Source organism: Staphylococcus arlettae (genome assembly GCF_025560845.1).
Classification (GTDB): domain Bacteria; phylum Bacillota; class Bacilli; order Staphylococcales; family Staphylococcaceae; genus Staphylococcus; species Staphylococcus arlettae.
In genome coordinates this window covers 2,191,512-2,249,182 of sequence record NZ_CP094803.1, presented here as the reverse complement: position 1 = coordinate 2,249,182, position 57,671 = coordinate 2,191,512, and the positions used below count along the sequence as shown (strand labels likewise).

General features: G+C 32.8%; 62 protein-coding genes (2 of these 62 cut by a window edge). 51 read left to right on the top strand and 11 right to left on the bottom strand.

What is annotated here, in order from left to right:
- The 18 genes from MUA37_RS11040 to MUA37_RS10955 all read left to right on the top strand — a co-directional run.
- Positions 1-246: the end of a Gfo/Idh/MocA family protein gene (locus MUA37_RS11040; protein ID WP_021459200.1), read on the top strand. It extends 795 nt beyond the left edge of the window; 246 of the gene's 1,041 nt are visible here — the last part of the coding sequence; the start codon falls outside the window, past its left edge; the stop codon is at positions 244-246.
- 12 nt (positions 247-258) lie between these two features.
- Positions 259-1,227: a sugar phosphate isomerase/epimerase family protein gene (locus MUA37_RS11035; protein ID WP_021459199.1), complete on the top strand. Its 969-nt coding sequence runs from the start codon at positions 259-261 to the stop codon at positions 1,225-1,227.
- A 218-nt stretch (positions 1,228-1,445) separates the two neighbouring features.
- Complete coding sequence (locus MUA37_RS11030) at positions 1,446-1,778, top strand: YuzB family protein (protein WP_002510790.1); 333 nt, start codon at positions 1,446-1,448, stop codon at positions 1,776-1,778.
- A gap of 299 nt (positions 1,779-2,077) precedes the next feature.
- Positions 2,078-3,010, top strand: a complete 933-nt coding sequence (locus MUA37_RS11025; RefSeq protein ID WP_262624591.1) for an aldo/keto reductase — start codon at positions 2,078-2,080, stop codon at positions 3,008-3,010.
- A gap of 60 nt (positions 3,011-3,070) precedes the next feature.
- Positions 3,071-3,610 (top strand): flavodoxin family protein, encoded by a 540-nt coding sequence (locus MUA37_RS11020; RefSeq protein ID WP_002510792.1) that lies wholly within the window; start codon positions 3,071-3,073, stop codon positions 3,608-3,610.
- Between the two features lie 241 nt (positions 3,611-3,851).
- A complete protein-coding gene (locus MUA37_RS11015) occupies positions 3,852-4,328 on the top strand; it encodes a GNAT family N-acetyltransferase (protein ID WP_002510793.1) in 477 nt (158 codons plus the stop codon).
- A 33-nt stretch (positions 4,329-4,361) separates the two neighbouring features.
- The gene (locus MUA37_RS11010) at positions 4,362-5,660 is read left to right on the top strand and encodes an HD domain-containing protein (RefSeq protein ID WP_002510794.1); all 1,299 of its coding nucleotides are present in this window, start codon (positions 4,362-4,364) and stop codon (positions 5,658-5,660) included.
- A 69-nt stretch (positions 5,661-5,729) separates the two neighbouring features.
- The gene (locus tag MUA37_RS11005; protein WP_204171643.1) at positions 5,730-6,254 is read left to right on the top strand and encodes a YwhD family protein; all 525 of its coding nucleotides are present in this window, start codon (positions 5,730-5,732) and stop codon (positions 6,252-6,254) included.
- Between the two features lie 224 nt (positions 6,255-6,478).
- Positions 6,479-6,895 carry a YwiB family protein gene (locus tag MUA37_RS11000; protein ID WP_021459197.1) on the top strand — a complete coding sequence of 139 codons (417 nt, stop codon included), beginning with the start codon at positions 6,479-6,481 and terminating at the stop codon, positions 6,893-6,895.
- A complete protein-coding gene (gene argS / locus MUA37_RS10995) occupies positions 6,892-8,559 on the top strand; it encodes an arginine--tRNA ligase (protein WP_262624590.1) in 1,668 nt (555 codons plus the stop codon). The genes MUA37_RS11000 and argS overlap by 4 nt, the downstream gene beginning before the upstream one ends.
- Positions 8,560-8,667: 108 nt before the next feature.
- The gene (locus tag MUA37_RS10990; RefSeq protein ID WP_002510798.1) at positions 8,668-9,303 is read left to right on the top strand and encodes an endonuclease III domain-containing protein; all 636 of its coding nucleotides are present in this window, start codon (positions 8,668-8,670) and stop codon (positions 9,301-9,303) included.
- 64 nt (positions 9,304-9,367) lie between these two features.
- A complete protein-coding gene (locus tag MUA37_RS10985; RefSeq protein WP_002510799.1) occupies positions 9,368-10,240 on the top strand; it encodes an ABC transporter substrate-binding protein in 873 nt (290 codons plus the stop codon).
- A 130-nt stretch (positions 10,241-10,370) separates the two neighbouring features.
- Positions 10,371-11,321 (top strand): FecCD family ABC transporter permease, encoded by a 951-nt coding sequence (locus MUA37_RS10980; protein WP_002510800.1) that lies wholly within the window; start codon positions 10,371-10,373, stop codon positions 11,319-11,321.
- A 28-nt stretch (positions 11,322-11,349) separates the two neighbouring features.
- A complete protein-coding gene (locus MUA37_RS10975; RefSeq protein ID WP_002510801.1) occupies positions 11,350-12,048 on the top strand; it encodes an HAD family hydrolase in 699 nt (232 codons plus the stop codon).
- 1 nt (position 12,049) lies between these two features.
- Positions 12,050-12,835 carry an alpha/beta fold hydrolase gene (locus MUA37_RS10970; protein ID WP_002510802.1) on the top strand — a complete coding sequence of 262 codons (786 nt, stop codon included), beginning with the start codon at positions 12,050-12,052 and terminating at the stop codon, positions 12,833-12,835.
- Positions 12,836-12,973: 138 nt separating this feature from the next.
- Positions 12,974-13,477, top strand: a complete 504-nt coding sequence (locus MUA37_RS10965; RefSeq protein WP_002510803.1) for an SA0570 family protein — start codon at positions 12,974-12,976, stop codon at positions 13,475-13,477.
- 175 nt (positions 13,478-13,652) lie between these two features.
- A complete protein-coding gene (locus MUA37_RS10960; protein ID WP_021459191.1) occupies positions 13,653-14,363 on the top strand; it encodes a hypothetical protein in 711 nt (236 codons plus the stop codon).
- Between the two features lie 254 nt (positions 14,364-14,617).
- The gene (locus MUA37_RS10955) at positions 14,618-15,412 is read left to right on the top strand and encodes an alpha/beta fold hydrolase (protein ID WP_262624589.1); all 795 of its coding nucleotides are present in this window, start codon (positions 14,618-14,620) and stop codon (positions 15,410-15,412) included.
- Between the two features lie 146 nt (positions 15,413-15,558).
- Here MUA37_RS10955 and sarA read toward each other — a convergent pair whose 3' ends face one another.
- Together sarA and MUA37_RS10945 are read right to left on the bottom strand one after the other, a co-directional pair.
- A complete protein-coding gene (gene sarA, locus MUA37_RS10950) occupies positions 15,559-15,933 on the bottom strand; it encodes a global transcriptional regulator SarA (RefSeq protein WP_002510805.1) in 375 nt (124 codons plus the stop codon).
- A gap of 858 nt (positions 15,934-16,791) precedes the next feature.
- Positions 16,792-17,721 (bottom strand): DMT family transporter, encoded by a 930-nt coding sequence (locus tag MUA37_RS10945; protein ID WP_002508990.1) that lies wholly within the window; start codon positions 17,719-17,721, stop codon positions 16,792-16,794.
- A gap of 178 nt (positions 17,722-17,899) precedes the next feature.
- Between MUA37_RS10945 and MUA37_RS10940 the strand changes: the two genes are divergently transcribed.
- Positions 17,900-18,133, top strand: coding sequence for a hypothetical protein (locus MUA37_RS10940; RefSeq protein WP_002508989.1), 234 nt, complete (start codon positions 17,900-17,902; stop codon positions 18,131-18,133).
- 153 nt (positions 18,134-18,286) lie between these two features.
- Here the strand turns inward: MUA37_RS10940 and MUA37_RS10935 are convergent, their stop codons facing one another.
- Entirely contained in the window at positions 18,287-18,520 is a 234-nt protein-coding gene (locus tag MUA37_RS10935; RefSeq protein WP_002508988.1) for a DUF2922 domain-containing protein, read from the bottom strand.
- Between the two features lie 12 nt (positions 18,521-18,532).
- A complete protein-coding gene (gene sroA / locus MUA37_RS10930) occupies positions 18,533-18,739 on the bottom strand; it encodes a sigS mRNA-stabilizing protein SroA (protein WP_021459188.1) in 207 nt (68 codons plus the stop codon).
- 148 nt (positions 18,740-18,887) lie between these two features.
- On the opposite strand from sroA, the gene MUA37_RS10925 reads away from it, so the two are divergent.
- The 9 genes from MUA37_RS10925 (at position 18,888) to MUA37_RS10885 (ending at position 28,019) form a co-directional block, all read left to right on the top strand.
- The gene (locus tag MUA37_RS10925; RefSeq protein WP_142019829.1) at positions 18,888-19,439 is read left to right on the top strand and encodes a tyrosine-type recombinase/integrase; all 552 of its coding nucleotides are present in this window, start codon (positions 18,888-18,890) and stop codon (positions 19,437-19,439) included.
- An 18-nt stretch (positions 19,440-19,457) separates the two neighbouring features.
- The gene (locus MUA37_RS10920; RefSeq protein ID WP_002508986.1) at positions 19,458-21,854 is read left to right on the top strand and encodes a DUF4040 family protein; all 2,397 of its coding nucleotides are present in this window, start codon (positions 19,458-19,460) and stop codon (positions 21,852-21,854) included.
- A complete protein-coding gene (mnhB2, locus tag MUA37_RS10915; protein WP_002508985.1) occupies positions 21,841-22,266 on the top strand; it encodes a Na+/H+ antiporter Mnh2 subunit B in 426 nt (141 codons plus the stop codon). The genes MUA37_RS10920 and mnhB2 overlap by 14 nt, the downstream gene beginning before the upstream one ends.
- Entirely contained in the window at positions 22,263-22,610 is a 348-nt protein-coding gene (gene mnhC2 / locus MUA37_RS10910; protein WP_002508984.1) for a Na+/H+ antiporter Mnh2 subunit C, read from the top strand. The genes mnhB2 and mnhC2 overlap by 4 nt, the downstream gene beginning before the upstream one ends.
- Complete coding sequence (mnhD2, locus tag MUA37_RS10905; RefSeq protein ID WP_021459185.1) at positions 22,603-24,102, top strand: Na+/H+ antiporter Mnh2 subunit D; 1,500 nt, start codon at positions 22,603-22,605, stop codon at positions 24,100-24,102. Before mnhC2 ends, mnhD2 begins: the two co-directional genes overlap by 8 nt.
- Positions 24,103-24,105: 3 nt before the next feature.
- The gene (mnhE2, locus tag MUA37_RS10900) at positions 24,106-24,588 is read left to right on the top strand and encodes a Na+/H+ antiporter Mnh2 subunit E (protein ID WP_002508982.1); all 483 of its coding nucleotides are present in this window, start codon (positions 24,106-24,108) and stop codon (positions 24,586-24,588) included.
- Entirely contained in the window at positions 24,585-24,887 is a 303-nt protein-coding gene (gene mnhF2, locus MUA37_RS10895) for a Na+/H+ antiporter Mnh2 subunit F (protein ID WP_002508981.1), read from the top strand. Before mnhE2 ends, mnhF2 begins: the two co-directional genes overlap by 4 nt.
- Positions 24,862-25,308 (top strand): Na+/H+ antiporter subunit G, encoded by a 447-nt coding sequence (locus MUA37_RS10890; RefSeq protein ID WP_002508980.1) that lies wholly within the window; start codon positions 24,862-24,864, stop codon positions 25,306-25,308. Before mnhF2 ends, MUA37_RS10890 begins: the two co-directional genes overlap by 26 nt.
- A 662-nt stretch (positions 25,309-25,970) precedes the next feature.
- Complete coding sequence (locus MUA37_RS10885) at positions 25,971-28,019, top strand: cation:proton antiporter (protein WP_002508979.1); 2,049 nt, start codon at positions 25,971-25,973, stop codon at positions 28,017-28,019.
- Between the two features lie 365 nt (positions 28,020-28,384).
- On the opposite strand, the gene mntC is transcribed toward MUA37_RS10885, so the two are convergent.
- The 3 genes from mntC to MUA37_RS10870 are packed head-to-tail and all read right to left on the bottom strand — an operon-like array spanning position 28,385 to position 30,894.
- Entirely contained in the window at positions 28,385-29,317 is a 933-nt protein-coding gene (mntC, locus tag MUA37_RS10880; RefSeq protein WP_262624588.1) for a manganese ABC transporter substrate-binding lipoprotein MntC, read from the bottom strand.
- Entirely contained in the window at positions 29,314-30,150 is an 837-nt protein-coding gene (locus MUA37_RS10875; RefSeq protein ID WP_002508977.1) for a metal ABC transporter permease, read from the bottom strand. The genes mntC and MUA37_RS10875 overlap by 4 nt, the downstream gene beginning before the upstream one ends.
- A 3-nt stretch (positions 30,151-30,153) precedes the next feature.
- Positions 30,154-30,894: a metal ABC transporter ATP-binding protein gene (locus MUA37_RS10870; RefSeq protein ID WP_002508976.1), complete on the bottom strand. Its 741-nt coding sequence runs from the start codon at positions 30,892-30,894 to the stop codon at positions 30,154-30,156.
- A 120-nt stretch (positions 30,895-31,014) separates the two neighbouring features.
- On the opposite strand from MUA37_RS10870, the gene MUA37_RS10865 reads away from it, so the two are divergent.
- Positions 31,015-31,656: a metal-dependent transcriptional regulator gene (locus tag MUA37_RS10865; protein ID WP_002508975.1), complete on the top strand. Its 642-nt coding sequence runs from the start codon at positions 31,015-31,017 to the stop codon at positions 31,654-31,656.
- Between the two features lie 47 nt (positions 31,657-31,703).
- On the opposite strand, the gene MUA37_RS10860 is transcribed toward MUA37_RS10865, so the two are convergent.
- Positions 31,704-32,453, bottom strand: a complete 750-nt coding sequence (locus MUA37_RS10860; RefSeq protein WP_262624587.1) for a M50 family metallopeptidase — start codon at positions 32,451-32,453, stop codon at positions 31,704-31,706.
- Between the two features lie 207 nt (positions 32,454-32,660).
- Here MUA37_RS10860 and tarA point away from each other — a divergent pair, with 207 nt between their 5' ends.
- On the top strand, positions 32,661-33,410 hold the full coding sequence (gene tarA, locus MUA37_RS10855; RefSeq protein ID WP_002508973.1) for an N-acetylglucosaminyldiphosphoundecaprenol N-acetyl-beta-D-mannosaminyltransferase TarA: 750 nt from the start codon (positions 32,661-32,663) through the stop codon (positions 33,408-33,410).
- A 54-nt stretch (positions 33,411-33,464) separates the two neighbouring features.
- Here the strand turns inward: tarA and tagH are convergent, their stop codons facing one another.
- Positions 33,465-34,259 carry a teichoic acids export ABC transporter ATP-binding subunit TagH gene (tagH, locus tag MUA37_RS10850; protein WP_002508972.1) on the bottom strand — a complete coding sequence of 265 codons (795 nt, stop codon included), beginning with the start codon at positions 34,257-34,259 and terminating at the stop codon, positions 33,465-33,467.
- A 394-nt stretch (positions 34,260-34,653) separates the two neighbouring features.
- Here tagH and MUA37_RS10845 point away from each other — a divergent pair, with 394 nt between their 5' ends.
- The 4 genes from MUA37_RS10845 to tagD all read left to right on the top strand — a co-directional run bounded on the left by MUA37_RS10845 (position 34,654) and on the right by tagD (position 38,317).
- The gene (locus MUA37_RS10845) at positions 34,654-35,454 is read left to right on the top strand and encodes an ABC transporter permease (protein ID WP_002508971.1); all 801 of its coding nucleotides are present in this window, start codon (positions 34,654-34,656) and stop codon (positions 35,452-35,454) included.
- A 235-nt stretch (positions 35,455-35,689) separates the two neighbouring features.
- Complete coding sequence (tarB, locus tag MUA37_RS10840; protein ID WP_204171630.1) at positions 35,690-36,781, top strand: teichoic acid glycerol-phosphate primase TarB; 1,092 nt, start codon at positions 35,690-35,692, stop codon at positions 36,779-36,781.
- Positions 36,778-37,836, top strand: a complete 1,059-nt coding sequence (locus MUA37_RS10835) for a glycosyltransferase family 2 protein (protein ID WP_262624586.1) — start codon at positions 36,778-36,780, stop codon at positions 37,834-37,836. The genes tarB and MUA37_RS10835 overlap by 4 nt, the downstream gene beginning before the upstream one ends.
- 82 nt (positions 37,837-37,918) lie before the next feature.
- Positions 37,919-38,317, top strand: a complete 399-nt coding sequence (gene tagD, locus MUA37_RS10830) for a glycerol-3-phosphate cytidylyltransferase (protein ID WP_002508968.1) — start codon at positions 37,919-37,921, stop codon at positions 38,315-38,317.
- Between the two features lie 174 nt (positions 38,318-38,491).
- Here tagD and pbp4 read toward each other — a convergent pair whose 3' ends face one another.
- Entirely contained in the window at positions 38,492-39,787 is a 1,296-nt protein-coding gene (gene pbp4 / locus MUA37_RS10825) for a penicillin-binding protein PBP4 (RefSeq protein WP_142019826.1), read from the bottom strand.
- Positions 39,788-39,988: 201 nt separating this feature from the next.
- Between pbp4 and MUA37_RS10820 the strand changes: the two genes are divergently transcribed.
- The 12 genes from MUA37_RS10820 (at position 39,989) to MUA37_RS10765 (ending at position 52,942) form a co-directional block, all read left to right on the top strand.
- On the top strand, positions 39,989-41,710 hold the full coding sequence (locus MUA37_RS10820) for an ABC transporter ATP-binding protein (RefSeq protein WP_204171631.1): 1,722 nt from the start codon (positions 39,989-39,991) through the stop codon (positions 41,708-41,710).
- 284 nt (positions 41,711-41,994) lie between these two features.
- Positions 41,995-43,224: a NupC/NupG family nucleoside CNT transporter gene (locus tag MUA37_RS10815; protein WP_262624585.1), complete on the top strand. Its 1,230-nt coding sequence runs from the start codon at positions 41,995-41,997 to the stop codon at positions 43,222-43,224.
- A 438-nt stretch (positions 43,225-43,662) separates the two neighbouring features.
- Positions 43,663-44,499 carry a YitT family protein gene (locus MUA37_RS10810; protein ID WP_002508964.1) on the top strand — a complete coding sequence of 279 codons (837 nt, stop codon included), beginning with the start codon at positions 43,663-43,665 and terminating at the stop codon, positions 44,497-44,499.
- 341 nt (positions 44,500-44,840) lie between these two features.
- Positions 44,841-45,644, top strand: a complete 804-nt coding sequence (locus tag MUA37_RS10805; protein WP_002508963.1) for an ABC transporter ATP-binding protein — start codon at positions 44,841-44,843, stop codon at positions 45,642-45,644.
- Between the two features lie 52 nt (positions 45,645-45,696).
- The gene (locus MUA37_RS10800) at positions 45,697-46,656 is read left to right on the top strand and encodes a FecCD family ABC transporter permease (RefSeq protein ID WP_369946178.1); all 960 of its coding nucleotides are present in this window, start codon (positions 45,697-45,699) and stop codon (positions 46,654-46,656) included.
- Entirely contained in the window at positions 46,653-47,669 is a 1,017-nt protein-coding gene (locus tag MUA37_RS10795; RefSeq protein WP_262624584.1) for a FecCD family ABC transporter permease, read from the top strand. Before MUA37_RS10800 ends, MUA37_RS10795 begins: the two co-directional genes overlap by 4 nt.
- A gap of 156 nt (positions 47,670-47,825) precedes the next feature.
- On the top strand, positions 47,826-48,791 hold the full coding sequence (dhaK, locus tag MUA37_RS10790) for a dihydroxyacetone kinase subunit DhaK (protein ID WP_002508961.1): 966 nt from the start codon (positions 47,826-47,828) through the stop codon (positions 48,789-48,791).
- Between the two features lie 12 nt (positions 48,792-48,803).
- A complete protein-coding gene (gene dhaL, locus MUA37_RS10785) occupies positions 48,804-49,379 on the top strand; it encodes a dihydroxyacetone kinase subunit DhaL (RefSeq protein ID WP_002508960.1) in 576 nt (191 codons plus the stop codon).
- 1 nt (position 49,380) lies between these two features.
- On the top strand, positions 49,381-49,743 hold the full coding sequence (gene dhaM, locus MUA37_RS10780; RefSeq protein ID WP_002508959.1) for a dihydroxyacetone kinase phosphoryl donor subunit DhaM: 363 nt from the start codon (positions 49,381-49,383) through the stop codon (positions 49,741-49,743).
- Between the two features lie 152 nt (positions 49,744-49,895).
- Complete coding sequence (locus tag MUA37_RS10775) at positions 49,896-50,399, top strand: hypothetical protein (RefSeq protein ID WP_021459169.1); 504 nt, start codon at positions 49,896-49,898, stop codon at positions 50,397-50,399.
- 297 nt (positions 50,400-50,696) lie between these two features.
- Positions 50,697-51,764: a YkvI family membrane protein gene (locus MUA37_RS10770; RefSeq protein WP_002508957.1), complete on the top strand. Its 1,068-nt coding sequence runs from the start codon at positions 50,697-50,699 to the stop codon at positions 51,762-51,764.
- Positions 51,765-51,910: 146 nt separating this feature from the next.
- Positions 51,911-52,942, top strand: a complete 1,032-nt coding sequence (locus tag MUA37_RS10765) for an alpha/beta hydrolase (protein ID WP_002508956.1) — start codon at positions 51,911-51,913, stop codon at positions 52,940-52,942.
- Positions 52,943-53,032: 90 nt separating this feature from the next.
- Here MUA37_RS10765 and MUA37_RS10760 read toward each other — a convergent pair whose 3' ends face one another.
- Complete coding sequence (locus tag MUA37_RS10760; RefSeq protein WP_002508955.1) at positions 53,033-53,539, bottom strand: GNAT family N-acetyltransferase; 507 nt, start codon at positions 53,537-53,539, stop codon at positions 53,033-53,035.
- 116 nt (positions 53,540-53,655) lie between these two features.
- Between MUA37_RS10760 and MUA37_RS10755 the strand changes: the two genes are divergently transcribed.
- The 5 genes from MUA37_RS10755 to MUA37_RS10735 form a co-directional block, all read left to right on the top strand.
- A complete protein-coding gene (locus MUA37_RS10755) occupies positions 53,656-54,573 on the top strand; it encodes a Rossmann-fold NAD(P)-binding domain-containing protein (RefSeq protein WP_002508954.1) in 918 nt (305 codons plus the stop codon).
- An 18-nt stretch (positions 54,574-54,591) separates the two neighbouring features.
- Positions 54,592-55,266 (top strand): response regulator transcription factor, encoded by a 675-nt coding sequence (locus tag MUA37_RS10750; RefSeq protein WP_002508953.1) that lies wholly within the window; start codon positions 54,592-54,594, stop codon positions 55,264-55,266.
- A complete protein-coding gene (locus MUA37_RS10745; RefSeq protein WP_002508952.1) occupies positions 55,259-56,290 on the top strand; it encodes a sensor histidine kinase in 1,032 nt (343 codons plus the stop codon). Before MUA37_RS10750 ends, MUA37_RS10745 begins: the two co-directional genes overlap by 8 nt.
- 399 nt (positions 56,291-56,689) lie before the next feature.
- Positions 56,690-57,307 carry a DUF47 domain-containing protein gene (locus MUA37_RS10740; RefSeq protein ID WP_002508951.1) on the top strand — a complete coding sequence of 206 codons (618 nt, stop codon included), beginning with the start codon at positions 56,690-56,692 and terminating at the stop codon, positions 57,305-57,307.
- A gap of 13 nt (positions 57,308-57,320) precedes the next feature.
- Positions 57,321-57,671 carry the 5' portion of an inorganic phosphate transporter gene (locus MUA37_RS10735; protein ID WP_002508950.1) on the top strand. Its footprint extends 654 nt past the window's final position, so the window shows 351 of its 1,005 coding nt (coding positions 1-351); it begins with the start codon at positions 57,321-57,323; its stop codon lies beyond the right edge, outside the window.

The window sequence follows — 57,671 nt, the reverse complement described above, 5'->3', positions numbered from 1 at the left end:
CAAGGTGGCTTAAATGTTTATCCTTTTGAAACGTACACACCCAAATACGGCACATTTGTTACGGAAAGTGCAGATGCGCCTCATGATGAACATAAAGCAGCTCAACAACAGGCGCGTAATTTTGTAGATAGTTGTTTAGGTCTAGACACATTAGTAGTACAACCTGAAGAAGCACAAACTGTTAATCAGCTTATCGATGCAATTTATCGCAGTAGTGAAACAGGTCACAGTATAGTAATGGAATAGGAGGAATGCAAGATGAAAATAGGTGTTTTTACAGTATTATTCCAAGATAAGTCATTTGAAGAAATGTTAGATTATGTTGCGGCTGCAGGTGTGACTGCAGTGGAAATCGGAACTGGAGGCAATCCAGGTAATCATTTTTGTGATGTTGATGCATTATTGGCAAGCGAAACGGAACGTGACAGTTTTTTAGCGGCCATCCATAACCGCGGATTAACTATTAGCGCTTTCAGTTGTCATGACAATGGTGTGTCTCCGAATCAAACAGAAGCAGACTTAGCCCATGAGACATTAGTGAAAACTATTAAATTAGCGTCATTGCTCAATGTCCCGGTAGTGAATACATTCTCTGGAGTTCCTGGCTCAGATGATGATGCAAAGCACCCTAATTGGCCAGTAACACCTTGGCCAACTGCATATAGTGATATATACACATGGCAATGGGAAGAGAAATTAATACCTTATTGGAAAGAAGTAGCAGAAATTGCGCAAGCACATGATGTAAAGATAGGTATTGAATTACATGCAGGTTTTTCAGTACATACACCTCATACATTACTCAAATTGCGCGAAGCTACTAATGAGTCTATAGGTGCCAATTTAGACCCGAGTCATTTATGGTGGCAAGGTATTGACCCAGTAGCAGCAATTAAAATTTTAGGTAGAGCAAATGCTATACATCATTTCCATGCTAAAGATACTTATATAGATCAAGATAATGTTAATATGTATGGTTTAACAGATATGCAACCGTATAGTGAAGTGGCAACTCGTGCTTGGACTTTTAGAACTGTAGGTTATGGTCATTCGCCACAAGTTTGGAGTGAGATGATTAGTGCGCTCCGTACTTATGGTTATGATTATGTAATTAGTATTGAACATGAAGATCCGATTATGTCGATAGAAGAAGGTTTTCAAAAAGCAGTTGCTAATTTAACTTCAGTAAACATTAATCAACCTGCTCCAGATTTATGGTGGACATAAAAGAGAATAATATATGATAAACGGCTGGAACATTATTTGTGTTTCAGTCGTTTTAGTTTTTCGTATTGAAAGACTTGAAATTATTATGAGAAAGCGTACAATAATTAAAGTTATGATAACTAAATGCTATCTATCAAGTTGTGTTACTTAAGCATCAATAATGCATCAAGTAACTGTGCGCATTTTATATTATTTAGAAAATGAAAGGTGGGGTGAATGTGCACAATAAGTTTTTAATTTGTGATGACTGCCAAGGCGTTGATTGTAAATCTTTAGAAAACAAGCTGTCAAAATTAGATCCGCAAGCTGAAATAGAAATTGGTTGTCAATCATATTGTGGTCCCGGACGGCGTAAAACATTTGCCTTTATCAATAATAGGCCACTGGCAGCTTTAACTGAAGAAGAATTAATGGAAAAAGTAACGAAGCATTTACAAAAACCACGTGATCCAGAAGAAGAAGAACGATTGAGAAAACGTAACGAAGAACGAAAGCGTCGTAAAGAAGAACAAGATCGTAAGCTTAAAGAAAAATTAGCAAAGAAAAAATAACATACATAGATCAGGCTATATGCACTTTGACCAAAGTGCATATAGTTTTTTTAATATATATATGAAATTATGGATTTTTATAAGAAAAAGTGTGTCAAACTATAGCATTAAATTTGTGAAATGTTATCATAATATTGTGAATATATTATAAAAGAATTTACAATATTAACTGTATGTAAATAATCTAACTATATAAAAGTAGTATGTATTAAAAAAATGTAAACTAATTAAACTATTAATATAAATGGTTACAATGTCTTAAAAAAGGTAATAGTAATCAAAAAAGGAGATAATAAGTTATGACTGAACAAGTAAGACTTGGAAAATCAGATGTCTATGTATTTCCTGTCGCACTAGGCACGAATGCAGTAGGTGGACATAATTTATATAATGATTTAGATGAAGAACAAGGTAAAGAAGTTGTGAGAACAGCGATTCGAAATGGTATTAATTTATTAGATACTGCGTATATCTATGGCCCTGAACGATCAGAAGAATTAGTTGGTGAGGCATTAAAAGAATTTCCAAGAGATGAATTTGTGATTGCTACCAAGGGTGCACATTATTTCGATGATAATGGCGATGTGCATTTTTCTAATGATCCTAAGTTTTTAAAACAACAAGTAGAGGATAGTCTTAAACGCTTGCAGTTAGATTATATTGACTTATACTACATTCATTTTCCAGATGATGACACAGCTAAAGACGAGGCCGTTGCAGCATTAAAAGAACTGAAAGATGAAGGCAAGATTAAAGCGATAGGCGTATCCAATTTTTCGTTAACACAATTGAAAGAGGCTAATAAAAATGGTGACGTTGATGTTGTGCAAATGGAATATAATTTATTAAATAGAGAGAATGAAAAAGTGCTTGAGTATACTGCAGCAAATCAAATTACTTTTATTCCATACTTCCCATTAGCTTCAGGCATACTTGCAGGTAAGTATAACAAAAATACAACTTTTGATGATTTACGTGCAGAAAATCCAGAGTTTCAAGGTGACAAATTTAAAGAAAACTTAGAAAAAGTCGATAAATTAAGAAGTATTGCAGACAATCATCGTGTTGATGTTGCACACATTGTATTAGCATTTTATTTAACTCGTCCATCACTTGATGTAGTCTTACCAGGTGCTAAACGTGCAGTCCAAGTTGTTGATAACTTAACAACAACAGAAGTTAAGTTAACAGATGATGAAATTGCAGAAATTGATCAAATATTTCCTATATAGAGTGATAGAGTAATAGCCCTAAAGCACTAAGCAAAAAGAATTGTATAGAAGGAGAAACTAATGATTACAGTATTATTTGGAGGGAGTCGTCCAAAAGGGAACACCGCGCAGTTGACGCAATTAGCATTAGAGGGACATGAATATAATTGGATAGATTTAACGACATATCAATTGAATCCTGTCAGAGATTTACGTCATGAAGACACTGAGATTAATCATTATGAAGATGATTATGCAACTATTATTGATCAAGTATTAGCGAGTGACACAGTGATATTTGCTTCACCTATTTATTGGTATAGTGTGTCTGCTTCTATGAAAAGCTTTATTGATCACTGGTCAGAAAGTTTGTTGGACCCGCGTTATGCAGATTTTAAACAACAAATGGCAACTAAAGACTTTAGACTTATTGTTGTTGGGGGTGACTGTCCTCAAGTAAAAGCAAAACCATGTATTGCGCAAATGAAATACAGTTTGGGCTTTTTAGGTGGTCAACTCAATGGTTATATTATCGGTACAGCGGAACGACCAGGTGATATCGAGAAGGACACATATGCCTTCAAAAGAGCACGTGAATGGCAACAAACATTAAAAGATTAAAGACAAATATGGTATATAAATATAATACAGGAATCGATTCAATCGCGATGATATATTGCTTAGAATCGGTTCTTTTCCTATTTAAATCGCTATAATACGTATAGTCGCAAATGCATTGGAATATGTGAAAGGTAGTTAAATAATAAAAGGTCACATGCGATATAGTTTACGTATGGTGACTGATGGAATTATGATATAATATAGCTACTAATTAGCCTATCAAACATAGGGGGACAGCAACATGTACAAAGTAAGAACGGCAACACCATATGATGTTATTGGCATTAGAAATGTAGCAACAAAAGCTTGGTATAACACATATCTGAATATTTATGCAGCTAAAACAGTTAATGAATTGTTAGCTGCTTCATATAATGAAGAGCATTTAAAAAAACGCTTGGAATCACAATTGTTTTTAGTCGTTGAATCTAACGATGAAATTATAGGTTTTGCGAATTTTATTTATGGGACAGAACTTTATTTATCAGCTCACTATGTGACACCAGTGTCACAACATCATGGGTATGGCACTGATTTGTTAGAACAAGGGATTGCCCAGTTTAAAGATCAATATGATGAAATATTTTTAGAAGTTGATAATAAAAATGATGAAGCGATGGCATTTTATAAACATAAAGGCTTTGAAGTAGTTCGGTCGTATGAGCATGTAATGTATGGTGAAACTATGGATTTAGCTTTAATGCGTAAAAAGCTGTAGACGTTTCAGCTATTAGTGAATAGGAGGACTATTTTGACACAATCAACATATGCGACGCAAAAATTACCTGAAGAAAAAGTATTTAAAGATCCGATACATCGCTATATACATGTTAAAGACCAAGTTATTTGGGATTTAATTAAAACTAAAGAATTTCAACGTTTAAGACGCATCAAGCAACTAGGCACATTATATTTATCTTTCCATACTGCAGAACATAGTCGTTTTGGTCATTCATTAGGTGTATATGAAATAGTGCGTCGACTTATTGACGAATCATTTTCAGGTCGTGAAGCATGGAATGATGATGATAGACCATTAGCGTTGTGTGCCGCATTATTACATGATTTAGGTCATGGTCCTTTCTCACATAGCTTTGAAAAAATATTTAATACTGACCACGAAGCTTTTACACAAGCTATTATTACTGGACCAACTGAAGTAAATGAAGTGTTGCAGCGTGTAGCACCGACATTTCCTGAAGAAGTGGCTAATGTGATAAACAAATCGCATAGTAATAAATTAGTCATCTCAATGATATCATCACAAATTGATGCTGATAGAATGGATTATTTGCAAAGAGATGCTTATTTTACTGGTGTATCGTACGGTCAATTTGATATGGAGCGTATTTTACGTTTAATGCGTCCTTCGAAGGAAGAAGTACTTATTAAAGAAAGTGGTATGCATGCAGTAGAAAATTTTATTATGAGTCGTTATCAAATGTATTGGCAAATATATTTTCATCCAGTAAGTCGTGGTGGAGAGGTATTATTGAATAATTGTTTAAAACGTGCAAAGCAACTCTACAACGAAGGATATCAATTTAAAATGTATCCAACTGATTTTGTACCGTTCTTCGAGGAAACGATGACGATAGAACAATATATAGACTTAGACGAAGTAGTCGTCTTGTACTATTTAAAAGCATGGGTACATGAAGCGGATACTATTTTAAGTGATTTAGCTCGACGATTTATTAATCGTGATTTATTTAAGCATATGCCGTTTGATGGTTCAATTATTACCATTACTGAGTTAACAGATTTATTTATTCAGGCAGATATAGACCCTAATTATTATTTCGTAAGTGAATCATTTAGTGATTTACCATATGACTATGATCGACCAGGTTCCAATCGCCAACCTATTCATCTATTGAGACGTAATGGTTCAATTAGAGAAATAAGTAACCAATCGTTAATTATTTCGAGTATTACCGGTATACAAAGAGAGGATTATAAATTATATTATCCGAAAGAATTACTCGTGAATGTAGAAGATGATCAAGTGCGTAATGCGATTATTAGTTTGCTGAACGAATTAAACTAAGTTATTGTGACAGTGAAATATATAATTTAATATGGAAGTTAGAAATGATTGAATGATTTAGAAGGAGGTGTGGTGCTAGTGTCTGAAAATAAAGGATTTAAGTTTAACATTATTAAAAACGATCCATTGGATGGACATAAAGGTACTAACATAGGTTCTATTAGTTTAGATAACATTGCACCAGTTTTTATAGATGTACAAAATCAAGAAGCTTTTATAGATATTGGTGGTATGCATGCACGTGCTAGTGTTGAAAAGGGTGTTAAGTGGATTAACGATAAAGAAACTGTTGAAGGTGAGGACGCTAAACCATACTGGTTATGTTGGGTAACTACGGAACGTGGTGAAAATGGACCTTATTATGCAGGCGTGACAGCATGTTACTTATTAGTTAATAAAAGCATCCGTCGAGGTTATAAAAGTATGCCAGAACATGTGAATATGATGGATAAATCAATGAAACGAGAAATTATTATTGATCATATAGGCGATACTAATAAAAACATTTTAAAAGCATTTTTAGAGCAACATAATGAGGAAATGTGGCACAATTCGACTGAGGAATTGCATAAAGCATTGTCAACAGAAGGATAGTTACGAGCAGCGAGGCTGGGACATTTAGTATGTTCCAGCCTTATTACTATGGTGATTAATACAATTAGTGAATATGAACTGTGCATGTTACTATCATATGTAAAATTTTATGCAAATTTGTACTTGCTACTGCTATAGGATAATGCTAATTTCTTACCTGTGATGTAAGGCATAATTATGCTATAATTATGTGTATTATTTTAAAGATTAGGGTGAAATGAACATTGGAAAACAATGTATTTATTCATACAAAGCAAGTTGTCAAACAACACGACGATAAACAAAAATTTTCATTTAAAACAGAAGGTACATGGCAAAAGCGACAAGCAGATTTTATTCGATATAAAGAAACGATAGAAGATGCTACTGTCAATGTAACTGTGAAAATTGAACAAGCTGGCGTGAAAATTATCCGTAAAGGTGATATAAATATGAACCTTCATTTTGTAGAAGGGGAAGATACAATTACATTGTATGAAATTAATGGTGGCCGTATTCCATTAACTGTTCATACACACTCTATTTTACATTTTGTAACTGATGATGGTGGTAAAGTTAAAGTACATTATGATTTGTTACAAGAAGACGAAAAAATGGGCACATATCAATATGAAATAAGTTATAAGGAGAAAAAGCAATGAACATAATCGATAAAGTGAAGCATACATTAGTAGCTGAAATTAAAGCCAGTATTGTAAAAGCTGAACTAACTGAAGCAGCAAATATTCCTGAAATTAAAATAGAAATCCCTAAAGACACAGCACATGGTGATTATTCGTCAAATATCGCAATGGTTTTAACAAAAATAGCTAAACGAAATCCACGTGATATCGCACAAGCAATCGTCGACAATTTAGATGCGACGAAAGCCAATGTTAAAGAAGTAGCGATTGCTGGTCCAGGTTTTATCAATTTTTATTTAGATAATTCTTATTTGACAGCTGTAATTGCAGAGGCATTGAATAAAGGCGATAAATTTGGAAGTGCTGAATCGCATGATAAAGGCAAAATAATTGTAGAGTATGTTTCTGCTAATCCTACAGGAGATTTACATATCGGACATGCAAGAAATGCTGCTGTAGGCGATACGCTGTCTAACATTTTAGCGGCTGCAGGTTATGATGTAACAAGAGAATATTATATCAATGATGCTGGGAATCAAATTACGAATTTAGCGCGTTCTATTGAAGCACGTTATTTTGAAGCATTAGGAGATACTACGCATACTATGCCAGATGACGGATATCATGGTAAAGATATTATTAATATTGGGCGTACTTTAGCTGAAAAACAACCTGAATTACGCTCATTATCAGATGAAGAACGTGTTAAAACGTTCAGAAAACTTGGTGTAGATTATGAAATGGAAAAATTACGTACTGATTTAGCTGATTTTAATACGCATTTTGATAGTTGGTTTAGTGAAACAACGCTATATGAACAAGGCGAAATTACAGAAGTATTAAATAAAATGAATGAGCTAGGCTACACTTACGAACAAGATGGTGCGACATGGTTAAGAACAACTGATTTTAAAGATGACAAAGATCGTGTACTTATTAAGAAAGATGGAAATTACACATACTTTTTACCAGATATTGCATATCACTTTGATAAAGTTCAACGTGGTAACGATACTTTGATTAATCTTTTTGGTGCAGACCATCATGGTTATATCAATCGTTTAAAAGCTTCACTAGAAACATTTGGTGTTGATAGCGACCGTTTAGAAATTCAAATTATGCAAATGGTACGTTTAATGCAAGATGGCGAAGAAGTGAAAATGAGTAAACGTACTGGTAATGCTATTACGTTACGTGAAATTATGGACGAAGTAGGTGTAGATGCGGCACGTTATTTCTTAACGATGAGAAGTCCAGATACACACTTTGATTTTGATATGGAGTTAGCTAAACAAGAATCTCAAGATAATCCAGTGTACTATGCACAATATGCTCATGCTCGTATTTGTTCTATTTTAAAACAAGCGCAAGAAAGAGGTATCACACCAACGACATATGCAGATTTTAATTTAATTACGAATGACAAGGCAATAGAATTATTGAAAAAAGTAGCGGAATTTGAACCGACAATTGAAAGTGCGGCGGCACATAGAGCCCCTCATCGCATTACCAACTATATCCAAGATTTAGCAGCACATTTCCATAAATTTTATAATGCTGAAAAAGTGTTAACGGACGATGTTGCTAAAACAACTGCTTTAGTTGCTTTAATAGAAGCGGTAAGAATTACACTACACAATGCATTACATTTAGTAGGTGTCAACGCACCAGAATCAATGTAAGTAATAATTTTTGAAAGAGTCAGTGCATAAACAAAGTGGTGCGAGCGAGTACTATAATGTTAATCAAGCACTGACTCTTATTCAGTCTGATAACTAGTAGGTGGAGACATGTTAGACACAAAAACATTGTATCAAACGTTATATGCACATATGGGTCCACAGGGCTGGTGGCCAGCACAGAGCTCAATTGAAATAATCATAGGTGCTATTTTGGTCCAAAATACCAATTGGAATAATGCCGCGCGTGCGATTGAACAATTGAAAGATGCTACCGACTTACAACCTAAAACCTTGCTTCGACTCACAGATGAGCAATTACAAACATTAATCAGACCGAGTGGCTTTTATAAAAATAAAGCACGAACTCTGCAAACAGTCTTGTCATGGTTTGAGATTTTTAACTTTGATTATCAAGCAATCAAATCACATTATCAACAAGATTTAAGAGCCGTATTACTTGGACATAAAGGGATTGGTGAAGAAACGGCAGATGTGTTATTAGTTTATGTCTTTGGAGAGGTGCAATTTATTCCTGATAGCTATACTCGACGTATTTATTACAAATTAGGCTATCCCAATACGACAAATTATCGTAAGTTTAAACAGCATATTGTATTGCCGTCAGATTTTGAAGTACAAGATGCGAACGAATTTCATGCACTTTTAGATAATTTTGGAAAAGTTTATTTTAATAGTAAGCAACCACATAGATATACATTTTTAGATGAATATTTTATACGTTAAATGACAATTCAATATAACAATTGCAGATTGAATTAAAGTTGAAATAAATTAGGAGAACTAAGTCATGAAAAAATACCAATTATTTGTGGCACTATTTGTAGCTATCATAGTATTAGCTGGATGTGGTCAAAATGAACAACAAAATAGTAAAAATAATGACAAGCAGTCTTATGACCGTATCATTTCACTTATGCCAAGTAATACTGAAATTTTATATGAGTTAGGTTTAGGTAAACAAATTATAGGTGTGTCTACAGTAGATGATTTCCCTAAAGACGTAAAAAACAAGCAACAGTTTGATGCTATGAAGTTAAATAAAGAAGCATTAATGAAAGCTAAACCAGATTTAATTTTAGCGCACGAAAGTCAAAAAGGCATGAATGGTAAAGTACTTAGCAGCTTAAAACAAAATGATATAAAAGTTGTTTATGTAAAAGATGCCCAATCAATATCTGAGATGTACGATACTTTTGAAAGTATTGGCAAGTTAACAAACAAAGAGCAAGCGGCTAAGAAATTAATAGACGAAACCAAAGGAAATATAAAAAAAGTTGTCGAATCGGTGCCAGACACTAAACAACAACCTAATGTTTTTATGGAAGTATCTTCTGAACCAGAAATTTTTACAGCTGGCAAAAATACATTTTTTAATGATATGCTGACACAGTTGCATGCCAAAAATAGCTTTGCTTCGAAAGAGGGATGGCAAAAGGTAAGTAAAGAAGAAGTCATTAAACAAAATCCTGATGTCATGATAGGTACGATGGGCATTAGCAAGGAAAAATACCAAGAAAGTGTTAAGCAACGCGGTGGCTTTAACCACATTCAGGCCGTTCAATATGATCAAGTAACGACAGTGAATGGTGATGAAATATCAAGACCAGGACCTCGTATTGATGAAGGTTTGAAGGCACTAAGAGATGCGATATATAACTAAATAAAAATCCTTATCGCTAATTTTGACGATATGGATTTTTTGCATAGAAGTGAATTTATTGTAGTTAGTTTTGTGTGATGATGATATGGTAAAATAAAGAACAAATTTGAGGCGAAAGCGTGGCAAGAAAATGATGCGTAATGGGGCGATATATGTATGGCTCGGCACTCTATTATGTGCCGTGTTAGTCAATCTAAGTTGGGGCATGTGGGGCTTGACGCCTGCGATGCAACATGCAATTTTTGTTGAAGTGCGCTTGCCTAGAGTTTTAGAGGCGCTTTTTGCCGGTATTGGGTTAACAGTTGCAGGACAAATGTTTCAAACTATATTAAATAATCCATTAGCTGACAGTTATACGTTAGGCTTGGCCAGTGGTGCTACTTTTGGTTCAGGATTAGCAGTTGTACTCGGTGCAGGTTTTATTATGCTCCCTCTGTTTTCTATATTATTTAGTTTGATCACATTACTTTTAGTCATTGTGATAACTACAATGATGTCTAAAGGCTACCCTATGAAATCACTTATTTTATCAGGTATTATGATTGGCGCGTTATTTAATGCTTTATTATATATGATGATTTTATTTAATCAAGATAAAATGAATAATATTGTTAATTATATGTTTGGGGGCTTTTCAGCAGCAGAATATAGAGAGGTAATATATATTGCTATAATCTTAATTTGTTGTATTGTGGTGTTATATAGTATGATGCCTAAAATTAAATTATTGCGACTTGGCGACTTACATGCGCAAGGGCTAGGATTGAACGCTCAGCAATTAACGTATGGTGTGCTGTTATTAGCATCAATTATGACAGCGATTATTATTGCCTTTGTAGGAATTATTGGTTTTATTGGTATGGTCATACCACAACTTATTCGTCGTTATTATTTTAAGTATACATTAAGTAAACAACTGACTTTAAACATGTTAATTGGTGGTACTACTATGTTAATCGCAGATGGTGTTGGAGGGATAATTTTACAAACATATCAAATCCCAGCGAGTATCATTATAGCCATTATCGGCATTCCTGTGTTATTTTATTTAATGATAACTCAACCTAAAACATTAAATTAAGTATAAAAAATAGAGAAGAAGGTAGCGTATGGATTTATCAAATATTAAAGCAGTTGTATTTGATTTAGAAGGTACTTTATTAGATAGAAAAAAATCACGAGAAAAATTTATAGAAGAACAATATGAGCGATTTCATGATTATTTAGTCAATATACAGGCAATAGATTTCAAAAATAAATTTATAGCATTAGATGATGACGAAGATCATGATAAACCGGAGTTATACAAAGCGATTATTAAAGATTTTCATGTAGATAGACTGACGTGGAAAGATTTATTTCATGATTTTGAAATGCATTTTTATCGCTATGTATTTCCGTATTACGATACTTTATACACGTTAGAACGACTTAACCAGTATAATTATATTACTGGTGTCATTGCTAACGGTAAATCAAAGATCAAGCAATACCGCCTACACGCCCTTGGAATAGAACACGTCATCAATTATATGTCGACGTCACAAACTGTTGGCGTGCGTAAACCACATCCCAAAATTTTTGAAGATATTTTAGAAAAGTTAGATACTAAACCAGAAGAGACTATGTATGTAGGAGACGATCCATTGAACGACGTCGCACCTGCAAGAGCAATGGGAATGATAAGTGTTTGGTTTAAAGATGAAGATGCAGAGATTGAACCATTACCAGAAGAAGTAGACTTTACGATTACAACATTAGAAGAATTGTTAACAATTTTACCGATGAAGCAGAAAGGACAAAACTGATATGAATTTATTTACTACACAAGACGGCGTTGCACTTAATTACGATACGAGTGGAGAAGGGCATGCTATTGTGATGATTCACACGGCATTAGAAAATTTTACAGTTTTTAAAGAACTGGAAAAACAACTGAGTAGGGACTATCAAATTGTACTTATAGATTTGCGAGGTCATGGGTACTCTGATAAACCTAAACATATTAGCTTTTCGGACTATGGTAGCGACATCAAACAATTATTAGATGCGTTATACATCAAAAGTTGTGCACTTATTGGACATGAAATGGGTGCCTCTGTGAGTGCTGAATTAGCATCAAAATATCCTGAATTAGTGACGTCTGTAACTATGGTGAATCCTACGATGTTAGAAGATAAATCGCCAAGTGAGCGTTTGTATCAAAAATATGCTGAAACAATTCGTAATTGGGATGAAGAAAAACAGCACAAATTTTTAGCGAATCAATTATATTACGATAAGAAAAAAGCACAAAAGGTGTTAAAACAAATGGAAAATACACTGGCTTTTACTACAACAGCGGAACGTCAGTCAGTTGAGGCTTCTTTTAATTTTAATAATATTAGAAACTTTTTAGCTCAAGTTCAAGTACCTGTCCAAATTATAGTTGGACAACATGGTGAACGGACTACAGTAGTTGAAGCTAAAGAAGTAGCAGATTATATTACGAACAGTGAATTTGAAGTTTTCCAACACTCAGGTTTATATCCTTTTATTGAAGAAAAAGAAGCATTTTTAAAAACAGTCAAACCTTTTATCAATCGTTTTGTGTAGAGATATTATAGTATTACACTTATATATATCTTTTATTAGTAATAATTGAAATCATTTTGTAATATCTCTGTTATTTTCGTAACATGTATATTATAATGTGGTTAAGCACAAAATAGGTTGAAAAAGGAGAGAGTGCTGATGAAAAAGTTATTTGCTGCTTTATTAGTTTCAGGTCTTACATTATCAGGTTTTAGTGCTACAAATGTTGAGGCAGCTTCAGGTAACTCTATTCAAAGTGTTGAACAATTAGAGCAAGGTGATCAGGAACTCGAAGGTGCAGAATTAGGAGCATCTATCGAAACTGTATTAGAAAATAATAAAAAACCACTATATTCATACAGTCCTGATGGTGATGAACATTATTATGAATTTAAAAAAGATAATGGTGTATTAATTGTCACTGCAGACGGTAAAAAAGGTAAAGGTAAAATTTTACGTGCGTCAATGGTTTATAATGAACCCAATGGACCATCTTTTAATGAAGTGAAAAAAGAAGTAAGTAATAAGGCTTCTGCTCGTGAACATTACAATGATGTTACAGGTAACATAGGTTATATCCAAGACGACAATTTATCATATCAATTTACTACTACATCACCAGATGATAAAGATATTAAATTATATCGTATTGACTTAAGCTAATCGTCAATGTCATACTTAGTGAAAAATAAACCGACAAGTCTATACTTGTCGGTTGTTTTATTGATACAATGTTATTAATACGTCACTGGACACCATATAGCTGAGTTAATATGATAATTGGCATAAAGGTATGTTTAATAAGCATTGTAATAGTAGAAGAGAAAAGGAGACTATAATGAGAGTCAATGACAAAGTATTAGTAGAAAATATTAATGATTATTTTACTCATAAAGGACTTTCTCCTAATTTAATCGATGACATAAAAGAAAAGTTAAAAAAAGATTTTAGAAAATCTGAAGAACAAAATCAAGATTATATTGAGTATAGAGGAAAATCACCAGCTGAAATTATATTGACGATTCAACGTAATTTATTTACTTTACAGTTAAATCCTATTGTATTTTTTATTTTAAATTTTATCGTAATTTCTTATTTATATGATAAACAATATGTACCGTTCCAAGCAGCTTCAGGACTATCTATTTTTTATTGTTTGGTTATTTTACCTATTTCAATTGTGATTTATATTAGGATAAGTCATAAAAACTATTTGTATAGTAATAAATTAGAAATGTATATCGGTCTCGCCATTGCAGCAGTATCATTAGTATTAGTTGTTATCCATGCATTTAATGTTAATTTTAGTATCGTTGCGGTATCAATTTATGCACATCAATTTATTTTCTTTGTAGGTATCATTTTTAGTATTACCGGAATTTATTTCAAACGTTTAGAGTTTACAGGTATAGGTTTGCTGTTATGTCAAAAAACAGTAGATGCTATGATTACGAACCCTGGTATTGCGCAAATTGTATCTATCATTATTTGGATTTTATTACTAATTGTAATTATTTATTACACTATTCGTATTTCTTCCAGAAATTAACATTATAAAATGTACGTTGAAAACAGCAACAAAACATCACGTTTATCGTGGAACTTACAATTAATTTATAGCTCGATTTCAAAGTGAAGTAGCAATCAGATGGAGATGATTGTTGCTTCACTTTTCTTATTATATAAAAAAATCAAGAAAACAATTTGTTCTCAATATGATATTTTTATGAAATTAATAGGGTCCATAATGGAATAACATTTTACATAGTGGGTATATGTTACTTGTAAGGGGAGGTGACCCAAATGAATAAAATATTAGTTAATGATGACAATGAGATAGCTTACACAATTGAGGGTCAAGGAATTCCTGTAATTTTAATCCATGCCTTAGATGGGAATATGGCAGCATTTTGTAATCTAAAAAATGAATTGAAACACAATTATAAAGTAATCACATATGATGTAGTTGGTCATGGATACTCATCAAAACCAACAACTTTTACATTAGATGATCATATTGAAGATTTAAAAATCTTAAAGGAACGATTAAATTTATTTGATGCCCATGTGATTGGTCATGACATGGGCGCGATTATTGCTAAAGGTTTTGAAGATCGCTATCAAAATTGTGTCCGCACGTTAACGTTAATTTCATTTGACTATACAAATGGTATTCATGGTCTCAATAAGTTAATGTTTGAACACGAAGAAGAAATAATTGGTTTTGATAAGGAAGAAGCTTTGATTATTTTATTCCCGTATATGTACACTGCCCGTGAGAGCGCCAAAAAGTGGGTACAGAAGCAAAGAATTTATGCACGACAAAAACCTGAATGCAGCGCAACTGCTACACGAGCAATGATGACTTTTCCAACTTTAGATAATGAAGAAATTATGGGAGAGACAACAGTACCCACCTTGATTATTAACGGGAAAAATGATCCGCTCATTAATCATGACTATACGGAAAATTTCGCATCTAATAATCTTAATATCACTGTAAAATTATTCGCTGAATCTGGACATGCTCCACATATTGAGGAACCATTACATTTTTTAACAGCCTTCAATTTGTTTGTGGAATCAGTGAAAGTGTGAGTATGTAGATATTAAGGGGAGTAAATTACACATGGAAATGAATAAGCACAAGTCAACGTTTAAACTGTATTATTAAATACATTAAAAAGAATCTGCAGCACCTTTGGTGTTGCAGATTCTTTTTATGAATATAAAATTAAAATGATTTAGACTTCTTTATTGTCATTAGCTTCTTTAATACGTTTATTAACACGTTCTAATAACTCATTAATTTTATCACGTTGTTTTTTGTTAACTAAAATTAATACAGTTCTTTCATCGTGTTCATTACGTTTTTTATCGAAGTAATCTTCTTGTGATAAATTTTTAACTGCTTTTACCACTTGCGGTTGTTTGTAATTTAAATGATTAATTATATCTTTTAAATAGTACTCTTCACTTTCATGCTCACTGATGTAAGTAAGTACTGCGAATTCTTCAAAGCTCACTGAGAATTCTTTTTTAATAATACCTTTTAATTTGTCTGCATATGTCACCATAGCCAATAACTCGAAACAATCATTTATTTTTGTGATCGCCATCTTTTATATTCCTCCCTGTTTTGCCAGCCCAATCATGATACAAATTAAATTTTATAATTTGTATAACTTTTATCTAAAACGAAAGTTAAACCTACTTTATTATGATAATTTTAGTCTAAATTTATTTGTGTAAAATATATTAAAACCATAATTATTTAGTTTATTATAACTAAATAAAAATAGAAAGTAAACTAAAAACTGTTTAAGAGTGGGCGTAATGATTTATTTTATTAATTCAATTAGTTTATAAGCAAAAATTTAAATATATTTTATTGCTCTAAACTAATTTTTCCCATTACAGTATAATTTAAAACTTAAATTGGCCGATTGGCGAATTTTTTAAATACTTTGTAATATTACTAAGTATTTAATGCATATTTCATTAATTAATGGTTAACATTAATACAAATGCATCGTAGTCTATTTTACCCGTTTTAAATATATTAAAGACATTTTTTAGCATAATTTGCTTTTAAATTTATCAAAATTAATTTGACTATAAACTAATTTAGAGTCGTTGTATTTTAAAAAAATTAATTCTAAAACAAGGTGTTTCACTTTTCTATAATTACAAGTTGATCATTGAAAATGAAAACAATTCAAACACCAACAATAGTTAATTAAAATTTATTGTTAAATTGATTATTTGATACTACCAAAGTTATATTACGCTCAATGAGTAATAAATTCAACTTTATTTTAATTACAAATGTTTTACAATGTTGTGTAAATTAAATGAGTAATTGAAATATTATTAATATATAGTAGATATTTTAACGTTTTAAGTTCAAAAAATGATAATTATTAACTGTAACTAAATCTCTGTCACTATATGTAATTATAAATTGTAACTGCTGATTAGAAAAATCGTAATAAGATAATACCAAGCATCAATGCTATAATACCGATAATTTTTCGTAATGTTACTTTATTAGTAGGTGTTCCAAACAAACCAAAATGATCGATAATAATGCCCATAATCATCTGGCCTAACATAACTACTATGGTAGTAACAGCAGCGCCAAGATGTGGCATCAATATAATGTTTGTCGTAACAAATACGACACCAAGAATACCACCAATAAAATAAAGCGGTTTAAGTTTGCCTTGTGTCGGGTTATAAGTTGTTATTTTTAATGATTTATTAAATATCAAAGTGAAGATAAATAATAAAATTGTGCCGATAGTAAAGGAAACAAAGGCTGCCATTACTGGAGAATGTAATTGTTGTCCTAAACTACTATTAATTGTAGTTTGTATCGGAGGGCCAAAACCAAAGATAAAGCCAATAATTAGCCAAAGATAAAAAGAAACGGGTGTTACACGGCGTTCTTGTGTTTTACGAGTATAATTCATTAACAATATCCCTATAAATAATATGATAATGCCTAATGATTTCACTACAGTAAAAGGTTCGTGATTTGCGCCAAACCAACCAAAAGTATCAATAAGTACTCCCATAATAATTTGACCTGCAATAGTCATTACTACCGTTAAAGATGCACCTAATCTAGGTAAGAGGAGTAAGTTTCCTGTTAAAAAAATAACACCTATTATACCACCGACAAACCAAACATAGCTTAAGCTTTGGTTTGCATAGAAATCAGCTGTAAAGACATGAGGATTAACGATAATATTGATAAGAATTAAAAATAACATTCCCGTAGCGAATGAAATCGTCGAAGCATAAAATGATGAACGGGTATACATGCTCAATCGTGAGTTGATGGAAGTTTGAAAAGGTACTACCATACCAGCAACTAACCCTAAAATAAATAATAAAAACAAAATAATCACGCTTTCTCTAAAATTTTGATATTGATAATGTCAGTTTATTCTTTTGTTATATGATATGATGAGTATATACGATATAAATGTAAAATTCATGATATTGATACATGAGTTATAGCAGATATGTTTGTAAAAGTGAATGATTTTAGAATTTAAAAGTGAGTGACTAACTAAATTGAAGCAACTTTCTATCATTCGTCTGTTAGACGAAGAAACTTTTTTTATTGGTGCTGGGAGCAATCAACAACTAAGACCACAACAATTTATTGAAGTATTGAACCCTAAAAGATCATACAAAAATTTAGCACGCGTTGAAGAAGTGTATGAACAATATGCATTATGTAAAAAATTAGGCAAGAAAAAAATATTTTTTGGTGATACAGTCAGAATTCGTCCGTTAAATAATTAACTAGATGTCAAATATACATTAAAATGTCACAGTGACATCGCCCCTAAAGCACTTAAGCTGAGGGGGCGATTTTTATTTTTTAGACAGTTAGCAACTATGTGTATATATAGTGCTAATTAGATAGTCATATAATGTAAAGTTACTAGAAAATGGTTAGTGTTTAGCGTCTAACGTTTCAAAAATTGTAGTAATTGTTTTGTCTATCAAATAGGCAGCATGTACTTTCACAGGTTGGCTTTTCGAAATTCTCAAAATATCCAAATCAACTATTTTTTCCATGTTTTCTTTGACTTGTACTTCTGTTAGTTTACGTTCCACTTTAGGAATTTGTAGTTTTAACGTTTTATTAAGTACATCTGTAAATACTAATTCTAATGTTTTTGACATTATGGTGCCTCCTTAATGAACGATTTCGCTTTTGTTTAATTCTATAGTAGTAAACTGTTCTCCAAGCATATTTTCAAGCGCAACTTTAAAGGCTTTGATTTGTTCTGTAGTTGCCTGTGGATTTATATTGGCAAAACGACGAGAGAAATTTTTCACTTTCCCATCAGGTCCAGCAAAGCTACGAGAAAATGTTACTGTTAATTGATTAATTCCATTCATTGCTTAACACCTCCTTCTATTAAAAATATCGAAGTGATAAAAGCAAATGGCTATAAAAATTTTAAGAAATTTGTGTAAAATGCTTTTATGTTACTTATTTATCATTTATTATTGAATAAGAAACATTTTAAAGTTAAGAGGTGTGAAGATGAACCAGGTGGACCCAATTAGAGATATTGGAGATATAAAATTGATGTATAAAGTGTTGCAACGAAAGTCATATAGAGATTATTTATTATTTAAATTCGCAATACACACAGGCATTAGATTATCTGAATTATTAAATTTAACCGTGTGTGACGTGATGGATAAAAATAAAACTATTAAATCATTTTGGGTAGAATCACATGCATCAAATATTAATATTATGATTCCAGAAGAACTACAACGCGAATTACGACAATACATCACTATGGAACAGTTAAATACGGGTGATTTGTTATTTCAATCCAATAGAACTCAAAAAGGTTTATCTAGACAACAAGCGTATCGCATTATCCATGCTGCTGCAGAAGAGTTGGGGATGTTACATATAGGATTAACAACTTTGCGTAAGACGTTTGCTTATCACGCCTATCAGTCTGGAATCTCTATTTCTATTATTCAAAAATATTTAGGGCATCAGACCACTTATGAAACGATGAAATTCATAGGTATTTCAAGGAATGCAAGTAAGACGACAATCGCGTTAAATTTATAAATGTAAAGGAGGAAGTCGATGAGTCTGATATACCTATTATGTATTATATTAGCTATTACGATACTTGTGTCTTTAACAATGACACATGTCAAATTAAGTAGATTTGCAGGACAAATAGCTTTAATAGCTCCAGTTCTAGCTTTAGTATACTTTTTGTGGCAAATTCCACGAGTAGTGGAAGGACAAATGACGATGGTCAATATACCTTGGTTGCAAGCTATAGATATTGACTTGGCATTTAGACTTGACGGTTTAAGTTTACTTTTTGGCATATTAATTTCAGGCATTGGAGTAGCCGTCTTCTATTATGCGACACAGTATCTGTCTAAAGAACATGATCATTTACCGCGTTTTTATATATACTTATTACTTTTTATGTTCAGTATGATAGGTGTTGTTACTTCTAATAATACAATTTTATTATATGTGTTCTGGGAATTAACAAGTGTGTCATCATTTTTACTTATTTCTTATTGGTACGATAAAGAAGATAGTCAGTATGGTGCTATACAATCATTTGTAATTACAGTCTTAGGTGGTTTGGCATTATTAGTAGGATTCGTTATGATTTACAACATTACTGGCACAAATACGATTACAGATATTCTTGATCAAAGTGATAAAATAGCTAACCATCCATTGTTTATACCAATTATTATCCTAGTGTTAATAGGTGCTTTTACCAAGTCAGCGCAATTTCCATTCCATGTATGGTTACCGAAAGCGATGGCGGCACCTACACCAGTCAGTGCCTACTTGCACTCGGCAACAATGGTGAAAGCAGGTATCTTTTTACTCTTTAGATTTACACCTGTTCTTGGACTTAGTGATTTTTATATTTATAGTGTGACTTTTGTTGGGTTAATTACAATGATTTATGGGGCTATAAATGCACTTAGACAATATGACTTAAAAGCAATATTAGCTTATTCAACCATCAGCCAACTCGGTATGATTATGTCGATGGTAGGTTTAGGTGGTGGTTATGCTCAACATACATCAGATGAATTATCAGCTAAATATGCAATGTTACTTTTTGCTGCATTGTTCCATTTATTAAATCACGCATTGTATAAAGGTGCGTTATTTATGGGTGTGGGCATTATTGACCATGAAACAGGAACACGTGATATTCGACAATTATCAGGAATGCGCAAAGTATTTCCGAAAGTTCATTTTGTCATGTTGCTGTCAGCATTATCTATGGCGGGCATTCCGTTTTTAAATGGTTTCTTAAGTAAAGAGATGTTTTTTGATGGTTTGCTTAGCGCACATGAATTGCCACAGTTTAATATAGTATTAACTTTAATTATTGATCTATTAGGTGGCTTAGCAAGTGTATTTACGATGATTTATGTGGTTTATATGATTAAGGAAGTCTTTTGGGGCAATTATAGTGAGGCGAAACTAGAAGTTGCTAAACCACATGAACCATTGAAATTTACATTACCATCATTACTAATGACGCTCTTATTGCCTGTTATTTTCTTTGTCCCGAATCTTTTCGGTGACCATTTAGTCTTACCGGCTTTAAGAAGTACTACCATTGGTGAAAAAGTTGATCAATTTGCTCCGCATATTGCCCAATGGCACGGCGTGAATTTACCACTTATACTAAGTGTTGTTGTCATATTAGTGGGGATTATCGCAGGATTGAAAATAAATTGGGCTAAATTTGCACGTAATTTCAAAGTGAAATCTATTACAGAGTTTTATGACAATTCTTATAAACAATTTGAACGTTATTCAGGTTATAGTATACGTGTACTAATGAATAACCGTTTAAATCAATACATTATTATGACACTTATTATCTTTGCGGTACTTGTCTTGTATGCCATTATTCGTGTTGGCTTCCCTGAAGTACATCAAGTAAAAGTAGGGGAATTTGGACCGCTAGAAGTTGTTACGTTGATTGTTGTTTATGTGCTGGGAATTGCTTTAGTGTTTATCAGACAACGTCTAACAATGGTTATTCTGAATGGAATTATAGGGTATTGTGTTACAATATTCTTCATTTTAATGAAAGCACCAGATTTAGCATTAACGCAATTAGTGGTAGAAACGATAACAACGATACTCTTTATTGTCAGCTTTTCACGTTTACCAAACGTACCTAGAGCAAAAGTACATAAAAAACGTGAATTAATGAAAATAGTCGTATCACTAATCATGGCCATAACAGTAGTAATATTAGTCTTTATCGCACAACATGGCACATCAATATCAACGATATCAACGTTCTATCACAATGCTTATGAATTATCTGGCGGTAAAAATATAGTTAATTCTATATTGGGAGATTTCAGAGCATTTGATACGTTATTTGAAGGTATGGTATTGATTATTGTCGGCTTAGGTATCTACACATTATTAAACTTTAAAGATCGGAGGGGACAAGATGAAAGAGAATGATGTTGTCTTACGCACAATAACTAAAATTGTGGTCTTTATTCTTTTAACATTTGGATTTTATCTGTTTTTAGCGGGACATAATAATCCAGGTGGTGGCTTTATTGGAGGACTGGTTCTTAGTTCAGCATTTTTACTAATGTTTCTAGCCTTCGATGTGAAACAAGTATTAGTCTCCCTGCCTGTTGATTTTAAAATAATGATTATTGTCGGCTCATTATTATCAATGGTAACAGCAATTGTACCTATGTTTTTTGGTAAACCGTTCCTTTACCAAACAGATGCATACGTCAATGTACCATTAATGGGTGAATTGCATTTAACAACTGTGACATTGTTTGAAGCGGGAATAGTACTCTCAGTTGTGGGAGTCATTGTTACCGTAATGCTGTCAATTAGTGGTGGTCGCTCATGAATTTAATTTTATTATTAGTAATTGGCTTCTTAATATTTATAGGAACGTATATGATTTTATCAGTCAATTTAATACGTATCGTTATTGGTATTTCTATTTATACGCATGCTGGTAATTTAATCATTATGAGTATGGGCAGTTATGGTAAAAACAAGACTGAACCATTAATTGGAACTGCTAACCAAAATTTTGTTGACCCTTTGTTACAAGCGATTGTCTTAACGGCTATTGTCATTGGCTTTGCGATGACAGCATTCTTGCTTGTACTTGTATACAGAACCTTCCGAGTTACTAAAGAAGATGAAATTGATGTGCTGAGAGGAGATGACGAAAATAATGAGTAATTTATTAATACTACCATTACTGCTTCCAGCACTTTGTGGTTTAATCTTGGTCTTCATTCGTAATAATAGTTTGTTATCACGAATTTTTGCGATAGGTACGATGGCGGTCTCTACGCTCGTCTCGTTATTCTTACTAATACATGTAATGCAGGGGAAACCTATCAAATTGGATTTTGGTGGATGGCAAGCACCGTATGGTATTCAGTTTGTCGGAGATTCTTTAAGTTTATTAATGGTTACTACATCAAGTTTCGTAGTCACATTAATAATTGCTTATGGCTTTGGTAGAGCTGAAAAACGTGCGATACGCTTCTATCTTCCCAGTTTTATTTTATTCTTAACTGTAGGAGTTATTGGCTCTTTTTTAACTGCTGATTTATTCAACATCTATGTCATGTTTGAAGTAATGTTATTGTCTTCATTCGTTTTAATTACATTAGGACAGTCGGTAGAACAACTACGAGCAGCAATTATCTATGTCGTGCTGAACATTGTCGGATCGTGGATGTTATTGTTAGGTATAGGGTTATTGTATAAGTTAACTGGAACACTTAACTTTGCACATGTTGCACAACGTATTGGTGAAGTTCAAGATCAACGTGCCGTAGTCATAATTTCGATGGTCTTTTTAGTGGCATTTGGTTCTAAAGCAGCATTAGTCCTCTTTATGTGGTTGCCAAAAGCTTATGCGGTATTAAATACTGAATTAGCAGCATTATTTGCTGCATTAATGACTAAAGTTGGCGCTTATGCATTGATTCGTTTCTTTACTTTAATATTTAATGAACAAGATGATGTAACGCATTCATTAATGGTCTTTTTAGCTTGTGTTACTATGCTTATTGGAGCATTTGGAGTAATGGCTTATAAAGATATTAAAAAAATTGCTGCCTATCAAGTTATTTTATCGATTGGATTTATCATATTAGGTTTGGGTACACATACTTTTGCGGGTGTGAATGGCGCCATATTTTACTTAACAAATGATATTGTTGTGAAAACTTTACTCTTCTTTATTATAGGAAGTTTAGTATATATAACTGGACATAGAAACTACCAATATTTATCTGGTTTAGCTAAACAAGAGCCATTTTTTGGTGTCGCTTTTATTGTATTAATTCTAGCTATCGGAGGCGTGCCACCTTTTAGTGGATTTCCTGGGAAATTATTGATTTTCCAAGGTGCTGTAGAAAATGGTAATTATATCGGTTTAACGTTAATGATTATTACAAGTTTAATAGCGATGTTTAGCTTATTCAGAATATACTTTACAATGTATTTAGGAAGTAGTGAAAAAGGTGAACAAGTATTGTTTAAACGTATTCCATTCTATCGTAAAAGTTTAATAGGGATGCTTGTCGCTGTGGTCATTGCTATTGGTTTAGCAGCACCTATTTTATTTAAAGTGACAGAAAATGCGACACATTTAAATATGGATGACCAAGCATATGAAAAAGCAGTTAATCCACATTTGCTGAAGGAGGAGAAATAATCTATGAGACAAGTAGTGTTAAATGTTGTCATTGCGTTTTTATGGGTTCTATTTCAAGATGAAGACTCTTTTAATATTTCTACCTTCTTCGCAGGTTATTTAATTGGTCTAATTGTTATTTATATATTACATCGCTTTTTTGGCCAACAGTTTTACTTGAAAAAAGTTTGGGTGGCAATTAAATTTTTATTTGTGTATTTATATCAATTGATTACATCAAGTATGACCAACATTAATTATATTTTGTTTAAAACAAAAGATATGAATCCAGGTCTTGTTACGTATGAAACGACTTTAGATAGTGATTGGGAAGTATCATTTTTAACAATACTTATCATTATTACACCTGGCTCTACTGTTATTCGTATTTCAAAAGAAAAACAAAAATTCTTTATTCATGCAATTGATGTGTCAGACAAAGAACGTCAAAAGTTATTAAAAAGTATTAGACAATATGAAGGTCTAATATTGGAGGTGGCAGAATGATTGATTCACTAACCAATTTTTTCATTACAAGTTCCATTATTGTCTTTGGGATCGCGTTACTGCTCACTTTGTTTAGATTAATCAAGGGACCTACCACTGCTGATCGAGTTGTTGCATTTGATGCTGCCAGTGCAATACTCATGTCTATAGTAGGTGGTTTAAGCGTTATTTATGGTACGTTTTCATTCTTAGATTCTATATTATTAATTGCCATTATCTCATTTGTAAGTACAGTCTCTATTTCTAGATTTATTGAAGGGGGGCACGTATTTAATGCAAACAACAAGCGAAATCGTTAATTTATGTGCTGCCATTATCATGTTTTTAGGAAGTGTTATTGCACTTATTAGTGCCATTGGCTTAATCAAATTTCAGGATGTCTTTTTACGTAGTCATGCGGCTACTAAAAGTTCTACTTTGTCAGTGTTATTGACGTTAGTCGGAGTTATTATTTATTTCATCTCTGCGCAAGGATATTTAAGTGTACGTATGATTTTAGCCTTGGTATTTATTAATTTAACTTCTCCTGTTGGAGGACATTTAATTTCACGAGCTGCATATCGTACGGGGGCTTATATGTATCGTAAAAAAGATGGTATGAGACAAACGAACATATTGTTAAGTTCAAATGATGATCAAAATAATTTTGAACAGCTGAAAAAGCGTGCTAAAGAGCGTGAACAATTACGTAAAAAAGCCTATGAAGAAGACGAATATTAATTTTGTTATATGAAGATGTGTATCTTTTCCTCCTGTGCTGACAAGGTAGGCGGAATGAGATGCACTTTTTTTATTAAATATTTAGGTTAAATAATGTGATGGAATATTGAGGGGTCAATGATGGATCATGTTTTCTATATTACTGCCAAAGTCTCAACATTTTATTGGCAGTTTTTTTGTGCACGCTTTCCGCGGGCACTGCCTCAGCCTGTAGTCTTCGGCTCTTGCTATTCCCGCAGGAGTTGGCCCAAATCACTGCCAATAATATATGAAAGTTTTAGATGAACTATCACCTTGGTTTTTGTCTACGTTCTATAACAAGAGGAAAGGGAATAACTAAATCGTCATCTTCATTTTATATTGCCAGTAGCTAACTGAACTGTAATGTACCTTAACTCATGTTTTTTATACCAGTCATCCTTGTCGCTGTGGGGAGAGGAATCTTATTAATAAAATTCGATTTCTGTTCCATTCCCTAAAAAAATGATAAAATAATATATATTTGTAATTGTGTGAATTAATAATCGATGGGCAACGTTTGCTCATTGTAGCATTTAAAATGAGATGATAGCGTAAGCGCTTGTGTGACATGTATATTATGCGTTATTTGTTTCAACCTCAGCAATTATAATAGTAAAGTTCAAACGATGAGAGGTGAAACTATGCAAATATTTGAGACACTGCTTATTTTTATAGTAGTCGTCATTTTAAGTTCATTTGTACATATATTTTTATCAAAAGTTCCTTTAGCCTTCATTCAAATAATTTTAGGTATGTTGTTATATATTACACCTGTACCTGTAGACTTTAATTTTGATTCAGAACTTTTTATGGTTGCATTAATTGCTCCATTATTATTTGTAGAAGGTGTACAAGTATCTCGCGTACATTTAAGAAGGTATATTAAGCCAGTTTTAATGATGGCATTGGGTTTAGTAGTGACAACAGTTATAGTAGTAGGTCTGTTTGTTCATTGGATATGGCCTGAGTTACCAATGGCAGCAGCGTTTGCTTTAGCAGCCATTTTATGTCCTACCGATGCAGTAGCTGTGCAAGCTATAACGAAAGGGAAAGTATTACCTAAAGGTTCTATGACAATTTTAGAAGGTGAATCACTTTTAAATGATGCAGCTGGTATCATATCTTTTAAAATTGCTGTAGCAGCTCTTATTACTGGAACTTTTTCAGTGGCTAACGCGATAGAACAGTTTTTAATATCATCTATCGGAGGATTTATCGTAGGGCTTATTATCGGTGTGGTTTTAGTACGAGCAAGAGTATCTTTAACACGACGAGGCATTGAAAATGTTAACATGTTTACTTTTATTCAATTATTAACACCGTTTGTCACATATCTTATAGCAGAAATGTTCCATGCTTCAGGTATTATTGCCGCGGTTGTAGCTGGTTTGGTTCATGGCTTTGAAAGAGATCGTATCTCACAAGCACGTACACGTTTGCAAATGAGTTATAACCATACGTGGAATATTATCGGCTATGCATTGAATGGCTTTGTGTTTGCTATTTTAGGTTATTTAATTCCTGAAGTGGTAGGTCGTATTATAGAAAATGAACCGCATAATTTATTATTTTTAATTATTGTTACTGTTTTAATAGCACTAGCGATTTATGTCTTTAGATTTTTATGGGTGTTCGTTTTATACCCTTACTTTTATTTACCAGTGAGTCCTTTCCAAAAAATGATGTCGGATAATGAAAATAATCAAACCAACACAGAAACACCACCAAAAAGAGGGGTCTATGCATTTATAATGTCTCTTTGTGGTGTACATGGGACTATCTCATTAGCTATTGCTTTAACTTTGCCATATATGTTGGCAAATCATCATTCTTTTGCTTTTAGGGATGATTTACTATTTGTTGCATCTGGTATGGTCATTATTAGTTTAGTAATAGCACAATTCTTATTACCATTATTTACACCATCTGCACCGAAACCTAAAGATACAGGGATGAACTATAAGCATGCAAGAATCTTTATTTTAGAAAAGGTAATAGAGTCATTAAATAAAAATTCAACTTTAGAATCTAGTTTTCATTATGGAACAGTAATTAAAGAATACCATGAAAAACTTGCATTTTTACGTACTGTGGAAAATGAAGATGAGAATATCAAAGAATTGCAGCGACTGCAAAAAATTGCATTTGAGGTTGAAAACGATACTTTAAATAATTTAGTTGTTAATGGTGATATTACTACTAGTGTGTTGGATAACTATATGCGTTACGCTGAACGAACTCAAATTTATAAACAAGCTTCATTAATGCAACGTTTAATAGTTGAAGTGAAAGTTTATATTTTGAAAATACGTATTAAAAAACGTATGAAAACAAACGCAGCTTCTTCGTTATCTATTGCAGATAACTTGTTAGAAATCTCCAATGTTATGCGTACAGTACATTATCGAGTAGTGAGTCGCTTAAGTAAAGAAACTACTGAAGATAATAAATTAGAAGTTGGGATGATTTGTGATGGTTATTTGGCACGACGTGATAATTTAACACCAAGTAACTTTTTCAATCCTAAGAACGAAAATTCGATAACGAAAATTCGTTTAGATGCATTGAAAGAACAACGTCGTATCTTAAATCAATTGATAGAAGAAGAAGATGTTAGTGACACAACAGCGTTAAAAATACGAGAATCAATCAACTATGATGAAATGGTTATTGTAGATAGTTTAACTTAGTGACACTACTCTATAGATAGAGTTACTTTAGTTTAATGTGCGAACTGAAAAGTAAATAAAAATAAACTGGCAGATCGCTAAAACAATGAATCATAAATGTTTAGCGGTCTGCCAGTTTTGTAAGCGTAGCAATATGAGCTGTCTGGATAGAAATTTCATTATATTGCTACGTTTACTTTTTTTACACAGAGAAAACGCCATCAATGGAGGAGGATTATGTACCATTGATGGCGTAAGAGTATGATTTAAGGCTTGAATACCACCATATCGTACGTGGGTGTGTAGCATGTTTAGGAGAGACACGTACGATATGGGACTATTCACCTAGTTAACAGGTTGAATAGCCTTAGTTATTATCATAATTATTACTTCATACTGCCATGAATTGTGTTGATATTAGCTTCCATCATTTTATAATAGGAATCTCCTTTAGTTCCTTTTTCTCCAATAGAATCGGTAAATACTTCACCATAAATATCTTTTTTAGTTTCTTCACTTAATGTATCCATGCTTTTACGTTCAACACTTGTTTCAACAAGTAAGTGTTTTAGATTGTGTTTTTTAACAAATTCAATGGCTTGTTTCATCTGCTCTGGTGTACCTTGCTTTTCAGTATTTATTTCCCAAATGTATCCTGGTTTTAAATCGTACTGTCTTGCAAAGTATTTAAAGGCACCTTCGCTTGTAATAAATGCACGCGAGTCTTTTGAAATATCATCTAACTTGTTATGACTTTCTTTATTCAATGTTTGTAGCTTGCTAATATAATTTGAACCTTGTTTCTCTACATCTTTATTATCTTTAACATTTTTAGTTAACGTCTCTTTAATAACTTCGGCATATTTAATACCATTTTCTAAACTTAACCACGCATGAGGATCTTGGTTCTCATCTTTTTTACTAGCACCTTCTAAATAAATAGGCTTTACTGTTTTAGAAACAGCTACAACATTTTTATCGTCCATTGATTTATTCGCTTGTTTTAAAGCTTTTTCAAACCACCCGTTACCCGATTCTAAATTTAACCCATTATAAAATACAATATCAGCATCTGTTAATGCTTTAATATCTTTAGGTTTTACTTCGTATTCATGAGGGTCTTGGCCTATAGGAACGATACTATGTAAGTCTATATTCTTACCGCCAACATTTTGAGCTATATCATAAATTATTGAATTAGTAGTTACAACTTTTAATTTATCATTTGACTTGTTTTCTGACTGTGCAGATTTGTTGTTATTACTGCAAGCACCAACGACTAGCATTAATATTAAAAGTATGGGTAATAATTTTTTCATGTTAATTGTCCTTTCTTTATACGTGTGTTAATTTTTAGTGCGCTGAATACAATGATGTAAATAATAAATGCACACAGAACAATGGTTGCGCCACTTGGAATATTATAAATGTAGCTAAAATACATACCAGTGACAGAACAAATAATACTAATAGTACTAGCAATTACCATCATTTGTGGTAAGGTCTTAGCTATTAAAAATGCAGTACTCGCAGGTGTTATCAATAATGCAACGACTAAAATAATACCAACAGTTTGAATACTGGCTATTGTTACCATAGCTAGTAATAACATTACAAAATAATGAATTAATGTAGTGTTCAAGCCACTCATGCGGCTAAATGTTGAATCAAATGTTGAAATCATTAAAGGTCGATAAAATATAACAATAAGTAAAAGTACTATAGCACTGACGATAATAGTAGACCAAAAAATATTAGTTGTAATGGCAAGAATGTTGCCAAATAAAATATGGTGTAAATCTGTTGCACTATTAATCAAACTAATAATGATAATCCCAGTAGATAAAAAGGCCGTAAAACTAATACCTATCGCAGCATCTGGTTTAGTTTTACTGCTTTGCGTAATAAATCCTATAAATAAACTTGCAATCATCCCTGTAACTAAAGCACCGATATACATTGGTATACCGAGTACAAATGATAATGCTACACCAGGTAACACTGCATGACTCATAGCATCCCCCATTAACGAAAGACCGCGTAATACAATAAGACTACCTACCGTGCCACATACAATACCTACTACTATAGAGATAATAAGTGCACGGTTTAAAAATTGATAACTGAATAAATGTTCAATGAAATCTAACATATTTTACTGCACACTCTTTTCATCGGATATTAGTGCAGAAGGTTCTGCATTTAAAAATGTCTGGTTTAATTGTTCAGGTTGCATTGCTATATCGCTATCACCAAAAAAGCGAATAGTGCGATTAAGTAAAATGATACGATCGAAATATTGAGTGGCTTTAGATAAGTCGTGATGAACAATTAAGATTAATTTGTTTTCACTTTTTAGGTGCTGTAATAAATTGAAAATTAACTGTTCACTATGAAAATCTATGCCTACGAAAGGTTCATCTAACATATAGACCTGATTACTGTGCATTAAAGCACGTGCCACAAGTACACGTTGCAATTGACCTCCGCTTAATTCGGAAATTTGACGATGACGCAAATCATTTAATTCTAATGTTGTTAATAAAGACTCGAGTCGTGATTTTACTTTTTTAGTTACGGGTTTAAACCATCCGATATTACCATATGAGCCTGATAATATAACAGCTTCTACACCGATAGGAAAATCTAAATCAATATGAGCTTTTTGAGGAATATAAGTAATTGATTTTAATACTGAAGAGAGTGGTTGTTGATTTAACAATTGTTCTCCAGTTGCTTTGAATTCTCCAATAAGCGATTTAAATAAAGATGACTTTCCTGCACCATTAGGTCCCATAATTCCTATAATTTCACCTTGGATAGGTAATGTTAAATTAATATCTTTGAGCACATGTTTCTTCCCTAAATGCAAATTTAAGTTTTTTATTTCTAACATAATTCACCCTCTAAAAATATTTTTAGGTCGACCTAATTTATTTTATAATATACTACGAACTTTTAGCATGTCAAGAATTTTCGTGATACAATAAAGACAATGATTGTGAGAGGTGAAAGTATGCTGACAGAAGAGAAAGAGGACTACTTGAAGGCCATTTTAACGCATAAAGGCGATACTACTTTTGTATCAAACAAAAAGTTATCGCAGTATTTAAATATAAAGCCACCATCAGTAAGTGAAATGATAAATAGATTAGAACAAACAGAATTGGTAGCAACAAAACCATATAAAGGTGTGATGTTAACGCAGAAAGGTTTGGCACACACTTTAGATATTATTAAACGACATCGTTTACTTGAGTTATTTTTAATTCAAATATTGCATTATGATTGGGAAGAAGTGCATCAGGAAGCTGAAGTGTTAGAACATAGAGTCTCACATCTATTTGTAGAGCGGTTAGATAAGTTATTAGATTATCCAACTACATGTCCTCATGGCGGCGTTATACCACGTAATAATCAATATAAGGAATTATATACAACCGATTTATTACAATTTAGTGCTGGAGATTATGTTAATGTTAAAAGAGTAAGGGACAGAACAGAATTATTGATTTATTTGTCTAGTAAAGCCATCTCAATTGGTGATGAAGTACTTATCGTCGATAAAGATGATACAAATAGAGTAGTAATGATTCAAAAAGGCGAGACGGTTACAATTTTGAGTTATGATAATGCAGCGCATATTTACGTAGAGTAATATAAAAAGCGATGGTTTATATTAACCATCGCTTTTTGCATATATATTTAAAATGAAATAACTACAGTGAAAAGTTTATACACTGTATATAAATTAATCGCAATCCACAGTGTACTAAAAAAGAATGTGGGGCAGCGCGTTAATTCGTTTAATGTTGTACCATCCCATTCAACATCACGGTTGAAAAACGTCAGTTTAAAGATTGTCCAGCTTGATTGGAGCACCTCACCGAGCAACATTCCAAGGATGAAGTGGTAACTTATAGAAACGAAATAAAAGATGAGCTCCTGATCATTGCTTTGATATATACCATAAAGCAATACAATTAACATCAAAAGTATAATAATTGGGAGTAATTTACGAGATGTTAATATGACAAAATAGCAAAATATAAATAAATACGCAGCAATAAAGATGCTGGGATAGTTGGCAGTGACAGCTAAATATCCTAAAAAGAGCATTAAAGGTGGCATGATATAACCACCTAATGTGGTAATGATTTGGCTCAAACGACTACTAGATTGTGTAATAGCATAACCTTGTTGTGATGTTTGGTCACGTTCTGAAGGTTTAGCGACAATAACTAAATCTCTAGCTTTGCCTCCGCTAATTTTATTAAATAAAATATGGCCAAATTCATGTGTTAATACTGGAATATAATTTAAATAAATATCAATTATACGATTAAGTGGCTTGTGCCTATACTGATGAATCACAATGTAAAGCACTGCTAATATTAAAATCCAACTAATATGTAATTGAATGGATGAACTTAAAAATGATTGTATATAGGACATGCAAATACCTCTTTTGTAATGGTGATGAATATGAACTTTAATCTATTATAAACGATATAAACAATTAGCGCATTTGGACTTTTGATGTAGGAAAGAATTAGGGGAATAGCATATTACAGAAAGTATTATCTCATTACTGCGTATTATGATAAAATGACTGTTAATATTGTATGAAATCGACAGTGAGTAGATAGGAGTTAATAGTTAATGGTGAAAAGAGACGAAACAGATAAAGTAGATGTTTTATCTGTACATTTTAATAATGTCACAATGGACGATATGGTAACAAATGTAAAACAATTTTTTGAAGACGGGCAACAAGAGACACTGTTTATTGTGACTGCAAATCCAGAAATCGTAGATTATGCTACAACTAATACATTTTATCGAACATTGATTAACAGCGCTAATTATACCGTTGCAGATGGTACAGGCGTGGTCAAAGCTTCCAAAATTTTAAGAACGCCATTAAAAGCTCGTGTACCAGGTATTGAATTGATGGAATCATGTTTAAAAATAGCGCATTCTAATCATCAACGGGTGTATTTATTAGGAGCCAAAGAAGCAGTAGTAGTAAAAGCACAAGAACAGTTAAAACAGCAATATCCAAATATAATTTTTGATCATCATCACGGATATATCGATCTACAAGATGCGCACATTGCTCAAGAAATAAAAGACTTTAAGCCAGATTATATTTTTGTGGGGATGGGTTATCCCAAACAAGAAATGTGGATTGAGCAGCATCGACATAACTTTGAACATACAGTGATGATGGGCGTAGGTGGCTCATTAGAAGTATTTAGTGGAGTCAAAAAACGAGCACCTAAATTTATTAGAACCATTAATTTAGAGTGGGTCTATCGCTTAATAATTGATTGGAAACGGTTAGGAAGAATGCAAAGTATTCCTAGATTTTTATGGAAAGTTATGAAACAAATGCGACATAAACATTAAAAACGATTACGATGTCTTGAATATTGTGGCATCGTAATCGTTTTTAGTTTAACGTTATTTAAATTCAAAACGAGAATTATCTAATTCTGATCTGAATTTTTTTTGATCCGCAGCGGAACGTTTTTTGAAGTCATTTAAAAATTTTTCATATTCAGGTAAGACTTCATCTAATGTACCAAATTGTTTTAATTTACCGCCTTCTATCCATGCAATTTTTGAACAGAAGTCACGTACTTGTTTCATATTATGACTGACAAAGAAAATTGTTTTATTTTGTTCTTTGTACTCATAAATTTTTTCTAGACATTTTTGTGCAAATGTTTGGTCACCAACGGATAAAGCTTCATCGATAACTAAAATATCGGGATTAGTGGTAATGTTTATTGAAAACCCTAATTTGGCACGCATACCACTGGAATATTTTTTAACGGGTTGGTAAATAAATTCACCAAGTTCACTGAACTCAATAATTTGTGGAGTATAATCTTTAATTTGTTTTTTATTAAAGCCCATACACAACATTTTAAATTCAATGTTTTCAATTCCAGTAAGTTGACCATTAAGTCCAGCATTAATGGCGATTACACTGACTTCTCCATTGCGGTTAATGTGACCACGTGTTGGGGAAAGTGATCCGCCAATCATGTTACTAAGGGTAGATTTACCAGAACCATTAATACCTACTAGGCCAATAACATCACCTTCATGTGCAGTTAATGATAAATCATTTAAAGCATAAAATGTTTTGTTTTTGTGAAAAGGTACCAGTAAATCTTTTACTCGTTCTTTATTATTGCGATAAATACGGTATTCTTTTGAGACATGTTCAATGTTTACCGAGACTGTCATAATTTTACCATCCTTATTTCTAATTACTGTTATTATAATATATAGTAAATGAGTTGTTAAATTTATTAACCTATTGTAAAGTAAGTAGGTATGAATTGCGAGAAAACTATAGTCTACAATTGTTAAAGTTTACTGAATTTGTGGAATTAAATCAACTCTTTTAGTAGAAAATAGTGTTAAATGTAGCTGGTATCATCTAGTATATAATAATTGGCAATACTATTTTATGATGATATTAATAGTAATGAGCTAAAATGAAATCATAGTAAGTTTACATCTATTTATTAAATAGGGTATAATTTTTTTGTTATGAAAATATTTGGAGATAACGACAGAATAAAAAACAAAAGTTTAAGATATAAAAGTAAATCGTTTGAAAGCGTGGTTTATTTAAATGAAGGCAGTTTGGACTGTATTTAAAGAACATATAAAAAATATATATTTGATCAAAAGATTAGCAGAATTTCAAATTAGAATCACTAACCATAGTAATTACTTAGGTATGGCGTGGGAATTAATCAACCCAGCAATGCAAATTGCGGTTTATTGGTTTGTTTTTGGTTTAGGTATGCGCAGTAATACCCCTCAAGATGGTGTGCCGTTTATATATTGGTTATTGGTCGGTATTAGTATGTGGTTCTTTGTGAACCAAGGTGTATTAGAAGGAACCAAGGCGATTGCGTCGAAATATAATCAAGTAGCAAAAATGAATTTTCCGTTGTCTATTATTCCTACTTATATTGTGTTTAGTAGATTTTACGGGCATCTCGGTTTATTAGCTATAGTGATGGTTATATGTTATTTTGCAGGGTATCACCCGACAATTTACACCTTACAGTTGTTAATATATGTACCTTTCGCGTTAATCTTAACGGTGGCAATTTCACTCGTAACATCAACTTTAGGTGTACTTATTAGAGATACTCAGATGGCAATGCAAGCGTTAATGCGAATTGTCTTTTTCGTATCATCTATTTTAATCGTGCCACCTAAAGGTATTGTAACTGATGTGATGCAATTAAATCCGATTTACTTTTTAGCTGAAGCATATAGAGCTGCTATTTTACATCATGATTGGTACTTTATTTCTCATTGGGAATTGGCAGTCTATAATGTCATTTTAGTTATTGTTTTACTCGTGGTAGGATCGATTTTACACATGAAGTATCGCGATCATTTTGCAGACTTTATGTAATGCATTATTTATAAAATATATGAAGAACCTGAAACATATTTTACGTTCCAGGTTCTTTTTGTATATTGGTAATAATTAATCGTTAGAAGTGTAGGTCAAGTGAATAGGGCCAAGCTGACAATAAGATAGGACGAAATAATTTAATAATTAAACATTGCTATCGTTGCAATTCTATAAATTTTGGAAAAAGCACGCTATAATTAAATGAAACTAACTGAAGTAAAGGGGAGAAAAAATGAGACAATGGATAAAAAGAATTTACATGATGATGATACATATACTAAATGTAGTATTTAGTTGGAATAAAATATCAACAAAACACATAGTAGTGATGATGACTTTTGAAGCAGATGTCTTACCGATAATTAAAGAATTATCTCAACAAGGATATCGTGTCACAGTAATTGCTAAAGGCATACATCAAGAAACCATTGAACAATTACAACATTGTACATTTATTCCAGCAGGAAATAAACATATTATTCACCATATAAAAGCATTAAGCACAGCAAAAGTAATAGTGATTGATACTTATTATTTACTATTAGGTGGCTATCGCAAAAAAGCTGGTCAAAAAATTATTCAAACGTGGCATGCTGCAGGTGCGCTAAAACATTTTGGGCTAACGGATCATCAAGTGGATCATACTAATAAAATGCAAGTTAAACAATATCGTCGGGTTTATGGAGCTACAGATTTTTATTTAATCGGTGGTCCACCAATGGCAGAATGCTTTAAAGCAGCTTTTGATGTACATCCAACACAGCTTTGTACGACAGGACTACCGAGGTTAGTACCGTATTGTCAATTAGATATTAAAGAGATGCAAACACAGTTAAAACAGCAGCATGGGATTACGACTAAACTCGCGATTTACGTTCCTACATACAGGGAATACAATCAAAGAAATAGAATAATCGATGTTACACAATTTGAACAAGCATTACCTGGTTATACTTTAATCAATAAACTACATCCAGCAGTAGCAGAGCCAAGTCAGACTCAGATTGATACACAGACATTGATGTTGATGGCAGATTTGATTATTACTGATTATAGCTCATTAGCAATTGAGGCAAGTTTATTAAATAAAACTGCTGTCTTTTACGTTTATGATGAGACATTGTATGAAGCGGAACGTGGGTTAAATAGCTATTATTATGATATACCAAGTCGTTATAAAGCATATGATGAAACATCATTAATTCAATTGATCCAGCAACAAGAACAAACGTTAGAACCGTTATTTCAAACGTGGCATCAATACAATACGAAGGATAGCTTAAATCAAGTCATGGAGTTAATTAATAAGGAGGCTTCACAATGAAAATAGCATTTATTATTCCAGTTTATAATGCAGCTAATACGATTCGTCGTGCTATTGCCTCGATTGATACTAAGTATGAGCATGAAATCATTTGTATAAATGATGGTTCGACTGATGAATCGTTAGCAGTGTTGCAGGAATTAGCGAAAATGTATAAAGAACTGACAATTATCAATCAAGAAAATGCGGGTGCGGCAGCAAGTCGTAATAGAGGTCTTGCATCTATGTCGAGTGATGTATTTATGTTTTTAGATGCTGATGATGAGTTCTTACCTAGCAGAATTGATTACATGGCTGACTACTATTTGAAAAATGATGATGTAGATATTGTTTTAGGGCAACTAGGACGCGAGCGTCATGGAGAATGGCAAACGATTCCAACTCATACAGAAATTAATAAATTTGATACTGTGAATTTGGCTCAATGTCCAGCTATCTTACAATCTATAGGCCCTGGTGCAAAAATGTTTAGTGCTAAATTTGCGGACTTACGTTTTGATGAAGATGTAGTGTTTTGTGAAGAACATACATTTATGGCACGTGCTTTTAATAAAGCTAGTGATATTCAATTATTACCTAATATTATTTATGGTTATAATAATGTAGGAGGATCAATTACAGAACAGCGTGCGCACCGTTTTGAAGATTATTTAGCTAATGCAGCGGTGGTTAGACAACGCGTGATGGATATTTTGTTATTATCGAATTTAAGAGTATATTACAGTTATCGTTTTGACGAGTTGATTGTTAGCTATTTAATTCAATCTTACCTAGCCAATCAAAAGGAAATTACCGAACCATTTATTAATGCAGTGACAATGTATCTGAAAACAATGCAAACAACAGATTACGAAGGGCGTGCATTATTCAGAATTATTAAAGTAGTAGAGCAAGGTGGTAAAGGTTGGACAAAACCAATATATGAAACATGGAGAGAAACATTACATTATGTTGGTATTGGACGGCCACCTTATTATCGTTTTAAAGTTGAAATTCTACCGAGACGTGCTAAATTTAAAAGCAAAATGACTCTAAAAAAATTATTGAAAAGGTAAACATTAATTACGTTATAGTATTAAAAATTTTAGTATGATATACTTCTTGAAAATGTGAAAAGTTACTGAGAGGTAGATAATAATGAAAAGAGTTATAACATATGGAACTTATGACTTATTGCATTATGGTCATATTGAATTACTGAGAAGAGCACGTGAAATGGGTGACTATCTTATTGTTGCGTTATCATCGGATGAATTCAACCGTATAAAAAATAAAAAATCTTATTATAACTATGAACAACGTAAAATGATGTTAGAATCAATTCGTTATGTTGATCTTGTAATCCCGGAAGAAGGATGGGGACAAAAAGAAAAAGATGTTGAACGTTATGATATAGATACATTTGTCATGGGTCATGACTGGGAAGGCGAGTTTGATTTTTTAAAGGACAAATGTGAGGTTATTTATCTTAGACGTACGGAAGGTATTTCTACGACTAAAGTTAAAAAAGAATTATATGGTAAAGAAGAACATTAATAAATTATCACACACGATAATATGAATGTGTGTTGATAATGTTTAAAGGGATAAGTTTTAGAAATCACCATGATTTCTAACTTGTCCTTTTTTATTGCGCTATAAGTTTAATTTAACTCAAAAAAACGCATTGAGTTTTGGATTGATAATCCTAGACTCAATGCGTATGTTGAACTATTTTTTATTGTTAGATTTACGACGTATTAAATCAATAAGTAAATAAATGACGATTGCTAATGCGGTAATAATTAAGACTATACCTAATAACGTTAAAATAGGATGATCATCCCAAGTGGATTTAACCATAGTAGTAGTTTCGTGTAATAATGGTTTTTTCACTTTTACAGAAGGTGGACCGTATTTATCGGAAATAAATGAGCGATCGTATTCAATGTGTAATTTTTTATCTTCGATGACATATTTATAATCTTCTTTTGTAAAATCTTTTGGCAATACATCATATAAATCATCTTCTAAGTAATAAGTTTTACCATTAATTTTGTGTTCGCCTTTGCCTAAAATTTTAGTGTATTTATACTGATCGAAAGACATATTCATCATAGCATTACCCATCATGTTACGTTGTTTTTCACCACCGAAGTTATCATAGTTTCCGGCACCCATGATTGTTTGTACAATACGGAATCCATCACGTTTTGTCGTGATAGTATGGTTATAATTTGCTAGGTCACTTGATCCAGTTTTTAAACCATCAGTACCTTCTAAGCTCATGTCGCCACCTTCAAGTGAATGGTTGAAGGTATAGTATGTAACACCATGTTGTGTTGGCGCAGTTTGCTTAGTGAAATATAAAATTTTAGGTGTATCTTGAATTGAACGTTGCGATAAAATTTCGAAATCTCGTGTTGAAGACACTGAATTATCTTCATCAGTGTACTTTTTAGGTGCAAAATCTTCTAGTAGGGCATTGTCAGCACCTGTAGGATTAACAAAGTGCGTATCTTTCATACCTATTGATTTAGCTTTTTTATTCATTAAGTCAGTGAATTCTGAAGTGTTTTTAGATACTTCATTTGCTAATATTAGTGCTGCCGCATTACTAGAAGCAGAAACTGTTATTTGCAATAATTCTTTAATGGTATATGTTTCGCCAGGGTAGAGTTTAGTATTACTTAATTTTGGTAAAGTAGACATACGATAGTGGTCTTCTGTAATTTTAACTTTATCGTCTAAAGATAAATCTCCCTTTTTCACTGCTTCCAATGTTAAATACATGGTCATAAGTTTAGACATGGATGCAGGGTACCACTTTTTGTCGATATTATAGTCATATAGAATTTGGCCTGTTTGTGCAATGTTTGCTGCACCCTCAGGTTGATATTTATCAGATACGTTATAACCGTATTGATTTGCAATGCTTGTAGGTGTAGCTGTCTCAGCATTAGCAAAAGGTGTTATAATTGAAACAATAAACATAACAGTTACCATAATGGAAATTAACTTTTTCATAAAAACAAACCTTCTTAATATATTCTCTTTTTGATAATAGAAATATTTTAGCATATTGGGTTGAATTAATAAATGAATATATATAAACCGTCACAACAATAATTTTGTGAATTAAAAAAGCAAGCAATAAAGCATAGAGTTACATAAAGTTTTCGTTGCTTGGCGATGTAACCACATAAGTCAAAAATAGAGGTAAATGTAATGAATCAAACGAACCCGTTATTTTATTTATTCAAAAAATTAACTTGGCCAAAAAAACTAATTGCCATTGCGGTGTGTATATCTTCTTTAGGTAGTTTAACAGGATTACTTGTTCCTTTAGTAACAGGTAAATTAGTCGACAAATTTACCCTAGAAAGTATTAACTGGAATTTTATCGCTATCTTTTTAGGGATTTTTATTATGAACACTTTACTGAGCGGCTTGGGCTTATATTTATTAAGTAAAATTGGAGAAAAAATTATTTACGCCATACGTTCAATGTTATGGCAACATATTACGCATTTAACAATGCCATTTTTTGACAAAAATGAAAGTGGTCAGTTAATGAGTAGGTTAACTGATGATACGAAAGTAATCAATGCTTTTATTTCACAAAAACTACCAGAGTTGTTGCCATCAGTATTAACTGTTTTAGGTTCTTTTATTATGCTTTTTGTAATGGATTGGCAAATAACGTTAGTAACCTTTATAACGATACCGATATTTATTGGGATTATGATTCCACTTGGGAAAATAATGCAACGTATATCCAAAAAGACACAAGCCGAAATTGCCGATTTTAGCGGTTTGCTTGGACGAGTGTTAACCGAAATGCGTTTAGTTAAGGTAGCAAATACAGAGCGTTTAGAATTAGAAAAAGCAGACAATAATTTACAACGCATTTATGATTTAGGGTTAAAGCAAGCAAAAATCACAGCAATTATCCAACCAATATCTGGACTGGTCATGCTGTTAACGATTACAGTGATTTTAGGTTTCGGCGCATTAAGGGTTACAAGCGGTGCCATTACTGCAGGAACATTAATTGCTATGATTTTCTATGTAGTGCAGTTATCAAGTCCGTTAGTCAATTTATCTACATTAGTAACTGATTATAAAAAAGCTGTGGGAGCGAGTCAGCGTATATATGAGATTATGCAAGAACCTATAGAAGATTTTACTTTGCCTGAAGTAGTTGAAGAATCCCAACATCCATCTTTAATATTCAAAGATGTAACTTTTAAATATGATACGACAACTGTATTGCAAGCGGTGAATTTTGAAATTTTAGCAGGTAAAGTCACAGCTTTTGTAGGGCCATCAGGATCAGGAAAAAGTACAATTTTTAATATTATCGAACGTATGTATGATATTGAGCAAGGCATGATTACATACGGTGATCAATCTATATATAATATCCCTTTAGCTACTTGGCGACATAAAATAGGTTATGTTATGCAAACGAATGCCATGATGAGCGGTACGATACGGGACAATATACTCTATGGTATTAATCATGCTGTTTCTGATGAAGAATTGGAAGCGTATGCTAAGATAGCTAATTGTCATGATTTTATTCAAAATCTTGAGCAAGGTTATGATACGTTAGTGGGTGAACGCGGTATTAAATTATCCGGCGGTCAACGTCAACGTATTGATATTGCACGTAGCTTTGTAAAAAACCCGGACATCTTATTGTTAGATGAAGCTACTGCAAATTTAGATAGTGAAAGCGAGCGGAAAATCCAAACCGCATTAGAAGAATTAATGGAGAAGCGGACTACGATAGTGATTGCTCACCGTTTGTCAACGATTCGTAAAGCAGACCAAATTATCTTTTTAGATCAAGGTGTTATCACAGGAAGTGGGACGCATCAAGAATTAATGCAAACACATGAGAAATATCAGCAGTTTGTTGCTACTCAAAACTTAACTGAATAAAACACAGACATTTTGTAAATGCCAAAAGAAATAAATAGCATATACTCGAACATTAAAAAAGTTATTTTATCAAAAATCCTTACATGCTATAATAAGTTAGAATTAACTAGCAAGGTAGAAAATTGAAAAACACAGAAATACAATAAATGAAAACGAATACACTATTTATATTTTAGTGATTAATCATTATTAACTTTTTAGGGACAAGTCAATAATTATAAAGTAAGATGGTTTTTTAATTTGAGTTTGCTTGAGTTCATATATATTGGAATGGTGGGTGTAAAATGTTTTTACTAATTAATATTTTAGGTTTAATTGTTTTCTTAGCGATTGCAGTATTATTTTCAAGAAATCGCAAAGACATACAGTGGACTTCTATCGGTATTTTAGTAATCCTTAATATTGTATTAGCATGGTTCTTTATTTATTTCCCATGGGGGAAAGCAGTAGTACAAGGATTAGCAAACGGAATTGCCTGGATGATTAATTCTGCACATGCAGGTACAGGATTTGCTTTTGCAAGTTGGGTCGAACCTGGTGCAATGGATATGGCAGTTAGTGCCTTATTCCCAATTTTATTAGTTGTACCATTATTTGATATTCTGATGTATTTAAATATTTTACCTAAGTTAATTGGAATGATTGGTTGGGTGTTAGCTAAAATTACGAGACAACCAAAGTTCGAGTCATTCTTTGGTATTGAAATGATGTTTTTAGGAAACACTGAAGCGTTAGCAGTTTCTAGTGAACAATTAAAGCGTATGAATGAAACACGTGTACTAACTATCGCAATGATGTCTATGAGTTCAGTATCTGGGGCTATCGTAGGTGCATACGTGTCGATGGTACCTGGTGATTTAGTGTTAACTGCTATACCATTGAATATCATTAATGCGATTATAATTTCTGCAATTCTTAATCCAGTTACTCTCGAAGATAAAGAGGATATTATATATAGTATTCAAAATAGTGAGATAGAAAAACAACCTTTCTTTTCTTTCTTAGGAGACTCTGTCTTAAATGCAGGGAAATTGATTTTAATTATTATTGCATTTGTCATTAGTTTTGTTGCTTTATCAGATTTAATCGACCGTCTAATTAATGCTGCAACAGGTATTATTGCAACTTGGATCGGTTTAAAAGGTAGTTTTGGTTTAGATCAAATTTTAGGTGTATTTATGTATCCTTTTGCATTATTACTTGGTTTACCGTGGGGAGAAGCATGGATTGTTGCGCAACAAATGGCTAAAAAAATTGTGACCAATGAATTTGTTGTTATGGGAGAAATTAAAGATGTATTGGATTCATATTCACCGCACAGACGTGCAGTGCTTACAACATTCTTAATTTCATTTGCAAACTTCTCTACAATCGGTATGATTGTAGGTACATTAAAAGGAATAGTTGATACGAAGACTTCTGACTTTGTCTCTAAATATGTACCAATGATGTTATTAGCCGGTATTTTAGTATCGTTAATGACAGCAGGATTTGTCGGCTTGTTTGCTTGGTAAGATAAAAGTTGGTGTGATAGTCAATTTTAATAACTGCATAAACACTTTAATACTTAAATTTAAACAGAGCAGCGTTTAGCTGTTCTGTTTTTTTGCATTATAAAAGCCAAGTACGCGGTGTACTTGGCTTTTACGGGAAATGAATTAAATGTATGATATAAGCAAGGACTAGGTACTTATAACATACTTCGAGCAAAAATTTGTTTTTGTTTGTTACTATAAACAACACAAAGGAGATGGCTTCTTATTGTTCTTCAATAAGAAGATAAATAACATTATAGCAAAGGAATAAATATAAGTAAACCGAAAATTCAGAATTTTTAAAATTATGTATCTCAAATTAATTTGTATTCCAGTTAAATGAGGTAGAGTGTTGTGATGTTGGCATTATTTTGCTACTATTCAAGTGATTGAAAATTGAATAGGAGGTTGGTGGGCGTGAATAAAACACTACGTGATATTATATTGGTGATTATAGGATCATTTATTTTTTCTGCGGGTGTCAATACATTTATTATTACAGCTGATTTAGGTGAAGGTGGCGTTACAGGACTTGCCATTGTACTTTACTATGCATACCATATTTCTCCAGGGCTTACGAACTTTGTTTTAAACGCGTTACTTATTGCTGTGGGGTATAAGTTTTTAAGTAGACGTAGTATGCTGTTAACTATTTTGGCGACAGTGTTAATTTCTGTATTTTTAGGATTGACTGAAAGTTGGCAAGTAGATTCTAATAATATTTTAGTTAATGCGATTTTTGGTGGAACGTGTGTAGGTCTAGGTATTGGTGTCATTGTTTTAGCAGGTGGAACGACTGCAGGTACGACTATACTTGCAAGAATAGCTAATAAGTATCTAGATGTTAGTACACCATATGCACTGTTGTTTTTCGACTTAATAGTTGTGCTTATTTCATTAACTGTTATTCCGTTACCTAGTGCATTAGTCACGGTTATATCATTATACATCGGCACTAAAGTTATGGAATTCGTTATCGAAGGTTTAAATACGAAAAAGGCAATGACTATTATTTCACAAAAGCCAGATGAAGTAGCTAAAGTCATAGATGAAAAAGTCGGTCGAGGCTTAACAATTTTAAATGGTCGTGGTTACTTTACTAAAGAAGATAAGGATATTCTGTACGTTGTAATAACAAAAACACAAGTGACTAAAGCCAAGCGCTTAATTAAACAAACAGATGAAGACGCATTTTTAGTCGTTCATGATGTGCGTGACGTTTATGGTAATGGTTTCTTGATAGATGAGCACTAAAGTTAGTGACCGTTGATTACGTCCTAACTTTTGCCAGTAGAATCAAAAAGTAAGTTTTGAAGCGAAAATACGAAATCAAATGTGGACGTTTGGTTTCATATTTTCGCTTTTTCTAGTGTTTATAATTGGTAGACTTACAGATATTAAGCATAGAATTTTATTGTGATTTTATAGTCAATTTCAGTAAAAAATGGTATAATAACACCCGTGATAATGATTATCATTTACGGGATGTAGCAATTAACGCAATAAATGACAATAACAGATAACTTATATATAGAAATTAAGACAATCAATTATAGGTTAAGATAGATGCTTATTAATCAGGAAGAAGGGTAAGTATGACACGTTTAAATGGGAATCAAATTACGATTAGTTATGGAGATAATGTTATAGTCAACAATTTAGATATTACAGTACCAGATGGTCGAATTACTTCTATTATTGGACCGAATGGTTGCGGTAAATCTACATTGTTAAAAGCATTATCACGGTTATTAACGATTTCAAATGGGGAAATTGTGTTAGATGGAGAAAGTATACACAAACAAGCTACTAAAGAATTGGCTAAGAAAATTGCGATATTGCCACAGTCTCCTGAAGTAGCTGATGGTTTAACAGTTGGAGAACTTGTTTCTTATGGTCGTTTTCCACATCAAAAAGGTTTTGGCCGATTATCTGCAGAAGATAAAAAAGAAATCGATTGGGCCATGAAAGTAACAGGCACTGCTGACTTTCAATACCGTGCTATTAACGACTTAAGTGGTGGTCAAAGACAACGTGTGTGGATAGCTATGGCGCTTGCACAACGTACAGATATTATTTTCTTAGATGAACCAACAACATATTTGGACATATCACATCAATTAGAAATTTTAGAATTAATTACCCAGTTAAATCAAGAACAAGGATGTACTATCGTCATGGTATTACATGACATTAACCAAGCAGTGCGTTTTTCTGACTATTTAATAACGATGAAAGATGGCGATATCATTGCTAATGGTGACACCGAGGAAGTATTGACTAAAGATATTCTAGAAAAGGTGTTTAATATTGATGTTGAGATAAGTAGAGATCCACGAACAGGTAAGCCTATGTTAGTCACATATGATTTATGTAAACGTAGCTATTCCCAGGTATAGGAGCATAACGATGACAACACAAAAAAAGAAAGTTTATAATTTTGCAATTACGATGGCTATAGCTATCGTATTGTTAGTTGTCGCACTCTTTGTATCTATCTTGCTGGGAGAAGCGAAAGTTAATGTGACAACGATATTTGAAGCTATATTTAGCTATGATGTAACGAATCAACAACATAACATTATTAGTGAAATCCGTATCCCGCGCGATATAGGCGCTATTTTAGTTGGTGCTGCTTTGGCAACATCGGGAGCAGTAGTGCAAGGGGTTACGAAAAACGGATTAGCCGATCCAAGTTTAATCGGATTAAATGCAGGCGCATCATTTACTTTGGCGCTGACATTTGCATTGTATCCTAAAGCACCTTTTTTAATGCTCATGGTTGCCGGCTTTGTAGGTGCTATTCTTGGCGGTTTTATCGTATTGATGATTGGACGTTCGCGTAGTGATGGTTTTAATCCTATGCGTATTATTTTAGCGGGTGCAGCAGTTAGTGCGTTTTTAACAGCATTGAGCCAAGGTGTCGCACTGTTTTTTAGGTTGAATCAAGATTTAACATTTTGGAGTGCCGGTGGTGTGTCAGGTACAACGTGGCATCAATTAATTTGGGCCATCCCTGTCATTGTTATCGCGTTACTCATTTTAATTACGATAAGTAAACAGTTGACTATATTAAATTTAGGTGAAACTTTAGCACGAGGGCTAGGCCAAAATGTGGCTTTTATACGAGGTATTACTTTAATATTAGCCATGGTATTAGCAGGCGTTGCAGTTGCTATGGTTGGTCAAATAGCCTTTGTCGGTTTAATGGTGCCACATATAGTAAGGTTTTTAGTCGGCACAGATTATGCACGTGTTATTCCTTTAACTGCAGTGTTAGGTGGTTTACTTGTGTTAGTTGCTGATACATTAGCACGTATGATGGGTGAAGCACCTGTAGGAGCAATTATATCGTTTATTGGTGTACCTTACTTTTTATATTTAGTTAAAAAGGGAGGTCGCTTTACATGATTGATCCAAAGTTAAAATATAGACAATGGATTACTTTAATAGTATTCACTGTATTATTAATAATAACTTGTGCATGGAGTATGACTTCTGGTGAATATAAAATGTCATTCGGAACATTTTTTACAACATTATTTGGACAAGGTGCTTATACAGATACATTAATATTACTAGAATTTCGTTTGCCTAGAATGATCATTACTATTTTAGCTGGTGCTGCTTTGGCGATGAGTGGTGCGATCATTCAAAGTGTGACACGTAATCCACTTGCGGAGCCTGGTATTTTAGGGATTAATGCAGGTAGTGGTTTTGTTATTGCACTGTTTATTGTTGTTGGCCAAGTCAATGCTGATAACTTTATTTATGTATTGCCGATTATTAGTATGATTGGTGGTATTTTAACAGCACTTATTATATTTAGCTTCAGCTACAACAAAGGAGAAGGGATAACGCCAGCTAGTATGGTGTTAGTAGGTGTTGGTCTAGCTACAGCTCTTAGTGGTGGTTCATTGACGTTAATGTCTAAATTTGATAAAGATCAATCTGAATTTATGGCTTCTTGGTTTGCTGGTAATATATGGGGAGATGAATGGTCCTTTGTGCTAGCTTTTGTACCGTGGTTAGTCATTATCATACCTATATTACTGCTAAAATCGAACGCGTTAAATTTATTAAATACCAGTCAACATATAGCACAAGGTGTGGGTGTTAGAGTAGATAAGGAACGCTTCATATTACTTATGTTAGCGGTCGTGCTGTCCTCTGCAGCAGTAGCAGTGGCAGGCGCAATTGGTTTTATTGGTTTAATGGGACCACACATTGCTAAATCTATCGTTGGTCCAAGGCATCAAATATTTTTACCAATCTCAATTGTTATCGGTGCATTTTTATTACTTGTTTCTGATACTATTGGTCAGGTTATCTTACAACCTTCTGGCATACCAGCTGGTATCGTCGTAGCTATTATTGGAGCACCATACTTCTTATATTTAATGTACAAATCTAAAATGGTTTAAAATAAAAAGACTAAGTGTATGTGATAGAAATCTAGTTTTATAAGATTTCAAAATTATATACGTTTAGTCTTTTTTTAATTTTAATTATTAGCGTTTGCTGAAAAATGTAGGGTATACTAAGTGTAAATAGTGTTTAATCTAAAGGGGGAGCTTTAAATGAAAAAGCTAATCAAAGAGAAAACTGACTACTTAGCTGATATGCTTGCTGGCATGAAGATAGCAAATGATGATATAGATATTATTGCAGATACGGTCGTAGTAAGAAAAAATAAAAAAACTGAAGGAGTTGCTATTGTTTCAGGCGGTGGTAGTGGACATGAACCAGCACATGCAGGTTACGTTGCAGACGGTATGTTAGATGCTGCAGTATGTGGAGAGATATTTACTTCACCGACACCAGATAAAATATTAAGTGCAATAAAAGCAGTCGACACTGGTCAAGGAGTATTGTTGATTGTTAAAAATTATGCTGGTGATGTTATGAACTTTGAAATGGCACAAGATATGGCTGCGATGGAAGACATTGAGGTTGCCACTGTTATAGTTAAAGATGATGTAGCTGTTGAGGAACCGTCACAACGCAGAGGTGTAGCTGGTACTGTATTGGCACATAAATATGCAGGATATTTAGCTGAACAAGGCACCGATTTACACTCGTTACAATCTCGAGTACAGACCTTTGTAGATAGTGTTAAAAGTATAGGCATGGCGCTAACACCACCTATGGTACCAACTACAGGTCAATATGGATTTGATATTGATGCAGATGAAATAGAACTTGGTATTGGTATTCATGGTGAAAAAGGTTTGTCTAAAGAGCCTGTTCAACCAGTTGATACTATAGTAAGCCATTTATTACAACCGTTGTTAACTGAAATAGAGACGGATGATGTCATCGTCATGGTCAATGGTATGGGTGGTACACCTATTTCTGAATTAAACATTGTCATAAAATATGTCGCTGAATACTGTGAAGCCAAAAATCTAGCTGTGAAACATTGGCTTGTTGGAGATTATATGACGTCACTTGATATGCAAGGTTTTTCAATTACATTGGCACCATATTCAGAAACAGTTTTAACCGCGTTAACGCAAACAACAGCAAGTCGTTACTTTAATTAAGGAGGCAACCCAATGAATGCTGAAACGTTAAAAATGAATTTATTAGCATTAGTTGATACATTTGAAACTCAAGAAGAAAGCTTAACACAATTAGATAGAGCAATTGGCGATGGAGATCATGGTGTAAATATGCTTCGTGGTTTTCGAGCATTACCTGATAATTTAGATGATTCATCAGTTTCCACTATCTTGAAATCGACAGGTATGACGCTAATGTCTCATATCGGAGGAGCTTCTGGGCCTTTATATGGTTTTAGTTTTGTCAAAATGGCACAGGTAGCAGGTGATGAAATTACTCCGGATAATTTAAGCGAGGTTCTACAAGCATTCTCAGATGCAATAGCACAAAGAGGTAAAGTAGAACTCAATGAGAAAACAATGTTTGACGTAATTGAACGTGCCAGACTGGCAGTGGCCAATGGTGAGTCCATAACATTTGAAAAACTACAAGCTTTTGCTGACGATACTAAAGAAATGATTGCTACCAAAGGGCGAGCAGCATACTTTAAAGAGGCTTCTAAAGGACATGTGGATCCGGGCGCTCAAAGTAGTGTATATGTTTTAAATGCATTGATTGGAGATGAATAATATGACATCAATTATTCTTGTGAGTCATAGTGAAAAGATTGCAAAAGGGACTAAAGATCTATTAAGTCAAATGGCCTCAGGTGTTAATGTAGTAGCTCAAGGTGGTATTAATGGTGAAATAGGGACATCTTTTGATGATATTCACCAACTTTTAAATGGCTTAAACGATGATGCGATATGTTTTTATGACATTGGTTCAGCTGAAATGAATTTAGATATGGCTATTGAAATGTATAATGGCAAGAACCAGATGATAAAAGTAGATGCCCCGATTGTTGAAGGAAGTTTTACGGCTGCAGTCAAATTATCTGTTGGAGGCACGTTGGAAGACACAATTGAAGAAGTAAAAAATCATTTCAGTTAAAGATTTTTGTCTATTGCTAGTAGAAAAAGTCTTTAATATAACTTGTGAAATTAAAATTGTTAAAAAAGTAGTTTCTTAAATGAATATGTACGCGGAATATGATAAAATAAAAATCAATTGTAAAAAGAATCTGGGTATAGGAGGACATTGCCATGCAAGATTTAATAAAGAAACATGTCTTAAGCGGCCAATTCGAGTCAGTTAGAAGATTAATGTCCGAGACAGATTTTATGGAGTTTGAAGAAGCGTATATTTCAAGTGCTCATGAGGTTGAAAGTATCATGTTTTATACTTGTATTTTAGATATGATGAAACATGAAGAAACACCAGAAATGCACGATTTAGCGTTTTTACTTTTAGTTTACCCCTTGAGTGACCTAGAAGGTGCATTAGATTCAGCGTATTATCATGCAGAATCATCCATAAATCTTTCCGACGGTAAAGAAGTAAAGAGTTTATTACAAATGTTGTTATTACATGCAGTACCTGAACCAGTCATATCTGATAAAGAAGCATTCGATATCTCAAGAAAAATTTTAAAGCTTGATCCCAATAATAGTGTAGCGCGTAATGTCTTAAAAGAAACAGCGAAAAGAATGGATAACGTTGTTGTTGATTTTAATGAACTAAATCGTTCGAGAGTGGCAGATCAATAAGTAATATTATAGTGATGATAAAAATATACGCACGTATCGATTTCAGTAGGTACATGCGTATATTTTTATTTTGTTAGTAAAGTAATTGTGCAATGTGTCTTCGAGTATTACAAATTTAAATGTCTGATAAGGCAGATTACAGTAACGTTTGTAGCGATTTATAGCAGGTGTATTAAAGCCGTCCAATATTAAATGTTAGTGTTTAAAACTTTAGGGAAGTAATATTGTGTGCGTTGCAAAAAAAATATAGTGCGTTATAATATATCACTATATGACATTTAAGGAGGTATTTTTTTAATGGGGCTTAACAAAGAAGCCATTAAAATAGGATTTGCCTACGTAGGTATAGTCGTAGGCGCTGGATTTTCAACAGGACAAGAGGTAATGCAATTCTTCACGGGATTTGGATTATGGTCCTACATAGGTGTTATTTTATCAGGATTAATATTAGGATTTATTGGGCGCCAAGTTGCCAAGATAGGTACTGCATTTGACGCTCAAAATCATGAATCTACGTTAGAGTATTTATTTGGCAAGGGACTAAACAAATTTATTGATTATGTACTTATATTTTTCTTGTTTGGTATTTCTGTAACAATGATTGCAGGTGCAGGATCAACATTTGAAGAAAGCTATGGGATACCAACGTGGTTAGGTGCATTAATCATGATCATTGCAATTTATGTGACTTTATTAATGGACTTTAACAAGATTGTACGTGCACTTGGTTTCGTAACGCCATTTTTAATTATTTTAGTAGTTATTATCGCGATATTCTATTTATTTAATGGTTCCATTCCGTTAAATAAAGTGAATGAAACAGTACCAAATGCTAGTCTGTGGAAAGGTATTCTCTATGGTATTAATTATGGTGGCTTAGCGTTTGCAGTTGGTTTTAGTACAATTGTTGCGATTGGCGGAGATGCATCTAAACGAAGTGTCTCAGGTAGAGGAGCATTATTTGGTGGTATTGTATACACTGTACTGTTAGCATTGATTAACTTTGCATTGCAGTCAGAGTACCCTATGATTAAAGATGCATCAATTCCTACATTAACATTGGCAAGTGAAATTCATCCGTTGATAGGTATTGTATTATCTGTCATTATGTTAGCCGTTATGTATAATACTATTTTAGGTTTGATGTATTCATTTGCTGCACGTTTTACAGAACCATACAGTAAAAAATACCATATTTTCATTATCGTTATGGTACTCGTAGCATATGGATTAAGCTTTGTTGGCTTTGCTGGTTTAATTAATTTCTTATATCCACTTATGGGAGCTATTGGATTAATTGTTGTAATATCTGTGTTAATTAAATACGTTATACGTAAAAAACAAAACAAAAAATATATTGCGTAAAAAGCATATAAAGTGTGCGTTTAGCACAGGCTTATTAGTACAAAAAACAGTTAACTGAAGTGAAAAGCAGGCTGTAAATCATTGTTGATTTTACTACATCTAAAATACTAAATGTGATACAATTCACCCGAAAGGGAAGGTCAAACATGAAAAATAAACACAAATGGGTGATTTTAACTACACTTGTAATTATAATAGTGGCCTGTGTAATTGGCCTGCTGTTGAAAAAACATTTCGAACAGCAACATTCACAAGAAGTTAAAGAAAAGGTACAAATTAATAATAAAAATGTAAATGCGTTTACTAATATTACGTATAGTAAAGGATGGCCTAATAGTAGGCTTGATATACTCACACCGACAGATTTAGATCATGATAATAAATTACCAATCGTATTTTGGATGCACGGTGGTGGCTTTATTGCAGGTGATAAGCAGTATAAAAATCCTTTATTATCAAAAATAGCTGAACAAGGATATATTGTTGTTAATATTAATTATGCATTGGCACCAGACTACAAATATCCAAATCAACTTCATCAAATTGATCAAGCTATTCAATTTATAAAAAGAAATAAACATGAATTGCCAATCGATTTTGATCAAGTCATATTTGGTGGTGACTCAGCTGGGGCACAAATGTCTAGTCAATATACAGCAATACAAACTAATGAAAGTTTACGTGATGAAATGAAATTTAAACAACAGTTTGAGGCAGACCAGTTAAAAGCAGCTATATTTTTTGGTGGTTTTTATGATATGAAGACAGTCAAAGCTACTGAATTCCCAAGGATACAGTTATTTATGGAAAGTTACACAGGCGAGCGTAAGTGGGAGCAACAATTTAAGAACTTATCTCAAATGTCTACAATTAACCAATTAACTGAAGATTATCCACCGACTTTTTTATCTGTAGGTGATGCAGATCCATTTTACAGTCAAAACATTGAATTCTATAAAAAATTAAAACAGGAAGACATTCCTGTTGATAAACTGTTTTATGATGGTAGCCATAAGTTGAGACATCAATATCAATTCCATTTAGATTTACCAGAATCTAAACAAAATATGAAATCGGTATTGTCATTTCTAAGTAGAAATACGAGCGCATCAGGGGTTGAAACTGAAGTGAATAGCGAAGATAGTAATCCCAATGGTGTAGACTTAAATCCATATTAAGACAGAAAAAGACCAGCTAACTAAATCAGTGTTAGCTGGTCTTTTGTTAGTGTATACTACACATAGGTAAGCATCACTGACTAATCTCCCTTAGAGTAGAAGTTTTGCTAAAATATACTGGTTGTAATAACGATCATCTATAAAGAGTTTATCTTTTAGTTCACCTTCTATTTGATAACCAGTAGACTTAAACATTTCTAAAGCAGTAGTATTTTCAGTGACAACTGCCACTTCAATACGACGGATATCATGATTAAGACACCAAGCTTCTACAGCATTTATTAACGCCTGTCCAAGTCCCTTGGCGCGATAATATTTAACGACACCCATGGAAAATTGAGCTTCGTGACGTGCGCGTGCTAAGTTCTCTGTCGTAACGGTAGCGAAGCCAACAAGTTCGTCATTATTCTCGGCTACAAAAATGGTATTAGTCGGTGACGTGATAAAATGCTCTAGTTTGCTTAATGCATCTGTCGTAGATGGTGCATATTCACCTGGATTATAAAGCATATAATCAGATTCATCATAAATAGTTTTAAGTAAAGTGACAAACGGTTGAACATCGTTAATGCCAATTTCTCTTATTTGATGAGCCATGTTTACACGTACCTCATTTCTCTTTAGTTTACATTCATTATAATATAAATTAGAATTATAATCTTTAGTTTTTCAAAAAATATACAAAATAATTACAATTATTAAGGAGTGTTTTAATGAAACCCAATGTTTTACTTGCTGGTGTGACAGGCTATATTGGGAAAAATCTAATACCTGCAATAAAAAATGATGCCCAATTATTCACGCTGTCAAAATACCCGAAAGAGCAAGATATACAAGAGGTAACGTGGTTGAAAAAAGATATTTATAATTATCATGATGTCGTTGCAGCAATGCAGAACATAGATATAGCAATATTTTATCTTGACCCTACAAAACATTCTGCTAAACTCACACAAGCGAGCGCTAAAGATATGAATAGACTCGCCTCTGATAACTTTGGAAGAGCTGCAGCAGCTAACAAAGTACAAAAAATTATTTACATTCCAGGTAGTATATTTGATAACGAAACGATAGCGAGGTTATCAGCATATGGTGTAACAGTTGAAACTACAGAACATAGAGTTAAAAGGCCAACAGTAGCAGTAGAATTACAAGTTTCTAAATATGATGATGTTAGGTCAGCGATGAGTATTCAATTACCTATGCATTGGACATTAGAACAGTTGGTTCAATATTATATTTCATGGATAAATCAGACACGAGGTACGTTTATGTATAGTTATCAAGTTAAAGATGACTATATTATTTATCGGAAAAATAAACAGAAGCCGCTATTAGTGCTTCATAAACATCAAACCTCTGATGATATTATTACGTTACACTTAGTAGGTGGTACTTTAGTAAAGCCTAATGCCAAAAAGCAAGGGAAATTAGAGTTTCGTAAACTTAGAGGTACTACAGAAGTAATGGTACATTTGTTTGATTATATACCTAGATTAGTATGGCCAGTCTATTACTTGTGCCAAGCACCTATTCAAAGTTTGATGATGCGTGGATTTGAAATTGATTGTCGTATTAAAAATTTCCAAGGTCGCATACAAGCTGGTGAAGATATCAAATACACTAAATAAAGAAAGGAGTATTAGACGTTGAAGATTTTATTAGTAGAGGACGATGAGACGTTGTTTGAGTCTTTAAGTCAAACGCTCCAACAATGGGATTTTGAAGTAGAAGGTATTGCTGATTTTGACGATGTTATGACTACTGTAGAAGCGGTACAACCAGAAATTATTATTATGGATATTAAATTACCAAAATTTGATGGATTTCATTGGACGAGAAAGATTCGACAAAACTCTAATGTACCTATAGTATTTTTATCTTCTAAGGATAGCCCAATGGACCAAGTTATGAGTATGGAGCTTGGAGCCGATGATTTTATTCAAAAGCCGTTTAATACGAACGTCTTAATCGCTAAAATACAAGCAATTTATAGAAGAGTCTATGAATTTGATATTTCAGAGAAAAGTATTTTAATGTGGCAACAAGCCAAGCTTGATTTAACAAAAGATAGCATTAGTCAGCATGATACTGAGATTTATCTGTCTAAAACAGAAATGATTATATTGTCTATGTTAGTGCGTAAACAAAATCAAATTGTGACACGCGATACACTTATAACTGCATTATGGGATGATGAGGCATTCGTCAGTGATAATACTTTAACAGTGAATGTTAATCGATTGCGAAAAAAATTAGCTGATATTGATATGAATGAGCAAATAGAAACTAAAGTTGGCAGAGGTTATTTAGCACATGGATAATATCATTTTATTTGGGCTATTTGTAAAAAGTCGCGTTCGTTGGATATTGTGGATTATACTACTGCATGTAATTTTAATAGGATTAGCTTATTTGGATTATAATATAGATGTAGCGAGTGTCTTATTTATTGTGTGGGTAAATTTAGGTTTGACAGCATTATTCATAATATTTTCCTTTTTTAAAGAAGCAAAATTTATTAAGCATCTTAGGAATAATAAAGAAATTGAAGAACTTGTACATAAAAATTTGGCAAGTACACCATTTCAACAAGAAGTAGTGAATTATTTTCAAACTAAAATTGCGAATCAGAAGGCGTTGGTCACACAACAGACTAAACAAATTAAAGACTACGAACAATCTTTAACGACGTTTATTCACGACATTAAAACACCTGTTACTACTTTAGATTTAATAATTAATAAAGTGGATGACCCAACACAAAAATTTGCTTTAATGCGGGAATGGACTAGAATTAATGAGATGTTAGATATGCAACTCTATTTAACACGCTTAGATTCAAGACAAAAAGATATATTTTTTGAATATGCCGCATTGAAGCCACTCATCATTGATGAAATTCAGTTAACACGCTATATTAGTCAAACACGTGGTATTGATTTTGAGCTAACAGTTGATTCAGAGATCAAAGTATATACAGATACAAAGTGGTGCAAAATGCTAATTAGACAAGTATTATCTAATGCTATTAAATATAGTGAACAGAGTACAATTTCAATTACAGCAACTGTAGAAGCTAACCAAATACAGTTACAAATTGCAGATCGAGGCATAGGTATTAGCCAGAGAGATATTAAACGTGTTTTCGACCGTGGATTTACGTCTACACAACGTCAAAATGCTACAAATGCAACTGGTCTCGGATTGTATTTAGTCAATCAAATTAAAGATACATTGAATTTACACGTAGAAATTGACTCTGTAGTTGATCAAGGTACTACAGTAACGATTATCTTTCCAGAACAAAATACTGTTATTAAACGCATGAGTGAACAGAAAATTTAAAATAGTTATGATATATTTTTAAATGAATGAAATGATAAGTTAAAAATTAAATGTAAAATATATTTAACTTGATTTTTGAATAATTTGCGAGAACGTTATGATAATTCTTATAAATCAATGAGTTGGGAATATAATATTTATTTAGAATGTTAAGAATTTGTAAATTCAATTGTGGAATTGTAAATTTTGTGCTATTTTCAAATAAGGCAAATTGACATTTGTGAGCTTTTTTAAGCTTGAACACTTAAAAATATTTACAAAAAATTTACATACTTTGGTAACGGCACGTAAATATAACACATGGGGTTAATCTTACAAATTTCTATTTGGCTACTAAGTTTTAACTTTTAAAATTTTTTGATGATAATAAATAATCATCGTATACGGAGGATTTTTTGGATGTTTAATAAGAAAAAAGATAAATTCATGGTTCAACTAGAAGAAATGGTATTTAATCTAGATAGAGCAGCGATTGAATTTGGTAAAATGGATTTTAACACGCATTTGGATCTTAAGGCATACTCAGACAATATTAAAACTTATGAGTCACATGGTGATGAATTAATGCATCAAGTGATCTCGGATTTAAACCAAACATTCATTACGCCAATTGAACGTGAAGACATTCTTTCTTTATGTAATGCGATTGACGATGTGTTAGATGCTATAGAAGAAACATCAGGTATGTTTGAAATGTATTCAATCGAATATACCGACGAATATATGGCGGAATTTGCAGATAATATACAAAAAGCCATTGCAGAAATGAAACTAGCAGTAGGCTTATTAGTAGAAAAGAAACTTTCACATATGCGTATTCATTCAATTAATATCAAAGAATTCGAAACTAATTGTGACGGTATTTTAAGACAATCTATTAAACATATTTTTAATAGTGAAACTGACCCGATCACACTTATTAAAATTAAAGAAATATATGAAAGTATGGAAGAAATTGCAGATAAATGTCAAGTTGTGGCAAATAATTTTGAAACAATAATTATGAAAAATAGCTAAGGAGTCCTAACTTATGGAATATATTTTAATCATCACAGTAGCTATCGTAATTTTTTCACTAATATTTGACTTTATCAATGGTTTCCATGATACAGCCAATGCTGTTGCTACTGCAGTTTCGACACGTGCATTAACGCCTAAAACAGCAATTTTTCTAGCGGCTATTATGAACTTTATTGGTGCGTTAACGTTTACTGGGGTTGCAGGTACGATTACTAAAGATATCGTAGATCCGTTTAAGTTACAAAATGGGCTAGTTGTAGTGTTAGCTGCTATTTTAGCGGCTATAGTATGGAATTTGGTTACATGGTATTACGGTATACCTAGTTCATCATCACATGCGTTAATTGGTTCTATTGCAGGT

Bases quoted from the DNA above. Each gene is read 5' to 3' on its own strand.
- MUA37_RS11025 (WP_262624591.1), top strand. From the start codon at position 2,078: ATGACTGAACAAGTAAGACTTGGAAAATCAGATGTCTATGTATTTCCT.
- MUA37_RS10975 (WP_002510801.1), top strand. From the start codon at position 11,350: ATGGATTTATCAAATATTAAAGCAGTTGTATTTGATTTAGAAGGTACT.
- MUA37_RS10760 (WP_002508955.1), bottom strand. From the start codon at position 53,539: ATGGCTCATCAAATAAGAGAAATTGGCATTAACGATGTTCAACCGTTT.
- MUA37_RS11015 (WP_002510793.1), top strand. From the start codon at position 3,852: ATGTACAAAGTAAGAACGGCAACACCATATGATGTTATTGGCATTAGA.
- MUA37_RS10765 (WP_002508956.1), top strand. From the start codon at position 51,911: ATGAAAAATAAACACAAATGGGTGATTTTAACTACACTTGTAATTATA.
- MUA37_RS10875 (WP_002508977.1), bottom strand. From the start codon at position 30,150: ATGTTAGATTTCATTGAACATTTATTCAGTTATCAATTTTTAAACCGT.
- mnhB2 (WP_002508985.1), top strand. From the start codon at position 21,841: ATGAAAGAGAATGATGTTGTCTTACGCACAATAACTAAAATTGTGGTC.
- MUA37_RS10960 (WP_021459191.1), top strand. From the start codon at position 13,653: ATGAGAGTCAATGACAAAGTATTAGTAGAAAATATTAATGATTATTTT.
- MUA37_RS10935 (WP_002508988.1), bottom strand. From the start codon at position 18,520: ATGTCAAAAACATTAGAATTAGTATTTACAGATGTACTTAATAAAACG.
- MUA37_RS10920 (WP_002508986.1), top strand. From the start codon at position 19,458: ATGAGTCTGATATACCTATTATGTATTATATTAGCTATTACGATACTT.
- mntC (WP_262624588.1), bottom strand. From the start codon at position 29,317: ATGAAAAAATTATTACCCATACTTTTAATATTAATGCTAGTCGTTGGT.
- MUA37_RS10860 (WP_262624587.1), bottom strand. From the start codon at position 32,453: ATGTCCTATATACAATCATTTTTAAGTTCATCCATTCAATTACATATT.
- MUA37_RS11020 (WP_002510792.1), top strand. From the start codon at position 3,071: ATGATTACAGTATTATTTGGAGGGAGTCGTCCAAAAGGGAACACCGCG.
- MUA37_RS10870 (WP_002508976.1), bottom strand. From the start codon at position 30,894: ATGTTAGAAATAAAAAACTTAAATTTGCATTTAGGGAAGAAACATGTG.
- tarB (WP_204171630.1), top strand. From the start codon at position 35,690: ATGAGACAATGGATAAAAAGAATTTACATGATGATGATACATATACTA.
- tarA (WP_002508973.1), top strand. From the start codon at position 32,661: ATGGTGAAAAGAGACGAAACAGATAAAGTAGATGTTTTATCTGTACAT.
- sroA (WP_021459188.1), bottom strand. From the start codon at position 18,739: ATGAATGGAATTAATCAATTAACAGTAACATTTTCTCGTAGCTTTGCT.
- MUA37_RS10770 (WP_002508957.1), top strand. From the start codon at position 50,697: ATGGGGCTTAACAAAGAAGCCATTAAAATAGGATTTGCCTACGTAGGT.
- MUA37_RS10815 (WP_262624585.1), top strand. From the start codon at position 41,995: ATGTTTTTACTAATTAATATTTTAGGTTTAATTGTTTTCTTAGCGATT.
- mnhF2 (WP_002508981.1), top strand. From the start codon at position 24,585: ATGATTGATTCACTAACCAATTTTTTCATTACAAGTTCCATTATTGTC.
- MUA37_RS10845 (WP_002508971.1), top strand. From the start codon at position 34,654: ATGAAGGCAGTTTGGACTGTATTTAAAGAACATATAAAAAATATATAT.
- mnhE2 (WP_002508982.1), top strand. From the start codon at position 24,106: ATGAGACAAGTAGTGTTAAATGTTGTCATTGCGTTTTTATGGGTTCTA.
- MUA37_RS10890 (WP_002508980.1), top strand. From the start codon at position 24,862: ATGCAAACAACAAGCGAAATCGTTAATTTATGTGCTGCCATTATCATG.
- MUA37_RS10885 (WP_002508979.1), top strand. From the start codon at position 25,971: ATGCAAATATTTGAGACACTGCTTATTTTTATAGTAGTCGTCATTTTA.
- MUA37_RS10980 (WP_002510800.1), top strand. From the start codon at position 10,371: ATGATGCGTAATGGGGCGATATATGTATGGCTCGGCACTCTATTATGT.
- MUA37_RS10820 (WP_204171631.1), top strand. From the start codon at position 39,989: ATGAATCAAACGAACCCGTTATTTTATTTATTCAAAAAATTAACTTGG.
- MUA37_RS11035 (WP_021459199.1), top strand. From the start codon at position 259: ATGAAAATAGGTGTTTTTACAGTATTATTCCAAGATAAGTCATTTGAA.
- pbp4 (WP_142019826.1), bottom strand. From the start codon at position 39,787: ATGAAAAAGTTAATTTCCATTATGGTAACTGTTATGTTTATTGTTTCA.
- MUA37_RS10795 (WP_262624584.1), top strand. From the start codon at position 46,653: ATGATTGATCCAAAGTTAAAATATAGACAATGGATTACTTTAATAGTA.
- MUA37_RS10745 (WP_002508952.1), top strand. From the start codon at position 55,259: ATGGATAATATCATTTTATTTGGGCTATTTGTAAAAAGTCGCGTTCGT.
- MUA37_RS10985 (WP_002510799.1), top strand. From the start codon at position 9,368: ATGAAAAAATACCAATTATTTGTGGCACTATTTGTAGCTATCATAGTA.
- MUA37_RS10865 (WP_002508975.1), top strand. From the start codon at position 31,015: ATGCTGACAGAAGAGAAAGAGGACTACTTGAAGGCCATTTTAACGCAT.
- mnhC2 (WP_002508984.1), top strand. From the start codon at position 22,263: ATGAATTTAATTTTATTATTAGTAATTGGCTTCTTAATATTTATAGGA.
- MUA37_RS10740 (WP_002508951.1), top strand. From the start codon at position 56,690: ATGTTTAATAAGAAAAAAGATAAATTCATGGTTCAACTAGAAGAAATG.
- MUA37_RS10965 (WP_002510803.1), top strand. From the start codon at position 12,974: ATGAAAAAGTTATTTGCTGCTTTATTAGTTTCAGGTCTTACATTATCA.
- sarA (WP_002510805.1), bottom strand. From the start codon at position 15,933: ATGGCGATCACAAAAATAAATGATTGTTTCGAGTTATTGGCTATGGTG.
- dhaM (WP_002508959.1), top strand. From the start codon at position 49,381: ATGACATCAATTATTCTTGTGAGTCATAGTGAAAAGATTGCAAAAGGG.
- MUA37_RS10970 (WP_002510802.1), top strand. From the start codon at position 12,050: ATGAATTTATTTACTACACAAGACGGCGTTGCACTTAATTACGATACG.
- MUA37_RS10755 (WP_002508954.1), top strand. From the start codon at position 53,656: ATGAAACCCAATGTTTTACTTGCTGGTGTGACAGGCTATATTGGGAAA.
- MUA37_RS10800 (WP_369946178.1), top strand. From the start codon at position 45,697: ATGGCTATAGCTATCGTATTGTTAGTTGTCGCACTCTTTGTATCTATC.
- tagD (WP_002508968.1), top strand. From the start codon at position 37,919: ATGAAAAGAGTTATAACATATGGAACTTATGACTTATTGCATTATGGT.
- MUA37_RS10805 (WP_002508963.1), top strand. From the start codon at position 44,841: ATGACACGTTTAAATGGGAATCAAATTACGATTAGTTATGGAGATAAT.
- MUA37_RS10990 (WP_002510798.1), top strand. From the start codon at position 8,668: ATGTTAGACACAAAAACATTGTATCAAACGTTATATGCACATATGGGT.
- MUA37_RS10835 (WP_262624586.1), top strand. From the start codon at position 36,778: ATGAAAATAGCATTTATTATTCCAGTTTATAATGCAGCTAATACGATT.
- MUA37_RS10955 (WP_262624589.1), top strand. From the start codon at position 14,618: ATGAATAAAATATTAGTTAATGATGACAATGAGATAGCTTACACAATT.
- MUA37_RS10925 (WP_142019829.1), top strand. From the start codon at position 18,888: ATGAACCAGGTGGACCCAATTAGAGATATTGGAGATATAAAATTGATG.
- argS (WP_262624590.1), top strand. From the start codon at position 6,892: ATGAACATAATCGATAAAGTGAAGCATACATTAGTAGCTGAAATTAAA.
- mnhD2 (WP_021459185.1), top strand. From the start codon at position 22,603: ATGAGTAATTTATTAATACTACCATTACTGCTTCCAGCACTTTGTGGT.
- MUA37_RS10775 (WP_021459169.1), top strand. From the start codon at position 49,896: ATGCAAGATTTAATAAAGAAACATGTCTTAAGCGGCCAATTCGAGTCA.
- dhaK (WP_002508961.1), top strand. From the start codon at position 47,826: ATGAAAAAGCTAATCAAAGAGAAAACTGACTACTTAGCTGATATGCTT.
- tagH (WP_002508972.1), bottom strand. From the start codon at position 34,259: ATGACAGTCTCGGTAAACATTGAACATGTCTCAAAAGAATACCGTATT.
- dhaL (WP_002508960.1), top strand. From the start codon at position 48,804: ATGAATGCTGAAACGTTAAAAATGAATTTATTAGCATTAGTTGATACA.